Genomic DNA, 57,671 nt, shown 5'->3' on the forward strand with positions numbered 1-57,671 from the left:
ATATTTGCTAAAGATGCAACTAAGCCTTATATAAATGTTAGCTTTGAAAGCATAGTAGCAGAGAATCCAGAAGTTATATTAGTAACCGATTTTATGGCAGGCAGCCCAGTACAAGAGAAAATAGGTTTCTTAAAAGCTCATCCTGCTCTTAAAGATGTACCTGCTATAAAAAATAATAAAATATATGTTGTAGGATTAGCTGACCTTTCTCCAGGTGTTAGAAATCCTAAGTTTATCAAGGAAGTACATGGATATTTATTTGGAGAAAGTAATTAATGCAAGGAACTTTAAAAGATAGAAGAAGCCTTTCTAAAAAGAAAGGTTTTTTATTTTGGGTTATAGCTTTAACTATAATATTAGCAGGTACAATAGTTGCAGCAATAGCTATAGGTAGCACATATATTGAACCTGGAGAAGTATATAAAGTATTACTTAGTAAATTAACAAATGGAGCAGTGTATAGTGATGTAGGAAGCGTAATGACACAAAATATAATATGGGAAATAAGATTTCCAAGAGTATTACTTGGAGCTATATGTGGAGCAGGACTTGCTCTTTGTGGAGTGCTTATGCAATGTGTAACTAAAAATCCAATAGCTGAACCGTACATATTAGGTATATCATCAGGAGCATCTTGTGGTGCTGTTGCAGTTATAGTTTTAGGGGGCATGTCATCACTTGGGATAAATAGTGTTGGAGCAGGAGCTTTTGGAGGTTCTCTTATATCAGGAATATTAGTTTTTGCTATAGGTACTCAAATGGGAAGAACAACATCTACAACAAGACTTGTATTATCAGGTATGGCAATATCAACAATATTCTCGGCGCTAACTAACTTACTTATATATTCAGCAGATAATTCAAATCAAGCAAAGACTGCTCTGTTTTGGACTGTTGGTAGTTTAGGGGGCGCAAAGTGGGATGTTTTATTATTCCCGTTTATTATGTTAGTTGTAGTTATGATAGTATCATTAATAATGTCTAAATCACTAGATATATTACTTCTTGGTGATGATAGTGCAATAATACTTGGAATAAATATAAAACTTATAAAATCTATAATTTTAATATTAGCTACATTACTTACAGCATCATTAGTTGCTATAACTGGGGCTATAGGATTTATAGGACTTGTAGTGCCACATATAAGTAGAACAATAGTTGGAAGTGATCATAAAAAACTTATAGCCCTTTCATCATTAATAGGAGCTATATTCTTAATAGGATGCGATATTATAGCTAGAGGGCTTTTCCCACCAATAGAAATACCAATAGGAATAATAACCGCATTAGTTGGAGGACCATTTTTCTTATACTTAATTTCTAAGAAAAACTATTCATTTGGAGGAAAAGAGTAATGTTTAAAGTTCAAGTTAAAAATTTAAGGTTTAGCATAGATAAAAAAGAAATATTAAAAGATATATCTTTTGAGATTCCAAAAGGTTCATTCGTAGGGGTTATAGGCCCTAATGGTTGTGGAAAATCTACATTACTTAAAAACATATACAGGCTTTATAAACCATCAAGTGGAAGTATATTATTAGATAATAAAGAATTAGCTAAAATGAAAGATAAAGATTGTGCAAAAGAGATTGCGGTTTTAGCTCAAGAAAGTAATACTCACTTTGATTTTACTGTAGAGCAAATAGTAAAGATGGGAAGGTATCCATATAAATCAGTTTTTGAAGATTACTCTAAAGCTGATTTGAAAATGGTTAAGGAAATGCTCCAAAAAGTAGGTTTAGAAAGTTTCGGGGAGAGGAGTTTTTCAGAACTATCAGGGGGAGAAAAACAAAGAACATTAATTGCAAGGGCTTTAGTTCAAAATACTGAATTTTTAATATTAGATGAACCAACAAATCATTTAGATATAGGCTACCAAATACAACTTATGGATTTAGTTAAAGGTCTTAACATAACTACTTTATCAGCTATACATGATATGAATTTAGCAGCTATGTATTGTGATTATTTAATTGTAATGAAAGATGGGAAGATAATAAAATTTGGAACAGTAGAAGAAGTAATAAATTCTGAAATGTTAAAAGATATATTTGGTGTAAATGCACATGTGGGAGTTAACCCTATAAATAAAAAATTACAAGTATCATTTATGCACACACATGAACATATTAAGGGTCTAGGAACTGAGCATATACATGAAGATGGATTTACTGGAGTGCATACTCATTAAAAAGTTACTACGTATATTTGCTAAATTTTTATAATATTTTTTAGTAGAATATAGTATAAAAATAAAAGGTTTCGAGAATATGGCGGAGTTCTTATGTTATAATATGCAAGTAAGGAGATGTATATTATGGAAATATTAGTATTAGGAGGAACGAGATTTTTTGGAAAAGTATTAGTAAATAACCTTATAGATATGGGGCATAATGTAACTATAGCAACAAGAGGATTGACTAAGGATAACTATGAAGACAAGGTTAATAGGATAATTTTAGATAGAGAAAACAAAGAGAGCATAGAACAAGCGTTAAATGACAAAAAGTTTGACGTTATATATGATAACTTATGCTATTCACCAAATTCAGCAAAAATACTATGTGATATTATTAAAGATAAAACTAAAAAATATATAGTAGTATCAAGTTCAGCGGTATATGATTTTAAAAGATATATAAAAGAAGAAGATTTTAATCCAGATAGTTATAAGATAAAATATGGTGAAAGACAAGATTTTTCTTATGCTGAGGGTAAAAGATTATCAGAGGCAGTAATATTTCAGAAGTATAGCATACCTACAATAGCAGTAAGATTTCCAGTCGTTTTGGCAGAGGATGATCACACAAAAAGATTGTATTCATATGTAGAAAGTATAACAAAAAAAGAAAGTCTTAATATTGATAATATGAAATGTAATTTAAGCTTTATTAGTGCAAATGAAGCAGGTGAATTTTTAGCTTTTTTAAGTGCTACAGAATATCAAGGACAAATAAATGCTGCAAGTGAAGGAAGTATTATAATTAACGAAATTATATCATATATTGAACAAGCTACAAATAAAAAGGCTGTTATAAAAGAAAGTGGCAAAAATGGGGCTTATAATGGAATGTTAGACTGTACGTTAGACACATCTAACGCAAATAATATAGGCTTTAAATTTAAAGAAGTTAGAGATTATATATTTAACTTAATCGATACGTATAAGCAATCAATAAAAATATAATAGGAATCAAAGATATATTAGAGGGATTTATTATAAAGTATATATAAACATAGATATTTACAAAAAGATATAAGCATTTGAACTATGGGTACAAAGAGTGAGGAAGAAAAAATAAACTTATTAGAAAATAAAGAGGGGAATTATGGAATATAATAAAGACGTATTTTACCATGATATAATTGAAAGCATGGTTACCGCATTAGAAGCAAGAGATACTTATACGGCAGGTCATTCGTTAAGAGTTAGTGATATGACAAATAAGTTGTGTGAGTTATTAAATTTAGATAATGAGAATAAACAAATTATACATATAGCCTCTCATTTGCATGATATCGGAAAAATAGGAGTAAAGGACTCAGTTTTGAATAAGGAGGGGCCATTAAATGACATAGAATGGGAACTATTAAAAAAGCATAGTGAGATAGGATATAATATATTAATAAAGTCAGAGTTTTTAAAAGATATAGCTAATATTGTTCTTTGCCATCATGAGAGATGGGATGGCAATGGGTACCCTAATAAATTAAAAAATGAGGAGATTCCTTATGGTGCAAGGATTATAGCGCTCTGCGATTCTATAGATGCAATGAAGTCTAATAGACCTTATAGAAAGGGTTTAAGTGATGGTATATGTAAAGAAGAAATAAGGAAAAACATTAGGGTAATGTATGACCCTAAAATAGCTAAGTGTGTTTTAAATAATTGGGATGATATTATTATAGGGTATAATGGGTATGAAGAACTAGTGATTGCCACTAGTAAATAAATAGATATAGGAGGATATTAATATGTCAGTAAAAATGCTACATACATGTATAAGAGTAAAAAACTTAGAAGCATCGTTAAAATTCTATAAGGAAGCTCTAGGATTAGTAGAGACTAGAAGAAAAGAATTTCCGGAATTTAAATTTGATCTTGTTTATCTATCAAATGAAATAGGTGGATATGAAATAGAGCTTACACATAATTATGATGTAGAAAAGTCTTATGAATTAGGAAATGGATTTAGTCACACAGCCATAGGTGTAGAAAATTTAGAAAAAATGAGAGAAAATCATATTGAATTAGGATATGAAGTTACAGAATTAAAAGGTCTACCAGGAAATAAACCAAATTACTATTTTGTAACTGATCCAGATGGGTACAAAGTAGAAATTATAAGAATATAGTTTATTTATGGAAATTTGGTGTATTATTACATAAATAAAATAGTTAAATATGAATAAAACTCATAAATTAATAATTGATAACAATACCACTACTTGATAAAGGTTATCAAGTAGTGGTATTATTAATTAAAGAATATAGTGCCGTGGACATGAGATATTTAAAGGAGTGATAATAGTGAACACAAATAGATTATTAAAAGAGAAAAAACGAGAATCACAATTTAAAGGAAAAGAGTTTCTAAAGTATATTGGACCAGGAATTTTAGTTACTGTAGGGTTTATAGATCCAGGTAATTGGGCATCAAACATCGCAGCTGGTTCTACATTTGGGTATAAATTACTTTGGATTGTTACATTATCAACAATAATGCTTATAATATTACAGCATAATGCAGCACATTTAGGAATAGCTACAGGGCTATGTATTTCAGAAGCTATAAGTAAACATATAAAACCTACACTTGGAAAAATAATAACATCTACAGCAATATTAGCATCTATAAGTACTGCGATGGCAGAAATTCTAGGTGCAGCTATAGCACTGCAAATGTTATTTCATATTCCTTTGAAAATTGGAGCATTAATTTCAGCCGCAGTTATAGTAGTTATGTTATTTTCAAATTCCTATAAAAAGATAGAAAAGGTAATTATAGGACTTGTATCTATAGTAGGGATAGCGTTTATATTTGAGGTGGCACTGGTAAATATTGATTGGGGTCAGGCGGCAAGAGGGTTTGTAATGCCATCTATTCCTCAAGGTTCATTAGTTATAATAATGAGTGTTTTAGGAGCGGTGGTTATGCCACATAATCTATTTTTACATTCAGAAGTAATTCAAAGCAGAGAGTGGAATTTAGAAGATAAATCTATAATAAAAAAACAGTTAAAATATGAATATTTAGATACAATATTCTCTATGGTAATAGGGTTTGTTATAAATAGTGCAATGGTTTTAGTTGCAATAGCTTTCTATGAAAACAATATTGTAGTAACAGAGCTTCAGCAAGCACAAGAAATGTTAAGACCTCTACTAGGAAATGGAGCAGCAGTGGTATTTGGAATAGCGTTACTATTTGCAGGTATTGCATCAAGTATTACAGCAGGTATGGCAGGTGGGTCAATTTTCGCCGGAGCATTTGGAGAATCATATAATATAAAAAATAAAAATACAAAAAGAGGAGTTATAATTACTATAGTAAGTGCATTAGTTATAATATTTTTTATTACTGATCCCTTTAAAGGGCTAATCTATTCCCAGATGTTACTTAGTATACAATTGCCTATAACTATATTTACTCAAATTTATTTGACATCATCTGATAAAGTTATGGGAGAATATAAAAATACAAAAGTAGAAAAAGTTATGCTGTGGGTAATTGCAACAATAGTGACTGCTTTAAATATTATGTTATTTATAAGCGTATTATAATTAGTATTTTTAATATAATAATACAAAAAGCCATGAGTCTATTTTATAGATTTATGGCTTTTTTTTGAAAAATAATAATGTTGACAATAGGTAAATATTGACTTAATATATTAGTAGTACTAAATGTACTACTAATATGAATTTAAATAAAGTAACTATATATTAAGTACAAATTATTTAAAAACATATTTAGAGAATTGATTTGAAATGAGAGGTGTGGTATGAACAAACAATATTCTAATGAAAAATCTTATTACAAGACTATGTTAGCAATAGCAATACCAGTTTCTGTTCAAAGTTTATTTCAAGCTTCTTTAAGTGTTATTGATCAATTTATGGTAGGTCAATTGGGGCAAGAAGCAATTGCAACGGTTGGGCTTGGATCGAGATTTTCATTTATATTTCTAGTAACTTTATCAGCTGTGGGTACTACAACATCTATTATGGTATCTCAATATTGGGGTAAAAAAGATACTAAAAATATAGTAAACGTATTTGGCGGAAATTTAATATTTGGAATAATTATAACTATAATATTTTCTTTGATTTCGCTAATGTTTTCGAAACAAGTATTAGGTATCTATACAAATGATATAAGAATAGTTGAACTAGGAAGTAAGTATCTTGTAATTAATGCTATTGGATATATACCAATGCTTTTAATTACAATTTATGCATCAGTTCTAAGAAGTACGGAACATGTTAAATCTCCAATGTATGCAGGAGCATTTGCAGTAGTCTTAAATACATTATTAAATTATATGTTTATATTCGGTAATTTTGGATTTCCTAAAATGGGTGTTTTAGGAGCAGCGTATGCTACAACTATTACTAGATTTTTAGAAGCTGGATTACTTATAGCATTTACCTATGCTAATAAGTATCCTGGTGCATATAAAATAAAGGAAATTTGTGATATTTCATCTGTATTTATAAAAAAGATTCTTATAATATCTACTCCTTTGTTAATAAATGAATTTATGTGGGCGTTAGGGGAGACTATGTATTCAATTGTATATGGAAGAATGGGGACCTCAGAAGTTGCCTCAATGACATTAACTTATCCTATTCAAAGCTTAAGTATAGGTTTATTTGCAGGGGTGAGCAGTGCAGCAGGAATTATGATAGGAAATAAATTAGGACTAGGAGAAAATGAGCTTGCTTTTAAATATTCAAAGAAATTCATCAAAATGGGAATTATAGGTTCAGCTGTTTTTGGAATTTTATTAGTAGCTTGTTCAAATTTATATATTTCAATATTTAATATATCTAGTGATTTAAAGGACTGTACATTTAAGTTATTAGTTATGTTTAGTATAGTTTTATGGATTAAAGTATCAAATATGATTATAGGAGGTGGAATATTAAGAAGTGGAGGTAAAACTAAATATACGCTTTATTTAGATATTATTGGAACATGGGGAATTGGGGTTCCACTGGGATTTGTTTCTGCCTTTGTTTTAAAACTACCAATTCATTGGGTTTATTTAATAATTTCAGGAGAAGAATTTGTAAGATTTATTATTGGTCTTAAAATCATGCATTCAAGAAAATGGATGGATAATTTAACAGAAGTTAAACCAGTATTAGTTATAGAAAAAGTACTTTGAAAAATTATAGACTACATTGTTTATAGGTAGTCTATGTTTAAAATAAGTAAAATAAATCAGTGTACAAGTATTTACACTAGATATTATTAGGAGTGATTGTTTATGAGTATTAATGCAAAAGTAATAGAAATGGTTAATGATTTTTCAAAATTAGAAGAAGTGGAGGGCATCTTATTAGCTGGATCACACGCAACAAAAACTAATGATAAAAATTCAGATTATGATATATACATTTATACAGCTAAGGAAATACCAGTAGAAAATAGAAAAATAATTACGGATAAATATTGTAGCTACATGGAACTAAATAATACCTTTTGGGAGACTGAAGATGATGGGTTTTTAAAAGAAGATAATATTCCAGTGGAAATTATATATAGAGAATTAGCTTGGATTGATGGTTTATTAAATAGAACCTTAGTAAAATGTGAAGCTGATGCAGGATATACCACTTGCTTTTGGGCTAACTTCGTAAATTCAATTATACTTTATGATAAAAATGGTGAGCTAAATAAATTACAAGATAAGTATAAGATTAGATATCCTCATGAATTAAAGAAAAATATAGTGAAAAAGAATTATCCTTTACTAAAGCTTCAAATGCCTTCATACTATTATCAAATAGAGAAAGCTTTAAAAAGAGATGATTTTATAAGTGTAAATCATAGAATAGCAGCCCTTTTTGCAAGTTATTTTGATATTATATTTGCTATAAATGAAGTGGCACATCCTGGTGAGAAAAAAAATATTAAAATTATAAAAGATAATAATTTTAAAGCACCTACAGATATGGAGATAAACGTTAATAACATTTTAAAGTATTCAGCATCAAATGATGTAGCCATATTATTAGAAATAGATTCATTAATTGGGAACTTAGATATACTACTAAAAAATGAAGAGTTATATCTATTTAATAATGCTAAGACTTTACCTATGTTAGATTAATACTAAATATAGAGGAGATAAAAAATATGGATGAAATAGTAAGTTTACTAGAAAAGCTAAATTTCTCAAAAACAGAGGCAGCAGTTTATATTAATTTATTGAAAAATTCAAGTTCAAATGGATATCAAATTGCTAAAAATCTAAATATGTCTCGTTCTTCAGTTTATTCAGCTTTAGATAATTTATATAAAAAAGGAATTGTGTTTTCACTACCAGGAAATTCTCAAATATATAAGGCTGAAGACCCTTCCACACTAACAAATAAAATGAAAAATGAATTTGTTGAAACCGCAGATTTATTGGAAATAAAGCTAAAAGAATTAAAAAATTCTGATTCAGAGGAAAGGTATTTAAATATAGCAGGGTATGATAATGTTATTTCAAAAGCAAAGGAATTGTTATTAACAGCGGAAAAAGAAGTTTATATAAATACTGATTTTGATTTGCAAATATTTTCAAGAGAATTTAATGAACTTAAAAAAAGAGAAGTTAGAATAATTATATTTTCATTTTCAAAAGTTAATAGTGAAAACCTACCAGTAGAAATATATACCCATGGTGATGCAAGTTGTTTCGGAAAACAAACAAGAATAATGTTAGTTGTAGATTGTAAAAAAACATTAGTTGCAGATAAAGGACAGCATAGAGAAGAGTTTTTAGGAGCTTTTACAGATAATATCCTTTTAGCTTCAGTTGTTTCTGAACATATTCATAATGATATATATCTTTTAAAATTACGAAACAAATACGAAGAAAATTTAATTAATGATGATATTAAGTTAAATACTATGTTGGAAAATAGGTAGAAAGGGATGGGGATATTTTTTGAAAACCTTGGTGAAGAGATTTAGGATTATGTGGGGTGAACCGTACCATAAGTAAATGAGGTTTTTAGCCTTAGGCATTGATATAACTTGACTAAGGTTACTTTTTCAGCTTAAAATACCGTATCATAAGTAAAATTATATTTACAAAATATGTTATAATAAATTTTAAGTGAACGATAAATAGAAATTTATGGAGGTATTAAGTATGTGCGAAATGGTATCCAATTAATAGAATTAAATAATTGGAGGTAAAATTATGAATTACAATATTAGAAAAATTAAAGATGACGAATATGCTCTTTTGAATGATTTCCTTTATGAAGCAATCTTTATTATTGAAGGAGTGCAAGCACCACCCAAATCAGTAATTAATCTACCAGAACTTCAAGTATATGTTTTAGATTTCGGAAAAAAAGAAGACGATATTTGTTTTGTGGCAGAAGATGATGAAAAAGTAATTGGAGCTGTATGGGTACGAGTAATGAATGATTATGGACATATAGAAGATGGAATTCCATCTTTTGCGATTTCTTTGTATAAGGAATATAGAGGATATGGAATAGGTACAGCTTTGATGAAAAAGATGCTTTATGAACTTCAGCAAAGAGGTTATGAAAAAACTTCATTAGCAGTACAAAAAGCAAATTATGCAGTTAAAATGTATAAGAATGTGGGCTTTGAAATTGTGGATGAAAATGAAGAAGAGTATATTATGGTTTGTCATTTAAAAAACTAAATTAGAATTTGTAAGAGAGGAAAATTAAAATATGTGTACTGATTTTGTTAACTTAACAACAGAAAATCTTGCTAATGAACATTTATGCTGTATTATACGCAGTAAAAAACCCCATCAAGGTATTGACGAAAAACGACAATGGCTTTCTGATAGACTAAATGAAGGTCATGTTTTTAGAAAGTTAAATGAAAAGGCAACAGTTTTTATTGAATATGCTCCTCTTGAAACAGCTTGGGTTCCTATAACTGGTGATAACTATTACTATATATATTGCTTATGGGTTTCCGGTAGTTATAAAGGAAAAGGGTATGGAAAATCACTAATGGAGTATTGTTTGGCAGATGCAAGAGAAAAGGGTAAATCAGGAATTTGCATGCTCGGAGCAAAGAAACAAAAACATTGGCTTTCTGATCAATCATTTGTGAAGAAGTTTGGTTTTGAGGTTGTTGATACTACCGATAATGGATATGAACTGCTTGCACTTTCTTTTGATGGAACAACACCAAAGTTCACACAAAATGCTAAAAAACAAGAAATTGAATGTAAAGATTTAATAATTTATTATGATATGCAATGCCCTTATATCTATCAAAAGATTGAGAAGATAAAACAGTATTGTGAAATGAATGATGTTCCTGTATCTTTAATTCAAGTGGATATACTACAAAAAGCAAAGGAATTGCCTTGTGTTTTTAATAACTATGGTGTGTTTTATAAAGGAAAATTTGAGACTGTGAATTTATTAGATATGGGAAGTTTAGAGAGAATACTCAAGAAATGAGAATGCAATTTTGGGTTTTACTAAATTTTGATAAGGTATGGCAGTAAGGTAATCCACGTTTCCAATATTAAATCCATATTAATTTTATGGTAATATGGTAAAATTACTCTATAAGCTGGTGAAATTCAGATTATTATTTATTGATTAAAAGTATACGAGGGAGGATCATATATGAGAGAGGTATCAATACATGCTGTTGTTCAAGGCTCCATGCAAAGACTGCGTAAAAATATAGGACAAAGTCTTGTTCGGAGCCAAATTTAGATTGATTTAGGCTGAAATATTTTAGTGCAGACTTTGCTTCATAGATTTACAGATTAAATGTAGATGGGGGCAATAGTTATGAAATATGAAAAAGCACAAAATATATTGCCACAACATATTATTGAATTAATTCAACAATATGTTGATGGTGGTTATCTATATATACCTAGGAAAAGCGAGAGTAAAAAATCCTGGGGGGAGAATAGTGGTATAAAAATTAGTTTAAAGAAAAGAAATAATGAAATTTTTAATAAATATAGCAATGGAGTATCAGTTAGGGGACTTTCAAAGCAGTTTTATCTTACTGAAGATAGTATTAGAAGAATAATAAGAGGAGAAAAACGATTAATATAATTGAAAAGGGTATTTTTATATTATGTATTTTTGTGATATAAAAACGCCCTTTTTGATTTGTTTAAAAACAGACAAGTTTATTACAGAATTATTCATGAACTAGATAAAGCAGGAGAAATGATGCTATAATCTTATCGTAGGGTTGGGGTCGTGAACTCTATAATAAAAGGAGTTGAGGAAAATGAAGCAAGAACCTAATCATAAAAAAATTTATCCTAGAACAAATGATTTCAATACAGTTTATTTAAAAAATGTAATAAATAACTCAAATATAATCGTTGATGATTTTACAATGTACAACGACTTTAATAATGATCCAAAGGATTTTGAGAAGAAAAATGTTTTGTATCATTATCCTTATGTTAATAACGATAATCTTATTATAGGAAAATATTGCTCTATTGCCTGTGGAGCAAAGTTTATTTTTAATAGTGCAAATCATGCACTAAAATCATTGTCCACATATCCATTTTCTATTTTTCGAGAAGAGTGGGATGACACAATGAATGTTTGTGAAGCCTGGGATAATAAGGGTGATATTGTAATTGGAAATGATGTTTGGATTGGATTTGAAGCTGTCATTATGTCGGGAGTGCATATTGGTGATGGGGCAATTATTGGAACAAGAGCTTTAGTAACAAAAGATGTACCACCATATGCTATAGTTGGTGGAATTCCAGCCCAAATTATTAGGAAGCGATTTGAAGATTCAGTTATAGAGGATTTACTTAAAATTCAGTGGTGGAATTGGAGTACTGAAAAAATATCCGAAAAGCTAACTGCTATTAAAAGTGGAGATATAGTAGCATTAAAAGAATAAACTATTTATATTTCAAGGAGAAAAAATTAAAATGATAAAACAAAATTTAAAAATAGAAAATATCGCCGCAATTTTGTGGGGGGACAAATCAGATAAATTATTCGTAGTAGTGCATGGTGATATGTCAAATAAGGCAGACGACTTTATTGTTGTATTTGCAGAAGAAGCAACAGAAAGAGGTTATCAAGTGATTAGTTTTGATTTGCCTGAACATGGTGAACGGAAGTTTCAAAATTATCCATGTAAGGTTCAAAAGTGTGTTAAAGATCTCGGTACTATTATGCGTTATGCAAATTCAGTATAAAATAATATAAGTGTTTTTGCTAGCAGTATGGGAGCATATTTTAGTCTACTTACATATAGTGATGAGCCACTACAAAAGTGTTTGTTTCTTTCTCCAGTAGTAAATATGGAATGTATCATAAATAATATGATGACATGCTTTAATGTAAGCGAGGAGAGATTAAAACTAGAAAAGGAAATTTCAATACCTAATGGACATATACTTTATTGGGATTATTACTGTTATGTAAAAGAACACCCTATTGTCGTTTGGGAGAAACCAACTTCAATTCTCTACGGTTCAGAAGATAATTTATGTGAGGTTGATGAGATATCTGCATTTGTAAAATGTTTCAATTGTGATTTGCAAATAATGGAGCATGGGGAACATTATTTTCATACCGAAGAACAACTGAAATTTTTTAGACAATGGCTGAAGAATCATATATATGCTAGGTGATATAGAATTAATATATAAGAATTAGAATGAAGTTATAAAAGTATTAAACGGAAAAACCTCACTTTAAGTAGCTATGGAGAACCGTACCATAAATAAATGAGAAAACTAGCCTAAGTGATTGATATTACTTGGGTATAGCTAAAATTATAGGGTGAGAGTTGACAATGTCACTAATTAGTGATAAATTTAATGCATGAAAGATATAAAAAATATAAAAGATATAATTAATGAAAATAAATTGACATTATCTACACTAATTACATTTACGAGAGCCGAACATACTATCCATAAAAAAGAATTAGAAAATATAAAGTTAAGTGGGCTGACCAGTGCTCAGTTTGGAGTCTTAGAAGCATTATATAATAAAGGTGATTTAAGAATATATGAGATTATAGAAAAAATATTAACCACATCTGGAAATATAACTGTTGTTATAAAAAATTTAGAAAAGGATGGATTAGTAAAAAAGAATTTAGACCCTGAAGATAAAAGATCTACTATAATATCAATAACAGATAAGGGTAAAAAAATTATTGAAGATATTTTACCAAATCATATTAATAATATTAGTGAGATTTTTAATGTTCTAACTGACGAAGACAAAATTACTTTGAAAAATATCTTGAAAAAATTTAAGAATATATAAAAAGAAAAAAAATTTACATATATATAACTAATTAGTGATATATAATGATTTTAAATAAATAGCACTAAAATTAAAAATAGAAAGGAAGAATATTAATGAAAAATTTTAGAACAATAGAAAACATATTCAAAGGACCAGAATCACATATGGTTGGAGATGGATTTAAAGTATCGCAATATTTACCAGTAGGCATAAAGGATATTGAGCGTTTATCTCCATTTTTATTATTAGACTATCATGCGCCACACCATTATGAACCATCATCAACTAGACTAGGTGTTGGGGCCCATCCTCATCGTGGTTTTGAAACTGTAACAATTGCTTATGATGGAAAAGTTGAACATCATGATAATAAAGGAAATCATGGAATTATAGGACCTGGTGATGTCCAATGGATGACTGCTGCATCAGGAATTATGCATAAGGAATATCATGAAACGGAATTTAGTAAAAATGGTGGAATTCTACACATGATTCAACTTTGGGTTAATCTTCCTAAGGATAAGAAAATGATAGAACCCAGATACCAAGCTTTATTAAAAGAAGATATGGGAACTTTTAAGCTTGATGATAATCAAGGAGAAGTTAGCATTATTGCTGGAGAGTTTCAGGGAATAAACGGTCCAGCTAGTACTTTTACTAATATAAACATCTATAACATAAATTTAAAGAATTATGGGAAAGTTATACTAAGAGAATCAGGTAATTTTAATACAGGAATACTTGTATTAAAAGGTGAAGTTAAAATAAATGAAGATAAGATATGCAAAGAAACTGACTTTATTCTATTTGATAACATTGAGGGTAACATTTCAGTTCAATCAATTACTGAAGAAGCTTTATTTATTGTACTAAGTGGAGAACCAATAAATGAGCCTATTGCTTCATATGGACCATTTGTTATGAATACAGTAGAAGAAATAGATGAAGCATACGAAGATTTTAGAAATAATAAATTTGGAACAGAAAACTTCTAAAGGTACTATTAATAAATAATAAAAATTAAAGGATAGTAAGAGTGATAAGCAAAATATTATATATTAAGGCAAACATTAAAAATGAAGGAGAATCAAGAACTATATTGGGGTTCTTTGGTATTAATGATATAGAGACTATAGCAATAGAAAATGTAGATGTTATAGGTGCAGATGTTCATGGCAAGATAGAAGATGGAATAAAAAAAGCTAATTTGATTGCACAGAAATTTTAAATGTATATTGAAAGAAAAACAAGTAGATTCGCAGAACCACCAGTAGTTTTACCTAGTCCACTAGACTATGTAATAAAACCAAATAAACCATCAATGAAAAAGAATCCCGACACTATGGAAAACCTACAAGAATTAGTTAAATTAATTTCTTAAGAAGACATTATGTCGAATGATTCTAACTTCTTCAGATATGACGGCGAAAATCAACTTGCGGTAACATCTAAGAACTATGACGTTTGTCAGACAATAATGATGCAAGGAGATATGACTAAAAATCCAATAGGCGATAAAGTTATAAAAAGTATATTAAATGATATTGTTGGAGGAATAGATGCTACAGAAATGTATTCCGCTTTACTAAAGTATAATGCAGAGGGCAATACAGACAGTATAACTGCAAAATATCTAAATTATCGCCTAACTACAAGCAGAGGTCATCAATACCAAATAAGAAATGATGGAGACCAATCGTATTTAGACATTAAATAAACAAACAAAAAAAAGCCGTGATAGGCTTATTTTTTTTGTTGAACTAGATAATCCGTAAATTTAAATTTCCACCGTAGGCTAGTCTACGGTGTGCATAGGTACAATTGGGCAATGCGGTCTTTATTGTCAATTCAAAGCAGTTATAATTGCCCCTAAACCATTGTTCTACCAAAATATCATTGATGTTTTTTAAAAATACTAAATATTATATATAAATATTATATATAAATATTATATATAAATAATATTTTCCAATTTGCAAGTATATACTGTTCCAGCGAATAAGTGGGCAGTATTTACTGCAAGAGGTAGTTTGAACGGTAAAGAGCATCAAATTAATGCACTGTGGACAAGAATAACAACGGAATGGTTCCCTACTTGCGGCTACAAAAGAGTTGCTGATTATGATCTTGAGGTTTACGGCACTGGCCACACAAATTCTGATGATTATACTCGTGAAATATGGATTCCTATAAATAAAAAATAAAAAATAAAAAATTGTTGATTTTAGACTTGAAAATTACTACAAGAAATGAATAGCTCTTAAATATCGTAATATTCAGAATTTTACGGTTTTTTAATCTGAAATATTCATTAATGATAAATTTGCAATAAATAATGGGAAATGCATTACCTCAAGGAGTATAAGCCTAAATTCTATATTATCGACACGTAATAATATAGAAAAAAAGTCTATGTTATACCAGTTACGGTGAACGTTACCATAAGTATGCGGGTTATAGTATTAGGCGTTGATATAACTTGTCTAAGGCTATTTTTATAAGTGAAAATACCGTATCATAATTTAAATAAATTACAGAAATAGTAGCTATCCAATTGAAACTGGAGCTGCTATTTTTTTAGACTTTTTTATATGTAACACTATTAATGTTAATAGTGTTATTAAGAATTATCATGCCTGAAATAGAAACAGTAAAACGTCGTTACTATTTTGTAAGTTTACAATGAATTAATCCAGACAAATTAAAGCACAAAAAGACAGAACTAAGATTCTATCTTCTGATATACTTTAGTGAAGGTAAGAAGTTAGGAGATAATTAAGGTTATTATAGGGAGGGCATATTAGATGGGAGATTATTATAAAATTAGGGGAAAAGATATATATACTGAAATTCTTGGAGAGGATTCATCACCAGTATTATTATTTATTCATGGGGGGCCCGGTGGAATTGGTGTTGCAGATTTTATTCAATATCAGGGGGATAGATTATCAAAGAAATTTCAAATTATAGCTCCAGAGCAAAGGGGAGTATGGAGATCGGAGGCTATTTTAGATGAAGAACATATTTCGATAGAAGATATTATTGAAGACTTTGAAGAATTAAGAAAAAAATTACATATAAATAAATGGTCACTACTTAGTCACTCATTTGGTGGGTATATTGCTGTTCTTTATGCTAATTTATACCCTGATTCTATTGAATATATGATATATGAATGTCCGTCTTTTGATTTTTCACTTTCAGAGCGTTCTATGCTAAAGGCAGCAGCAAATGAATTGGGTAAATTAGGAAATGATATTTTGGCAGGAGAATATTTTAAAGAATTGAAAGATATTACAGATTACAAAGAAATTAATAAACTTCTTATGAAGGCATTAAATGAGATTGGAGAGAACTGTAATAACTTTATGTGGTTTGGAAATGATAAGCAAATAATCGAAAAAATAGCGATGAATACTAAAGATGGTGGAAACTTATGGCGTAAATCTACCAATACAAGAATGAAATTACTAAAGGATTGGCGAGTATATAATGATGTATTTACTGAATTATCAAATGTAAATAAGTCTTCTTTATTAATTAAAAGTAAATATGATCCAATAACTTGTGAAGTGCAAACACAAGAATTTATGAATCGAGTTCAAGACAAACAAGTGGTTACATTTGATTTTGCTGGTCATTATGCTAGAATTGAAGAACCTAATAAGTATTGTGAAGTTATAACAAATTATATATATAAGAAAATGAAATAAGTGTGATATTATAATGAGTTTGAAAGGAGAGGAGAAAGTTGGAAACAATCACATTGCTTAACAATACACTTGAATATATTGAAAGAAATTTGGATGCAGTACTTAATATAGATGACATATCAAAAGTTGCATGTTCATCACGATATCACTTTCAGCGTGTCTTTTATGCATTAACAGGATTTACAGTAACTCAATATATAAGAAATCGCAGACTTACTCTTGCCGCGGAAGAGTTGGTCGCAACAGATAAAAGAGTAATTGATATAGCATTGAAATATGGTTATGAAAATCCAGAAGCATTTACTAAAGCTTTTAAAAGACTGCATGGAATATCACCATCAGCTTTAAAAAAACTTGATGGAAAAATTAAAGCTTTTACCAAAATCTCTTTTCAAATATCAATAAAGGGAGAATGTGAAATTATTTATAGAATAGTTGAAAAGGGAGATTTTAAAGTATTTGGTGCAGGATTTGTAACAACGACGGTTAATGATGCTGCGTATGAGGAGATACCAAAATTTATTAATAAGATTTCTAAAAATGGAATACATGATAGGATAAATGGACTTCTAGGAAATTCCAAAGGCACTTTGTTAAATGGATTTCATTATGGGTTTGAAGAAGATGGAACAAGAAAATATATAATGGGAGCTGAACAGTTCGAAGAAGATGTACCAGCTGAATTTACTATACTAGAGGTACCAAAACTTACATGGGCAGTATTTGAAGGTAATGGAGCTGTGCCCAATAATTTGATTATACAAGATATTTGGAGACGTATATATTCAGAATGGTTTCCTTCTTCTGGATTTGAACAAGCGGAGGGTCCATGTATTGAAAAAAACTTTTGGAATGACGAAAAACAGAGTGGATATAGATGCGAAGTATGGATTCCTATAAGGAGAAAATAGATTAATTAATATAATATATTTATAGCATATTCATAGTATACAACTTAGAAAAAGTCTACGTTATACCCGGTATGGTGAACCGGACCATAAGTAAATAAATAATTAGAAATAAAGATTGATATTTTTATAAATAGTGAATAAATTTGAATATAAATAATTAGATAAACTAGTAGCTGTTATATATGGCTACTAGTTTTTTATTAGCAATAAAATCAATAATAAACAAACTTAATAACAAAAAGTTTGTTTATATATAGACAAAATACCAAAACAGGCATAGAATAAATATAGAGATAAATATAAAAGGGGTGTTGAGTAATATGAATGAAAATAATAAAGAATTATTTTGGGATGCAACAATTGAAGAGGTAAAGCGAGGATTTATTGAAGAGGGGGAAAGTTATAAATGTATTATTTGTGAGGAGGAATTTACAAAGGGAAGAATATATGAAATAGATTCTATGCTTTATGATGCAAAAAAGGCAACGGAATTGCATATAGAGAAAAGTCATGGTTCATCATTAGAGTATTTACTAGGTATGAATAGTACTTTTACTGGAATATCTGAGGTTCAAAGGGAGCTACTAGTATTGATAGCATCGGGGCTAACTGATAAAGAAATTGCCTTGAAAATAGGAGTTGCACATTCAACAATAAGAAATCATCGTTTTAAATTAAGAGAAAAAGAGAAACAAGCAAGATTGTTCTTAGCGATGATGGAGATCATATCTAGCGGAACAAAGAAAAAGATAAAGATATTAGAAAAGGATGCTTTATGTGATGCGCATAAAACCGCAACTATACTAGATGATAGATATAATATTACTGATAAGGAAAAAGAAAGTATCATTAAAAATTATATGGATGAAAATGGGGCAGTGAAGACATATCCAGCTAAGGAGAAAAAGAAGATAATAGTGTTAGCTGAAATAGTTAAGAATTTCTCGAAGGGAAGGAAATACTCAGAAAAAGAAATAAATAGCATGTTAAAAAGAATATATGAAGACTACGCTACTATTAGAAGAGCTCTAATAGAGTATGGATTTATTGAACGCACTAATGATTGTAGTAGTTATTGGGTAAAAGAATAATTTATCTTAGAATATTGGATGGAAGTTAAATGAAAAAAGAACTTAGGCATATCCAAATAAATTATGTTAATAGAAATATAATGTAATTGAGATTCATATACATCTGACAAATTTTAAATACTATAGTAAAATAAATGTAAAACAGAAAACTGAAAATAATTTATTTGAAAAGGAAGTATACAATGGGAAAAAACATAAAAAAAAGATATCCGAAATATCTTAAAGAATTTGAGTGTATAGGTGGAAAGTGCGAAGATAGCTGTTGTGTTGGATGGGATATAGATATTGATAAGACAACATTTAAAAAATATTATAAAGTTGAAGATAAAGAAATGAAAAGAATGTTCCAAAAAAATGTTCACAACAATGAAAATTATTCAAATGTTGATGTAGATTATGGAAAAGTAAAATTAAAAAGTGGAAAAAGGTGTCCTTTTTTAGATGAAGAAAATTATTGCGTTATTTATTCTAAGCTTGGGGAAGAATATCTTTCAAATGTTTGTACATCTTTCCCTAGAATAGTTAATAAAGTAGATGGATATTATGAAATGTCTCTTGATGTATCTTGTCCTGAAGCTGCAAGAATTCTTTTATTAAAAGAAGAAGGAATTGAATTTCAAGAAGGTGAAGATACTATAGATAAACATATAGTATCTAGTGATATTGATACTAAATCTAAAAAGTTTAATAATTCACCTGTAAAATATTTTAAAGAAATTAGAGATTTAAGTATTAAAATAATAAAAAATAGAAAACTTGATTTAAGTAAAAGACTGTATATATTAGGTGAATTTTTAAATACATTAGAACAAGAACTTAAACAAAATTATAAAAATGTACCTAGATTTATTAAAGAATATGATATAAATTCAATTAAGAATAATTATAAAAAAAATCAATCAAGTTATATTGTTCAGATGGATTTTTTCAAAAAGATGTTGGATTTATTAAATGTATTTAAATCAGTGGATAGTCTTGCTTTTAAAGAAGATACTAAGGAAATTATAGCTGGATTCAAGTTTGCGAAAGGCGAGAGTAAAGTTACAGATCCTGAATTATACATAAAAGCATTTGAAGATTATACTAAGAATTATATAAATAATAATAGCTATATTTTTGAAAATTATTTGGTGAATTTCATGTATAACAATATGTTTCCATTTTCTGAAACTGAATCAATATTTGATGGATATATTATGCTTTTAATAAGATATTCATTTATTAGATTTTATTTGGTTGGGAAATATTTAAATAATAAACAAGAGTCTAAAGAAGATATAGTTAGATTTATCCAATCTTTCTCAAAGATAATAGGACATCACAAGACTTATTTAGTTGATTTACTAAATTATATGAAAGAAAATAAACTTGATAATATAGAGTTTGCTAAAACACTTTTACCTAAATTGAAATAAAGAATCGTAAAATCAAGAATACTGATCTATTATTTATTTGAAAGTACCTTATGTAATTCAAATAAAAGAGCTACAATAAATGATTAATAAAATCGTTTATTGTAGCCCTTTTTTCTTGTTTGGAAATTAATATTTTAAAAATGTATGGATATCCATAAGTGAAAAAGAGAGTATAATATATTTTATGTTGAAATATAAAAATTGAAATTATTTTTAAATTAATCAAAGGTGGTTATTTTTATGAAGATATTAGTAATTGATGATGAAAAAAGTATTGTTAACTTAATAAGAATGAATCTAAAGCTTGAAGGCTATGAAGTAATTATAAGTATGACAGGTATGGACGCCGTGGAAAAGTTTAAGAAAGAAAAACCAGAATTAGTTATACTAGATGTTATGCTACCTGATATAAGTGGACATGAAGTCATACAAAGATTTCAGGAAATAGATAGTGAGGTCCCTGTTATAATGCTTACTGCAAATAGTCAAATAAATGATAGACTTTTAGGGCTTAAATTAGGTGCAGATGATTACATAACAAAGCCTTTTAATAGCACAGAGCTTATTTTAAGAATAAAGGCTATAACAAAAAGAATAAAGAAAAAAGATACTGAAATAAAAGCTAAAAATAATGAAATAAATATAAAAGCTATAAGAGTAGTAAAGGATGAAAGAAAGGTATTTATAGATGGAAAAGAAGTAAACACTACATATAAAGAGTTTAATACCTTACTATTAATGATGGAAAATCATAATAAGGTATTTACAAGAGAAGAACTTTTAGCGCGAATTTGGGGATATGAGTATGAAGGAAATACTAGAGCAGTTGATATTTTAATTCAAAGGCTTAGAAAAAAGTTAGGTCCCTATTCAGATAGCTTGAAGACATTGTATGGGGTAGGTTATAGACTAGAATTTTAAATGGGTTAAGGATGTGCTTTAGTGAACAGGATAAATTTAAAGATAAGAACTAAGATTATGCTGATGAATATGGGGATATTAATTCCTGTTATAATTTTTATATATATAATAACAATAAATAATCTATACAGTAATGTTATAAAAAGTGCTATAGATTTTTTAACTAAGGAAAGTTATAGTACTCAACTCTATATATCAAACTATATAGAAAAAGATAAGAAAATAGAGGCTGAAGCTAACTTTGCTAAGAAGGCTCCACTTATTAATACATATTTATCTAATAAATTGAGATTTAGAATACAAATGTATGATAAAACTGGAGAAAGTTTAGCTGATTCAGTTATGAATAGCGTTAGCCTCTATGATGAGGATATAACTAATGCTATAAAGGGCAATAAAGCTTACGTAGTAAAGAAGGTAGACGGGCATATATATGTGCTGTTTTCAAGCCCTGTACTTTTAGAAGATACTACATTAGGATGTGTACGATATGTTTATCCAGTTGATGGTGGGCAAGAACTTATAAATAATATGTTTATGATTATGGGAATTATAGGATTTATATCAATTATAATATCTTGGATTTTGAGTAAGCTTTTTTCAGGAAATATAGCAGAACCTATAAAAAAGTTGAAGGCTCTTTCGGAGAAGGTTGCAGCAGGAGAATATGAGAATAAAATAGAGATTAAAAGTGGAGATGAAATAGAGGATTTAGCGGAGACTTTTAATATAATGTCTGAAAATATAAAGACATATACAGAAACTCTAAAGGAAGAGAAGCAAAAGCAAAAGGACTTTTTGGACAATGTAACTCATGAATTTAAGACACCATTAACAGCTATAATAGGATATTCAGAATTAATACCAAGGCTAGAAGACAGGGATGATATAGAGGAGAGCTTGGATTATATAAAAAAAGAGGGAGAAAGGCTTTTAAAGTTAGTAGAGGAGCTTCTTGATTTATCAAAGCTAGGTAAAACTGAATTTAATGTAGAGATGGCCAATAATAATTTAAAGGAAGTTGTAGAGGAAACCTTAAGCATAATACAGCCAAGATTAGATAAGTATGATATAGAGGTAATAAAAGCGTTAGTTGATGTAAATTTATTTATAGATAGAGACAAAACTAAACAGGTTATTTTAAATGTCTTAGATAATGCTATAAAGTATAGCGAATGTACCAGTATTATTATAAAAATAGACATTAAGGATGACAATATAATATTAAATATTATAGATGATGGGATAGGTATAGAAAAGCAACATTTAGATAATCTTTTTCAACCTATTTATAGGATTAATAAAATAAATTGTAGAAATAAGAATGGAAATGGGTTAGGCCTTCCTATATGTAAGGAAATAATGAAGAAGCAAGAAGGAAGTATAGAGATTTATAGTGAAGAAAAAAAATGGACATCAGTAAAAATAATTTTTAAAGAATTAGTATAAGGCACTTTTAAAAATAATAGACCAATTTGATAGTCTGTTATTTTTTTCAAGTGCCTAAATCTATGAAAACGATAAATGTTACAATTGTGAAACATTTATGAAATATTTATTATAAATTGAACCTTTATTATAATAGGAGGAACAAGTAATGAAAAGGATTAATTCGAAATTTAAAATTGCAGGCATATATATGGTTATATTGCTTCTTTGTATTGTAATAACAAATCTGAATTATAGTGATTTATATAATAAAGTTACAATAATACAGGACAAAGAAGAAGTATTGAAGAAAATAAATATGTCTATACCTGTAAAAATTGAAATGTCTAATGAAAGATGGGGTGATTATGTTTTTGAGGATGAGAATTCTATAAAAAATATATGGGATTCAATAAATGAGATCACAAATGATTCTATTGGTGAAGAGAACCATATCAATAAAAATAATGAGGTTCAGATTAAGGGAACGGTATACTATTTAAACGGCATGAAGGATAACTTCGAAATAAGCAATATATTAATTTTAAATAATTATACATACTATGATAGTTACAAATTACCTATGATAAATAGCTTAAGAAATAATTTGTTAGGTTATCTGTACTCCCCTTATAATATAGGAAAATTTATGAATTCTCGTAACATAGTGACTATTGTAAACTCGGATAATCAAATTAAAAAAATAGGGAACGATGATAAGGAAAGTATAAAAAACATAATAGATAAGTCGGTAAAGCTTGAGAATGATGAAGAGATTATAGCTTTGACAACAGATAAGAAAGAAGCGCTAGCACATATAAAAATTTATATTGATGAAGAGGATGATAATCTTTTAAAGGTTAAAAGTTATAATATGGTAAATATTGATGTCTATGATAATGACTTTTTCGTTGTTCAATATATGGGTGATGAAAATGGGAGACATATATATATGAGAGGAAACCTAAAGGATATATGTGAAAATTTAGGCAACAATGATTCTAATTAACTTTTAGCTAAGGAGGACTATATATGAAATTTATAAAATTTATTTGTGCTATTTTTATGATAGTTATATCTTTAAATATGACAGCTTGTAGTAATAATCCTGAGAAAGTAACTTACAAAGATGGTTATCCTAACCTAAGAGGAAAGCACCTAGTAGTGTATGTTGCATCGCGAGACGAAGTCGGAAGAGTAATTTTAGAACTTTTTAAAGAGAAGACTGGATGTACTTATGAATATATGAGAATGCCTACACAGGAAGCTGTAGCTAGAGTTAAAGCGGAAAAAGAATATCCTAAGGCAGATATATTTATGGGGGGAACCTGTGACGCTCATGACTTAATAAAAGAGGAAAAGCTTTCAGAAAAATACACTTCCAAAAACTATGATAGTATCCAAAGTGAATATAAAGATAAACAAGGATATTGGACTGGTTTTGAAGTAGAACCCTTATCTATTGCAGTTAATAAGGATAGGTGGAACCAAGAGTTTAAGTGTAAAGGATTAGAAATTCCTAAAACCTATGAGGATTTATTAAATCCTTTGTATAAAGGTGAAATAGTAATTCCAGATCCAAACACATCTGGAACAGCTTATACAATGATAGCTTCTCTTGTGCAGAGTATGGGTGAAGAAAAAGCTGAAAAACTATTAAGGGGAATAAAAGCTAATGTGGGCAGAATTACAATAAATGGATATACTCCGGCGCAAAAGGTTGCCACAGGAGAATATCTAATAGCCATAAATTTTCTTGGAGATCAACTGTTAGTTAAGAACTCTGGTTTTAATATAGAAACTAGCGTACCCAAAAATGGTGGCTGGAATATAGATGCAATTTCAAAGATCAAAGATGGACCTAATGGTGATGTAGGAAAGTTTTTTATAGATTTTTGTACTTCTAAAGAAGTAGGGGATACTTTAACAAATATATCTAAGGGAATGTCTACTAGAGAGGATATTAAAGAGACGGAAGGTATAAACTTTTCTGATTTAGACATATATAGGGATTACGACTTTTCAAAAGCAAGTAATGACAGAGATAAGTTGATGAAGATGTGGAATAACTTAAATTAGTTTAAGTATACAATCAAATTTATTGAAATTTTTAACAACTGGAGGAAGAAAAATGAACAAAATAGTTAATTTTTTTAGTATTAACAAAAAGGGTGTATCTGTATCAATTGAAGAGCAAAGGAAGCTGTGGTTTAAGGAGTTTTTAAAAGCATTCTTTGTTCTAATTGCTGTATATGCTAGCATGTACTTAATTAGAAACAATCTTAAAGCAGGACAACCTTTATTAAAGCAGGAGCTTGGATTTACTACATCAGAACTTGGATATATAGGTTTTGGGTTTTCTATAACATATGCTATAGGAAAAACTCTTTTAGGTTATTTTATTGATGGTAAAAATGCAAAACGTATAATGTCAATATTATTAGTTATGTCAGCCACAATGGTATTTGGAATTGGAATTCTTTTATTATCGGGTAGGAAACCTACTGGAGCTATACTAATATTATGGGGATTAAGTGGATTTTTCCAAGCACCAGGTGGACCAAGTTCTTATTCTACAATTACTAGATGGACACCATCTAAAAAAAGAGGAAGATACTTAGGTATCTGGAATATGTCACATAATATTGGTGGAGGATTAGCAGGTATGCTAGCATTATGGGGGGCTAATACATTCTTCCATGGTAAAGTAGCAGGTATGTTTATAGTTCCAGCTATAGTAGCAGCAATGGTTGGTATAGCTGTTTTATTCATTGGTAAAGACGAGCCTGAAGAATTAGGCTGGAATTCAGCAGAAGAAATATTTGATGAGGTTATAGTTGAAACTAATCCAGAATTAGAAACAATGACTAAATTTGAAATATTTAGAAAATATGTTTTAAGAAATCCTTGGATTTGGGTTTTATGTGTATCTAACGTTTTTGTTTATATAGTGCGTATAGGTATAGATAACTGGGCGCCCTTATATGTTACAGAACAATTACACTTTGCAATGGGTGATGCAGTAAATACAATATTCTACTTTGAAATGGGAGCACTTGTAGGTAGCTTTACATGGGGATTTATATCTGACTTATTAAATGGAAGAAGAGCAATAGTTGCAGTATTCTGCTTAATATTAACTTCTTTTGCTGTATTAGGATATAGATATGCAACAAGTGTTACAATGGTAAATGTTTCATTATTTATTCTTGGAGTATTAATATTTGGACCTCAATTATTAATAGGTATATCACTTGTAGGATTTGCCCCTAAGAGGTCAATTGCAGTTGCTAATGGATTAAGTGGTACATTTGGATACTTATTTGGAGATTCTACAGCCAAGGTTATATTAGCTAAAATAGCAGATCCTAAATCATCAGGTGTAAATATAGCTGGTATAAATCTTCATGGATGGAACGACGTATTTATAGTATTCTATGTTGCGCTGTTTATGGGAGTTATCCTTCTTTCCTTTGTTGCTTATGCTGAAGAGATGAAGATAAGAGCTGCGAAAAAGAAGGAAGGTAAATGTGAATGTGAAGTTTTAGCTGCATAATATAAGAGGTGTCTAAAATAGAAATTAAATTTCTATTTTAGACACCTCATTTTTTGTTATACTTTAAAATATTACTTCTTTACTAGTGAAGAAAAGTTTTGTAGAATGTTTATAAGGCATCATAAAATAAATCAAGTTATAAAAAGATGTTTGGTGAATATTGTAGTTATTAATTATAAACAATAATACATAGTCTATAATTAATAATATAGAAAATATAAGGAATTAACGTGCAGATTACGGTATATAATAGGGAGATGTAAAAATGGCAGTTACAATAAAAGATGTTGCAAGAGAAGCAGGAGTTGCTACATCTACAGTATCTAGGGTTTTATCAAATAGTAATAAGATAAGTGAAGAGAAAAAGCAACAGGTAAATGAGGTTATTAAAAGGCTAAACTACACTCCAAATATTATAGCTAGAGGTTTAGCTAATAATAAAACAAGAATTTTAGCGGTTGTATTAGCAGATGTAGCTGAAAATTTATTTGAGAATCCATTTTTTATTCAGGCTATGAAGGGAATAAGTATTTGCGCTCAGAAAGAAAATTATTATATAATGTATGCATTTAAAGAAGAAGGCTCAAATGATAATGATTGGATAAAGAAATTTACGGAGAGTAATCTTGTAGATGGATTATGTTTGCTGAAGGTAACAGATGATGATGAGTGTATAAGTTACTTAAAGGATATAAATGCAAATTTTGTTGTAATAGGTAGGCCAAAAGAGCCTAATACTATGTTGTGGGTAGATAATGATAATTATAAAGCCATGGAAGATCTTGTTGAAGGGCTAATAGAAAAAGGTCATAAAAATATCGGATTTATAGGTGCTAAAGAAGATTTGAATTTTTCAAAGGATAGATTGAGTGGGTATAAACAAGGGTTGAATACTGCAAATATCCCAATAATAGAGGATCTTGTTGTTGAACAAAGTGATTTTACTGAAGAACTTGGATATACGGCAACTATAAAAATATTGGATAAAATGATACCAACAGCTTTAGTGGCTACTGATGATTTAATGGCATTTGGGATACAAAGAGCTTTAGGGGAAAAGGGTCTTAATAACATAGCAGTTGCTAGTTTTAATAATAGCCCATTAGCAAAGTATCAAACTCCTCCATTAGCATCCGTGGATATTAATGCAGAAAAATTAGGATATTATGCTACAAAGCTTTTAATAGATAAATTAGAAAATAGAGAATTAGATAAGAAATATTATATTATTGAAACTGAATTAATAGAGAGGGAATCTATTAGGCATAGTAAAATCAATAAATAACTAATCAAAGAGTAGTGGAAGTTTTTGTGCTATACAAGGAAGCTAATAATCTAGTATTAGCTAATTTTAGAGGTAAAGTATAGTGCAAAAAAATTAATGATTAGACCCGTAAGATATAGGATTGAGAAGTTTTTTCAAAATTAGGCAAACGGTTGCACAAAAAAGAGAGCATGATAAAGATATATAAAGGTAATTAAAAAAAAAGTTGGAAATTTGCCCGAAAATCAAGTAAAGGTTTTTTGTAAAAGTTTACGAAAGATGATATATTGAATATATTAGATAAAGACATTAATAAACGAAGGTCAATAGGAATGAAAAATAAGTACTAATATATGCATAAAAAACTGTATATATATTTTTTTATAATTTAAGCAAACGATTGCACAAGGGAGGGAATTTTATGGAAAGGAACTGGTGGAAGGAAGCTGTGGCATATCAAATATATCCACGAAGCTTTAACGATTCAAATAATGATGGAATAGGTGATTTAAAAGGAATTGTATCAAAACTTGATTATTTAAAAAACTTAGGTATAGATGTTATTTGGATATGTCCAATGTATAAATCTCCAAATGATGATAATGGTTATGATATAAGTGATTATCAAGACATAATGGCTGATTTTGGAACTATGAATGAATTTGATGAACTATTAAAAGAAGTGCATAAGAGAGAAATGAAGTTAATAATTGATTTAGTAATAAATCATACTAGTGATGAGCATGAATGGTTTATAGAATCTAAGTCATCTAAAAATAATCCGAAAAGAGATTGGTACATTTGGGATAAAGATAAATGCGGCAGAGAACCTAACAATTGGGAAAGCATTTTCAAGGGATCAGCATGGGAGTTAGATGAGGTAACAGAAGAATATTTCTTACATCTATTTACTAAAAGACAACCTGATTTAAATTGGGAAAATGAAGAGGTTAGAGCCGAATTATATAAAATGATTAATTGGTGGCTAGATAAAGGAATAGATGGGTTTAGAGTAGATGCTATAAGTCATATAAAAAAGGAAGATGGTCTTGTAGATATGCCAAATCCACAGGGGTTAGAGTATGTATCTTCTTTTGAAAAACATATGAATGTTAATGGAATACATGAATACTTAGAAGAATTAAATGAAAATACATTTTCTAAATATGAAGTAATGACAGTTGGAGAGGCTAATGGAGTAAGTGCTGATGAGGCTCATTTATGGGTAGGAAATGAAAATGGTAAATTTAATATGTTATTTCAATTTGAGCACTTACAGCTTTGGGATGATGAAAATAATGAAGAGTTTAATGTTAAGAAATATAAGGGGATTTTAACTAAGTGGCAAAAGGCATTAGAAGGAAATGGATGGAATGCTTTATTTATTGAAAATCATGATATACCAAGAGCAGTATCTAGGTGGGGAAATGATAAAGAGTTTTGGAGAGAAAGTGCAACAGCTTTTGCATTAATGTACTTTATGCAACAAGGAACTCCATTTATATATCAAGGTCAAGAAATTGGAATGACAAATGTAAAATTTGATTCTATTGATGATTATGATGATATACAGGGAATAAATATATATGAAGAAAAGTTGGGACAAGGATTAGATATAAAGGAAGCAATGAACTGTATAGGAGCTATTTCAAGAGATAATGCTCGTACTCCAATGCAATGGAATAGTAGCAAAAATGCTGGGTTTACCACAAATGAACCTTGGATTAAGATAAATGAAAATTATAAGGAAATAAATGTAGAATCTCAAGATAAAGATGAAAAATCTATATTAAGTTTTTATAAGAAAATGATTAAAACAAGAAAAAATAATTTAGCACTTGTCTATGGAGTCTATGATTTAATATTAGAAGATGATGAAAATATTTATGCATATACAAGAACTTTAAATGGGGAAAAATATGTGATAATAGTTAATTTATCTGCTAAGGAGACTAAGTACTTTAATAAGGATATAAAATTAAATTATGATAAGTTATTAATTAATAATTATGATATAGATGTTCATGAAGAAATAACAGAATTTACAATGAAGCCATATGAATCAAGATTATATAAAATATAAAAAATAATAGAAATGGGGTATAATAATATGAGTAATACAAAGAAAAAAGCAAGTTTGTTTTCATTCGATTTTTGGCAAAGATTTGGGAAGTCGTTATTAGTAGTAGTAGCAGTTATGCCAGCAGCAGGAATAATGATCTCAGTTGGTAAACTAATAGGTATGTCATTTGATATAGCTGTTTTGGATACCATAGGTAGAGTTATGGAAGATATAGGTTGGGCAGTTATTGGGAATTTACACATATTATTTGCAGTTGCAATAGGTGGTTCATGGGCTAAAGAAAAAGCCGGTGGTGCATTTGCAGGGTTACTATCATTTATATTAATTAATCGTGTAACCGGAGCATTATTTGCTGTAAATTCAGTAATGTTAGCAGATAAAACAGCAACAGTAAATTCATTTTTGGGAAAATCATTAGTGGTTAAAGATTATTTTACAAGTATATTAGGAGCACCAGCTTTAAATATGGGAGTATTTATAGGTATAATTTCAGGGTTCTTAGGAGCGGTATTATATAATAAATATTACAATTACGATAAATTACCAAATGCTTTAGCATTCTTTAATGGAAAAAGATTTGTTCCTTTTGTAGTAATTGCAGCATCTACAGTAGTTGCAATAATATTGGCACTTATATGGCCAATGATACAAGGATTATTAAATGGTTTTGGATTTTGGCTTGCAGAGTCAAAAGATACAGCACCAATATTAGCACCATTTTTATATGGAGCATTAGAACGTTTATTATTACCATTTGGATTACATCATATGTTAACAGTACCAATAAATTATACAGAGCTAGGCGGAGTTTATCAAATAGTAACAGGATCAGCAGCAGGAACTGTAGTATCAGGTCAAGATCCATTATGGTTAGCATGGATTACAGATTTAATAAACTTAAAGGATTCAGGAAATATTACTGAATATAATAATCTTTTAGGGTCAGTAGTACCAGCAAGATTTAAACTTGGACAAGTGATATTATCAACAGCATCATTAATGGGTGTTACACTTGCAATGTATAAAAATGTTGATGAAGATAAGAAAAAGAAGTATAAGACAATATTCGTATCAGCAGCACTTGCAGTATTTTTAACAGGTGTTACAGAACCAATTGAATTTATGTTTATGTTTATTTCACCAATATTATATGTTGTATATGCAATAATAACAGGTATAGGATTTGCATTAGCAGATGTGTTCCAATTAAGAGTACATTCTTTTGGATTTATAGAATTTATAACACGTGTACCAATGATGGTAAACGCAGGGCTAGTAAAAGATTTAATTAATTTCTTCATTAGTTGCGGGGCATTCTTTGGAATAAACTACTTTACTTTTAATTTCTTAATACGTAAGTTCAATATTGGAACTCCAGGACGTAAAGGAAATTATATTGATTCAGAAAATGAAGAAGTTGTAGGAAATACAAAAAATAAAGCAACAGCAAATGATGAAGAAGCAATTAAGATTATTTCTTTATTAGGAGAAAAAGATAATATAGAAGAGATAGATGCATGTATGACACGTTTACGTGTTACTGTAAAAGATCCTAATAAAGTTGCAAATCAAGCAGAATGGAAGAAAAATGGTGCTATAGGGCTTATAAGAAAGGATAATGGGATTCAAGCAATATATGGACCTAAGGCAGATATATTAAAATCTACTATTCAAGATATTTTAGGAGTGTAGAGAATGAAGCTATTAACATTAAACTGCCATTCATGGCAAGAAGAAAACCAAATAGAGAAGATCAAGTATTTAGCTAAAGTTATAAAAGAAAAGCAGTATGATGTTGTGGCTCTTCAGGAAATAAGTCAAAGAATAGATTCAAAAGTAGTTAAAGACAATATAAAAGAAGATAATTTTGTATATATTTTAGTTAAAGAGTTAGAATTTTTAGGAGAATATAATTATAGTTATATATGGGATTTTTCCCATATAGGCTATGATATATATGAAGAAGGATTAGCAATTTTAACTAATAAAAATATAAAAAATAGTAGTTCATTTTATATATCAAAAAGCAACGATAAAAACTTTTATAAAAGCAGAAATATTATTAAAGCTACTATTGAAGTCGAAGATGAAAATTATGATATATATAGCTGCCACCTAGGTTGGTGGGGTGATGATAAAGAACCTTTTGAATACCAAGCAAATGAGCTAGTTAAAAATATATCTAAATCTAATACTAACTTTATAATGGGAGATTTTAATAATAATGCATTTGTTATAGGAGAAGGATATAATTATTTATTAGACAAAGGTTTAGTAGATACCTATAACATTGCAAAAGATAAGGATAATGGGATAACTGTTGGTGGGGAAATTGATGGATGGAAGAATAACAGTGACTCAAAAAGATTAGATTTAATATTATCAACTGAAGATATTAATGTAGTTAGTAGTAAAGTTATATTTAATTCTAAAAATTATAATGTTATTTCAGATCATTTTGGGGTAGAAATAATAACTCAATAACAAAAACTTCAACCTTTATTAGGTTGGAGTTTTATTTTTTAATTTAAAACAAGTGTTGACAAATTAAGGATATAAGAATAAGATGAACACATAGTATCGATGTGATATTAACTAAAAGAGAATGAGTTGAGGTGTAAAAACTTTGGATAAACATTTTGTTAACAAAGAAGTAGAGTTTTTGAAAACCTATGATGAAAGCAATTATAAAAGGCCAAGTGTCACAAATGATATTATAATTTTAACAACTGAGGATAAAAGTGAGGATAGTAATAGGAAAGTAGCGAAGAAGGGAATGCAGGTTATTTTAGTTAAAAGAGAACAATATCCTTATAAAAATAATTGGGCACTACCAGGTGGTTTTGTAAATATGGATGAAAGCTTAGAAGATGGTGCATATGCAAAGCTTAAAGAAAAAACAGGAATAGACAATGTGTACACTGAACAATTGTATACATTTGGAGATGTTAATAGAGATAAAAGAACTAGAGTTATTAGTGTAGGAAATATTGCATTAATAGAAAAGGAATGTATAAAGGGTTCAGAAATAGATAAAGAAAGAGAAGACATGTGGTTTTGGATAGATAAAACGCTTATGAGTTCTAAAATTTATGAAGATTATGTGGGAAAAATATATAATCTATCACTTAAATCTGTAGATGGAAAAGTAGAAATTAATTATGAGGTATCCGAGAAGGTAGAAAAAAATATTCTGCAGAGAAAGGAAATAACTTATAAACTATTAGAAAATTCAACAGAAGAATTAGCATTTGACCATTACAAAATTTTAGATAATGGAATAGATAGATTAAGAAATAAAGTTGAGTATACACCAATTGCTTTTAATCTTCTGCCAAGGTTATTTACAGTTAAGGAATTACAAAATGTTTATGAAGCAATAATGGGTAGAGAAATATTTAATTTTAGAAGAAAAATGGGAGAAATGATTATAGAAACAGATGAAAAAATAGAGGGGAAACCTTTTAGACCAGCTAAGGTATTTAAGTTTAATGAAAATTGGGAGCATAATTTTTAAAAAAATAAGGGAGGCAAAATTATGATTTATTTAAATAAAGAGAAGGTAGGGGGTAGCAAGAGAACTGATTGAAGATGGAGTAATAAAAATAGAAGAATAATTTTGGAGGGATATTAGTGAAAGTTTTTTTGAAGAAAATACATATGCCTGTGGTAGGGTTAATGCTTGCATTTGCTGCTTTAGGCAATTTAGTTCAATCATATGGAGATGTTTATAGAAACATAATGGGAGCAATTTCTGCAATATTATTCATAGTTGCAACAGTTAAATTTGTATATGATTTTCAGGGCTTAAAGAATGAATTGGACAACCCTATTGGAGCCTCGGTATTTCAAACATATTCTATGGGCATAATGCTTCTGGCAACATATGTTAAGCCGTATAACGGTAGTGTTGCATATGCAGTATGGATAGTAGGAATCCTTATTCACATAGCTTTAATGATTAGATTTTCAATGAAATTTATAAGGAAATTTAATATTAAACAAGTATTACCAAGCTGGTTTATTGTTTATGTAGGTATAGCAGTTGCAGCTGTAACCGGGAAAGCATTTAATCAGACAGTAGGGCAATATGCATTTTGGTTTGCAGTTGTTTCCTATTTAATTCTGATATTTGTAGTTGGGAAACGGGTATTTGTAGTAAAGGAAATCCCTGAGCCTGCATTACCAACCCTTGTAATTTTTTCAGCACCAGGATCTTTATGCCTGGCTGGATACCTAAATGCTTTTGACCAAAAGAATTTATTTATATTCTGGTTGTTATTAGTTTTATCACAATGTTTTTATATATTTGCATTAATCAAACTTGTGGGATTGCTAAAATTAAAATTCTACCCAAGCTATTCAGGATTTACCTTTCCGCTGGTAATTTCAGCCTTAGCTTTAAAACTAAGTAATGGATTTCTAATAAATCAGGGTGTTAAAATTGCTATATTACCGGTACTTATAAAAGTAGAAGAGATAATAGCGGTTATAATAGTTTTCTATGTATTAATAAGATATTTAGGAAATCTGGCAAAGAACAAAGCTAATTAGGATGTAAGTATATAATAGTCTTAGAAGATTACTTTATGGTATCATTCTTTTGACATGGTGAACTTACACTATCCATAGTAAATGGCATAAATTTGTGTGCATGTATGACGTAATGCACATATTTTAGGTGTAGTAAAATATACAAAAGATATTAAAAGAAAGTTAAAGAATTTTATAAAAGAGGTTAGAGATGAAAAAAAAAATTTTACTTATAGAAGATGACATTAAGTTAATAAAATATATGGAAGAATATTTAAGCGCTTATGATTATTCAATTCAAAAAATAAAAGATTTTAATCATGTTGAGGAGGAAATATATAAGTCAGAAAGTGATTTAATACTTTTGGACATAAATCTTCCAAAGTTTGATGGATTCTATTTTTTAAAGGTAATTAGAAAAAAGCTAAATACTCCTATTATTATAGTTTCTTCAAGAAGTGAAGAGGGAGAACAAATTAGAGGGATAGATCTAGGCGCAGATGATTATATAACAAAACCTTTTAGCATGGGCATACTTTTAGCAAAGATAAATGCAGTGTTAAGAAGAACAAATAGTTTCAATGAAAATATTATTGAGGTTAAGAATATAAAGCTTTTTTGTGAGAGTATGGAAATAAGAGTAGATAATGAAAGTATTCCTTTATCTAAGAATGAATACAAGCTCCTTAAAATATTCTTTACTAATTATGAAAAAGTAGTTAAAAGGGAAGAAATGTTAGAAGCATTATGGGATGAGGATGAATTTGTAGATGATAATACTTTAACAGTTAACATAACAAGGTTAAAGAAAAGGATTAAGGATAAGGGAATAAAATTAACTATAGAAACGAAGAGGGGGGTTGGCTATGTCCTTAGGTAAATTACTAAGATCTACTTTAAAAAAGGAGAAAGTTTCAATTTGCCTTTATTTATGTAATTCTTTTTCTATAATACTCTTTTATTACTTTCTATATGATAAGGATTTTATGTTTTATCCTATTTTAATGTGTTCATTTTGTTTAGGGGTATATTTAATTTATAAATTTTTTATATACAAATTATTTTATAAATCCCTTGAAGAAGTAAAAACAAGTCCTGATTATAAAGTTGGAGATAGTATTTTTGAAGAAGTATTTGATGAAATTAGGGAAGTTCATAAAGATTATATTTCAAAAATATATACTTTAGAAAACAATAATGAAGAGAAGGAAAAATTACTTATAGAGTGGATTCATAATATGAAAACTTCTGTTGCAGTAATAAATTTGGCAATAGAAAAATTACCTGATGAAGAGGTGGTTAAGGATATAAGGGATGAGAATAGTTTATTACAAAAGAATTTAGAAGGGGCATTAAATATATTTAGACTTGGAGCGTTTTCTAAAGACTATCTTCCAGAAGGTATAAATTTAAAGGAGCTAGTCAAGAAGAGTATTAATTCACAAAAAAGAAATTTCATCTATGCTAATGTATTTCCAGAGGTTAATATTCCAGAAGAATATTATATTTTATCAGATAGAAAATGGAGTGAATATGTTATTGTGCAAATCTTAAGTAATGCTATAAAGTATTCATTATCAGCAGGGAAGGTATGCTTTTATGCGGAACAGAGTGAGGATAAGATTACACTTTATATACAGGATTCAGGAGTCGGAATAAAAACTGAGGAGATTCCTAGAGTTTTTGATCCATTTTTTACAGGCAGTAATGGAAGAAAAGAAGAAAGATCTTCTGGCATAGGTCTTTATATGTGTAAATGTATTTGTGATAATCTTAATGATAAAATACACATAACTTCTGAGATTAACAAAGGTACAAAGGTTAGTATTACATACTTAGACATCATAAAATAAATAATAGAAAAGTAACCTTTCATTGGCGTAAGGTTAAGTAAGCAAAATCAATTTAAGAATATGCAAATAGAGAATATACTTTAGGTAAGGCATAGCAAAATAAATAACAAGCAAGAATACTGACTTGTTATTTATTTTGCTATGACTAAATTCGGAAAAGAAATGAGGTATATTTATATGGAAGTTTTAGAATGTAAAAAAGTAACTAAAGTTTATGATTCATTTAAAGGTGCGCAAGCTATAAAAGCGCTTAATGACATATCTTTTAAGGTGGAGGATGGAGAATTTTTGGGAGTTATGGGGCCTAGTGGAAGTGGTAAAACAACTTTATTAAATATTTTAGCTGGAATTGATAAAGCTACAGCAGGTGAAATTTTTATAGGTGAAAAAAATATTCTTAATATGAAGAAAGATGATATGGCTATTTTTAGAAGAAACAATATTGGCTTTATATTTCAAGAGTTTAATCTTTTAGATAGCTTAACTGTTAAAGAAAACATAGGATTTCCATTAACATTAGACAGGGTAAAACCTAAGGTTATTGAGGATAAGGTTAATGAATTAATAGAGTATTTTGGGTTAAAAGAAGTTGAAAATAGTTATCCTTATAATATTTCAGGTGGTCAAAAACAAAGAGTGGCAGAAGCTAGAGCATTAATTAAAGAACCTAAAATAATATTAGGAGATGAGCCTACAGGAAATTTAGATTCAAAATCATCAATGAATATAATGGAAAGTTTTAAAAAGATAAATGAAGAAAAGAAATCTACTATTGTTATGGTAACTCATGATCCTCTTGCAGCATCCTTTTGTAAGAGAATTATATTTATAAAAGATGGAACTATTAAGCTTGAAATAAACTCTAATGGAAATAGAAAAGAGTTCTTTGACAAGGTTATAGAAGCACAATTAGTTATAGGAGGACAAGAATAGTGGGATTTTCTTCAATAATTATAAAAAATATTAAGTATAACATTAAGAATTACACAGCTTATCTTCTTGGGAATAGTCTTATTCAATGTATCCTATTTATGTTTTTCACTTTAGTGTTTAGTCCAGAATTTATGAAGGCTGATGAAACTATGTTTGTAAAAGAAAATTTTATGTCTGTAGTTATATTAATGGTAGCTTTTTCATTAATGTTTATAATTTTTACAACAGTTTCCTTTACAAAGTATAGAGGGAGAGAATTTGGGGTATATTTCACAATAGGATTAACTTCAAAAGAAATAACAAAGATACTTTGTTATGAAAATATTATAATAGCGTTGATATCCTTTCTAGTTGCATCTCTTGGGGGAAGTGTATTTTCAAAACTATTTCATATGTCTATAGGGAAAATATTGAAAATTGATAATATAATTATTCCTTTGAGTTTTAAAGCATATGGAACGATATTTTTAATTTCAAGTGTAATATTTTTATTCACTACAATATATCAAATGGTTTTCTTGAAAAGATATTCAATAGTTAATATATTAAAGTCGAAATCAAAAAAAGATCTAGGAAGTACAAGCACTATTTTAGGGATAATAGGAATAATAATTTTTATAATTTCTATTATTGCTTTTAAAATAGCTGTTAATGAGCAAATAGCGGATACAAAAAACTTATTTGCTGCATCTATATTAGGGATAATGGTTTCGGTTTATTTATTGATAGGGTTCTCTATGACTGTAGTAGTAAAGGGTTTAAGAAGATTTAAAAGAATTTATAATAATAATATTTTATTTATCAATTCTCTTTCACATAGATTTATGGCTTATAGAACAGTCTTATATGTAGTTACATTAATGGTTTCAGGAGCAATGGTATTTATATCTATTGCTTATGGAATGTATAAGGGAACAGAGAGACAAATGGATATAAAGTATCCATATGATATGAGTTTTATAGTTGATAAAAGTGACGTGGAAAATAAAGATATTAAAGAGATTGCTACAAAAAACTTAGGTGAAGTTGAAAGTTATAATGAGTTAGAAGGATTAAATATTCCGGATATAAGAGTTTATGAAGGTGAATGTTTATGGCGTAATTTTCAAATGTTAGTTATAAATGAAGATAGCTATAGAAGTCTAGGAAATAATGATCTAAATCTAAAAAAAGGAGAAGTTCTCTATTCTACTGTTGAAAAGAGTGGGAGCTTTTTAGACTCAGGCTTTATGCTAGATTTATCTAAAAAATCAATGCAGAACAATAAATTATCTTTAGATGAATATAAAGAGAATCGTATTATAGATGAGTATGTATATATAAGAAAAGAAAATAAAAGAAATGAAATATTTACTCTTCCTGTAAATTACTTCTTTAATAATAACTATATTAGAAATGCGGCTTTAGTTGTTAATAATGAAGATTATAAAATGATGAAGGAAAAGCTAGGGGATGAAGCAGTTACTTACGATGTAATGATCAATAATAAAAATAGTGAGGGATATGAAGGTTTAAAAAATAGGTTAGAGACTAATTTAGGAAAAAAGGTTAGTGATACATTAATCATTAAAGAAAATATGTTTGATTCTGCTATAAAAGAAAATGGTTTTATGCTATTTATATCTAGCTTTATGGGAATGATGTTTTTAATAGGAAGTGCAGCAGTTTTATATTTTAAGACAATATCATCTATTGAAGAGGATAGGGAAAGAAGTAAACAATTAATAAAAATAGGTTTAAGTAAGAATGAAATTAATAAGTTATCTATGCAAGAATTAGGTGCAGTATTTCTTGTACCTCCTGTTATAGCTTTAACCTGTACAGGATATTATTTATATAATATTCTTAATCTTATTAATGATGGCGAATATATGTGGAAAAATAGTTTGTTTGTTTTTGGAGTATATTCTGTTATCCAAATTATATTTTATTTTCTAACCAGTAATAAATATAAAAAACAAATTAATAGAATTTAGCATTAGTTAAGAAAAAAAGTAGAGAAAATAAGATATGTGTATTAATAGTAGTATAAAATGGAAAAACCACACTTAATAGTGATACGTAGAGTCGTACCATAAATAGGTGTGGTTTTTCTGATAAGTGTTGATATAACAGTAGGAGACGAGTTTTAGTTAGTTAACTAATCGTATTAAATAAGTATAAGTGAAACGGAAGCTTTACAAAGATTGTTGTAATGATTTAATGGTAGTATAGAAATAGGGTATCGTTGACAAATGACGAATAAAATGGTAAAATAAGTAAAACCTAACTAATAATAGTTAGGTAAATATAATATTACAAAACGAGTGGGTAGGTGATTCATTATGGGAAAAAAAGAAGAGATTCTTGAAGCTGCATATAAACACTTTTCAAAGAGAGGCTATAATGTGTCTATGGCAGATATTGCAAAAGAAGTTGGGATAAAAACACCTTCTTTATATAGCCATTTTATAAGCAAAGATGAAATTATATATTTAATAGTTGAAAAGGAAGTTGTTAAGTACAATGAGTTTTTGAATAATGTTTATAATGAAAGCAAGCATACAGCAATTGATGAAAAGTTTAAAAATATCTTTTTTGATATTATTAAATATTTCAAAGATAATGATAAATTGAGATTTTGGAGAAATATTTTACTTATTGATAATGATGACTTAAGAAAAAAATGCAGTGAATTAGTATTTAATTTAGAAATGTTTCATATAAAGAAAATGGAAGAAGCATTTGAACAAAGCATGCTGAAAAATTATCCAAGTGAGGATGAGATAGAGAGTAATGCATTGCTATTTTTAGCGATGATTCAAGGTGCTTTAGAAGGTGAATTGTTATGCTATGGGTCAACAAGCAAAGCTGAGGAATTCATTGCAAAAACATGGAAGGCATACTGTAATGGTGTGCTTAATAATATGAAATGTGAATAGCCATTCAAGATTATCTTTAATATAAGAAAATCTGAATTTGGATTATTAAATTTTATCAAAAAATTTTACAAGGGGGATAATAATATGTTTTTGTTTAACTCTATACCATGGTACGCTGCTTTAATGGGGCTAGTGATACTATGTGGATTAATGCTTGTCAATGAGATTACTCGTCGGAGTAAATGGCTTGCAATAGGTGTATATTTAGTTGCACCTATTGTACTGACTTTTACTGTATGGGTAAGAACAGCAGGGCCTGGCACTCCAGTAGGTTACTGGTTTCCGTGGGTAAAGACATATTCTGCACTTGCTGGTGTTCTTGGTTTTATGGCTCTTAGGTATATAAAGGGACTTGATGGCAAAAAAATGCTACTGTTATTTCCACCACTTATTCTTTCAATAAACATTTTAGAGGCTGTATTCCGTGATTTTCAGTGTTATGGTTATAACGGCATTGTAGATGGAGTATTAATTAATGGCGGACCTTGGAATATTATAAATGGTATTGCAGGGATATTGAATATCATAACTATCGCTGGATGGGTTGGAATTTTTATTGGAAAAGATAAAAATAAAGACATGCTATGGCCTGATCAGTTGTGGTTTTGGATAATAGCTTATGATCTATGGAATTTTGCTTATGTTTATAACTGTATTCCTGATCACTCATTCTATTCAGGTGCAGTGTTATTATTATCTTGTACTATTCCAGCATTTTTCTTCAAAAGAGGCGCTTGGCTACAACATCGTGCACAGACTTTAGCACTTTGGGGAATGTTCTCTTTGACATTCCCATACTTTGCTGATACTTCAAAGTTTGCGGTGCAAGCATCTCACAATGAAGTAGCGTTATGGGTTGTAAGTTGTTTAGCTCTTGCAGGAAATATCGCAGTATTTATTTATCACTTTAGTAGAATTAAGAAAAATAAACTTAATCCTCTTAAAGATGAGATTTATACAGATCTAAAAGGATACAAAGAAATAGTAACTGAAAACAAATAGGTTTGTATAGCTACTTTATAATTTAAGGATATAATTATAAGTAAAGATTATAATGAATATCATCATAGATTAATATCTTTAAATGAAAGATGACTTTAGGGACTAACTCAAAATATAATTTTATTTTGAATTAGTTCCTTATTTTTATATAAGTTTTATTACACGCAAAGCGTTATAAGGTTTTTCATGCTCAAATTAATGTATCGTTAAAGAGGGAGGATGTTGTAGGGGGTGTTTTTTTTAGAGTTAAAAGTAAATGTTGACAAATTAAGGATGCATTAATAGTATGAATACATATTATTAATTTGATGTTTTAATTTTACCATCTAAGAATAAAATTTAAATATATGAAATTTAGGAGGAATAAAGTATGAAAAGATTATTAGTAGTTATTGATTATCAAAAAGATTTTGTTGAGGGAGCATTAGGTTTTGAAAAAGCTACAAATTTAGAAAATGGAATATATGATAAGGTAAATAAATATTTGCAAAATGGAGATAAGGTATTGTTTACCTATGATACACATTCGGAAGATTATTTAAAAACAAGAGAGGGAAAAAACTTACCAGTTCCTCATTGTATAGAGGGGTCAGAGGGACATAATCTATATGGAAAATTGGAAGAGTTCGTGGGTGGGAAAAATACAGTCCACTATAAAAAATATGGTTTTGGATTGTCTCCAGAGGATATGATTAATCTTGCTAGTGTAATAGGTAATGACATTGAAGAAATTGAAATAGTAGGAGTTGTTACTAATATATGCGTAGTTAGCAATATGGTAATGTTCCAATCACAATATAGAAATGCAGAGATTATTGTTGATGGAAGTCTTTGTGCTAGTTTTGATGATGTATTACATGAGAAAACTTTAGATGTAATTGAAGGGTTACAAGGAAGAGTAATAAATAGAGGGAACTAAGAATAATAAGTCTACTACTTAGATTTGATTTAAGTTTAGAAGTGGATACCATTGGAGGTTTTCTTAGTAATAGCATATACAGGTTTGAAATTACGTCATGGTAAAAAAAATAATAATTATGTAAATGATATGGTATAATGTGTTTAAAGTAACATTATGTAGTCTGTTTATGTGCAAAACTTATATAATGGAATTAAAAATATATTATAAGGAGCTTTTTAAATGTCAGATTCGTTAATAAATTGGTTCACTAATAATTTAAGCTTTATGCCAAAGGAGCTAGTTGTTTTAATAATATCAATGGTTCCTATTCTAGAGCTTAGAGGAGGAATAATTGCATCTTCATTATTAGGAATAAACATGTTTAGTGCAATTTGGTTATGTATGTTAGGAAATATAATACCAATACCATTTATACTTTGGTTTATAACACCTATCTTTACTTGGATGAAGAAAACTAAGTTACTAAGTGGTATAGTAGAAAAATTAGAGAAGAAATCTATGTCTAAAAGTGAGAAAATACAAAAGTATGAGTTTTGGGGATTAGCATTATTTGTAGGTATTCCTCTGCCTGGTACAGGGGCATGGACAGGGGCTTTAATAGCATCAATATTAGGTATAAAAGTAAAAAAAGCATCAGGTTCAATATTCACAGGGATAATAATTGCTACAATAATAATGACTATTATTTCTTATGGAATACCATATGCTGTAGGTGTTTTTAATTAGTAAATATAGAGATTTAGAAATTATAGAGTAATAATATATTAATCGCAATATCTAATTTAGGTATTGCGATTATTTTTTTGAAAGAATAATCATGATAATAATAAATTTTGATATTACAGATATTATTACTATTCAAAGAAATAAGTATCATAAATGTTTTTATCCAACTGTAAAATTATTAAATCATTTTTGAACTATTATAATTAAAAATGGATATATTTGGTTGATAAGAGGTGGATATTTGGGTATTAAGACGGATATATTAGTTCTTTATATAGTATATAAAGATATGATATACTATTGACAAAGTATACATGAGGAGGATAAAAATAACATATGAACAAAAAGCAAATATCTATAATTTCTAATGACACAAAAAGTTTTTTTAAGATAGCTAATGAATTTAATAATAAAGATTATAAATTAATGATATGTGAAAATATAAACAATGTTATTAACACAGACTTAGATTTACTGTTGATAGATACTAATATAGGATATGAGGAATCTATATATGCTATAAAGAAAATAAGAAATAATTTTTTAGAAGGACAAGTAGGTATAATATTATGCATAGATAAAACCAACATTGAAAATCTAAAAGAATATATAGAAGTAGGCGCAGATGATTACTTATTAAATCCATTTACAACAGAAGAACTCTATATAAGAGTTATTAATCAAATCAGATTAATGAATGCTGAAAAAAAATCTAAGATGAAAGACATACAATTTAATGCATTATTAAACAATACTCCATATATGGCTTGGTTTAAAGATAAGGATAGTAATTATATTAAAGTGAATAATGACTTTATTGAGCATAGTGGAAAAACAATGGAGCAGATAAAAGGCAGAGGTGACCACTATGTATGGGATGGAAATGTAGGAGATAGATGTAGAGAATATGATTTAGAAGTTATGAGTAAAAGAAAACAAGTAGTTTTTGATGAAGTTATTATAGGAAAAAAAGGATACAGACAATTTAATATACATAAAGCACCTGTGATAGATGGTGTTGATGAAGTTATAGGGACTATTGGGGTTGCTAGAGATATTACTGAATTAAAAAATAAAGATGCAAAATTACAAATGCTTATGGATAATTTACCTTTTCCAGTATGGCTAAGTGATACAAATGGAGTATATCTTAATGGAAATAAACAGTTTACACAATATTTTGATATAAATATTGATGAACTAATAGGCCAAACCCCTAAAAGGATTTTTTTAGAAAGTTATGTAAAAGAAATTTATAAAAAAAATGAAGAAGTAATTAAAAGAAGAGAACCTATGAAGTTTGAGGAATCTGTAAAAACTCATAAGGGTATAAGAGAGGTAGAAATTTATAAGACGCCTGTATTTGATATAGGCAATGAAGTTATAGGCATTACAAGTGCGCTTGTAGATGTTACAGAGATTAGAGAAGCAGAAAAAGAAATAAAAAAGCAAGCTCTTACAGATGCACTTACTCAAATATCAAATAGAAGAGCCTTATATAATTATATGGAGAAAGAAACTAATTATAGTAAGATAGGCATGATGTTTGTAGATATTGATAATTTTAAAGATATTAATGATTGTTATGGACATCATTTTGGAGATGAAGTTATTATATCTGTATCAAATAGGCTTAGAGAAATTTGTAAGGATACTTTTTTATGTCGTTTAGGTGGAGATGAATTTTTAGTTGTTTTCAAAAACATAGAAAATGTAAATATCATATGTGATAAAGCAAAAGAAATATTAGAAAAAGCATATCTACAAAAAAATAATAAAAATTATGACTTTTCTCTTAGTATAGGAATTGCAATGGGAGATTGCATAGTTGATGTTGATAGGTTACTTATGAAAGTAGATATAGCAATGTATAAAGCTAAAGAATTAGGTAAAAACAAATTTATGATATATACCAAAGAGTTGGAAGACGAAAGAAATTTAAAATTAAGTATAGAAAAAGACTTAGGAAATGCTATAGAAAAAAATGAAGTAAAATTATTTTACCAACCACAATATACAGTAGATAAGAAACTAAAAGGTTTTGAAGCTTTATTTAGATGGCAAAATGATAAATATAAAAATGTTCCAGTTATTAAAATAATAGAGATAATGGAAAATAGTAATTTAATAATAGATATGGGATATTATATAATGCGTGAAGCATGTAAATTTGCTGAAAAAATAAATAAAAATGCAAAAGGGAAAATTATAGTTTCTGTTAATATATCACCAGTTCAAATAATGGACAAGGATTTTATGCCAACGATAAAATCAATATTTAAGGAAACGGGTGTATGTATAGATTGTATTGGAGTAGAAATAACAGAAACAGTATTACTCAAAAATATAGAGGAAAATATAAAGAAAATTAAAGAGCTAAAAGATATGGGAATAGTAATTAGTTTAGATGATTTTGGAACAGGTTATTCATCATTTAATTATATTGTAAGACTTCCTTTATCTATAATCAAAATAGATAGAAGTTTTATTAATGGTATGGATTTACAAGATGAATATACAAAGATTTTAAGACTAATTATTGAATCAGCACATTCGTTAAATTTACCAATAGTGGCTGAAGGTGTTGAAACTGAAGAACAATTAGAAAAATTAAAGCAAATGAATGTGGATTATATTCAAGGATATTTATTTTCTAAGCCATTAGAAGAAGAGGATGCATTGAAGTTGTTGTAGGGTTAGTAATGGAGACCATTGAATCTTTGATGAAGATTAATATAGCTATGTATAATAACGTTGACAATTAGATTGAATCTGACATATACTGTATAAGATAGATTTCAAAAAAAGCGAGGTATTTTTGTGAGTGTTTAGTATCTAAAATAGTTAAATTAATATTAATTCCAAAAAATAGGGGTGTATACCTTTTATTTGTTGTAGAATTAATTTGTACTATTAAAGATACAAGTCCACGAATTTACTTTAAAGAGGTAATATAATTACCTTTATTAATTGTTGAATTTCAAGCTGTGGAGGTATCCATGGCTTTTTTATTATATAAAAAATAGAAATCTATCGAGATTTCGTAGACTTGTAGTGTAATAAAAAATGCAAGGAAGGATTATTAATATGAATAAAGTAACATTAGAAAAATTACATTACTATGAGTTAAAAGAAATAGTAAAAGGATATTGCGTTAGCGGATTAGGAAAAAAATTAATTGATAAATTAGAACCTAGTAGTAATATGAAAATTGTAAATCAAAGACTAAATGAAACATCAGAAGGAAGAAGATTGTTAGATGCATCTTATAATATACCACTAGATGGCATATTTAATATATTACCGCTTATTGAGAAGATTGAAAAAGGAGAATCTTTAGACGCATCAGATTTGACTATGATGTCAAATTTTTTAAGAGGATGTAGAAAAGTAAAGTTATTCATAAAGGATAAAGAGGGATATGCACCTACTTTAAGTTCTTATGGAGAAAATATTTGTGATTTGAGCTACATTGAAGATGAAATAAACCTATCAATTAGAGGTAGTATTGTTGATTCAAATGCTAGTAAGGATCTTAAAAGAATAAGAAGACATATTGATATATGTGAAAGTAAGATAACGGAGAAGTTAGATAAGTTCCTTAAAAATGATGGAAATAAAGAGTATATTCAAGAATTCTTCATTAGTCAGCGTGGTGGAAAATATACAATTCCAATTAAGGTAGCGCATAAAAATAAAGTTCAAGGGACTATTATTGAAACATCTTCAAAGGGAACAACAGTATTTATAGAGCCAAATGTTATTTCAAAGTATACAAGTGACTTAGCAGTATTAAAAGCAGAAGAAAGTATGGAAGAATACAAAATATTAGCTACTTTAACAAATATGCTTTTTGAGAGAATAAAAGATTTGAAGGTGAATGTTGATGTTATATCTGAATATGATATGATCTTGGCAAAAGCTAAATATAGTAAATCAATAAACGGAATTAAACCTAAACTAAATGACTATGGATATATAAAAATTATTAAAGGAAAATATCCTCTTATTAAAAATAGTATACCGTTAGATTTTGAAATTGGTGAAAATTATAGAGGTTTAATAATAACGGGACCAAATGCAGGTGGAAAAACTGTAGTATTAAAGACAATTGGATTGTTAACATTGGAAGTACAATCTGGATTTCATATAGAAGCTGAACAAGGGACAGAGCTTTCTGTATTTAAAAAGTTATTTGTTGATATTGGTGATAATCAAAGTGTTGAAAATGCGTTAAGTACATTTTCAGCTCATATAAAAAATATAGCTGAAATAATTAAAGAAAGTACAAAGTCAACACTACTATTGTTTGATGAAATTGGCAGTGGAACAGAACCAAATGAAGGTTCTGCTTTGGCTATTGCAATATTAGAAGAATTATACCATAAGGGTTGTATAACTATATCAACTACTCATTATGGAGAAATAAAAAACTTTTCAAAAGAACATCCTGATTTTCAAAATGCAGCTATGGAGTTTGAAAAAGAAACTCTAGAACCATTATATAAACTTAGTATAGGAAAAGTAGGTAATAGTAATGCTTTATATATTTCTAAAAAGATGGGATTATATGATTCAATTATTGATAAAGCAAGAGAATATATTAATACTAAAAATTATAATTATAATTTAATAAAAGATAGTAAGGTTTTAAAAAATAAAGAGTTACAAGTAAAGGAAGGTTTTTATGAATACTCTGTAGGAGATAAAATTATTCTTTTAGAAAATAATGAATCAGCTATTGTATATAAAGAAAGAGATAGATTAAATAATGTGACTATACTATATAATAAGGAGTTTGTTGAAGTTAATTATAAAAGAATAGAACTAGAATTAAAGGCAAGTGAACTTTATCCAGAAGGTTATGATTTAAATCAGTTATTTATAAGTTATAAGGAAAGAAAGCTAGAAAAAGATATTGAGAGGGGCTCTAAAAAAGCATTAAAAAAAATAAAAAAAGAAATGTTATAAATAGGTTTGCTATTATCAACAAATTTCATTTGAATAGCAAAGTATGGAGACAATGGGGATAAAAATAAATATTTAATGAGCCAGAGACTATTTATATAGTTTGTGGCTCGTTTTTATTTAATAAAAATCTAAGAGATTGAGCTGTGTGGAAATATATAGTAAAATACAAATAAGAAAATTTATTAATATATTAAATATAATTACAGGGGGATTGTAATGATAAGAAATATTAATAGTGATGATATTTATAAAGTAATAGAACTTTTAAAGACAGAAATTGGTGACTTCAATGAAAAAGAATTAATAGAAAAATTGAAATGTGATACAAGTAGTATATTAGTTTATGAATGTGATAATATGAACTTAGAAGTGCATTAGGTTTTAAACCTACTAGAGCTTGTTATAGTGCTGATGAACTAATTAAGAATAAGGACAATATATTCTTATTATTAGATGGAAAAGATTTAATTGGAGCTGTAAGTCTTATTAATAATGAAATTGATGATTTAATAGTTAATGAAAAGTATCAAGGAAATGGGTATGGAAAGAAACTTCTTAATTTTGCTATTAACTATTATCAAAATAATGATGTTGAAAATATAAGCTTAGGAGTAGTTCAGTGGAATGATAAAGCTATAAAAATTTATATGAGTGTGGGATTTAAGGCTGTTGTTAGTTGTGAAGTTTATTGTAGTATACGTGAAAAATAGAATAATTATTTAAAAAAATAAAAACAGAAGCATTTTATGGTATTGATTAAAAAATAAAAACATTAAGGGGGAAGAAATTATGGCTTCAACATTAGAATTTGTAGAATATGTATGTGAGCAAAGCAATGGTGCAGGGATAATTACATATAAAAAGATGTTTGGTGAATATGGTATTTATTGCAATGGTAAAATTATAGGTCTTATATGTAATAATCAATTTTTTGTAAAGAAAACAAAAACAGGTGAAACTTTATTAAATGAAGTAGAAGAAGCTTCACCTTATAAAAGTGCAAAACCTCATTTTGTTGTTGATTTTTTAGAAGATAAAGATTTATTAGGCAAGTTTATTGGAAAAACCTATGAGGAGTTACCAATGCAAAAAACGAAAAAGAAAAAAGTGCAAAAGAGTGATATTGAAAATATTATTTAGTAGAACATATAATAATAAATAAGGCATCTCCAAATAAATAACAAGAATATTGACTTGTTATTTATTTGGAGATGCCTTAAGGTGTGTTAAATTCATTTTTAAGTTCTTTAATATCCATATTTTAAAAACCTTTCAAAAGTATTAATTTATATTAGGATATTAACTATTACAAAACTTAAGGTTTCTTAAGAAATTTTTATAAGTGTTGTAAAGTCTATCTTCTATAATGAAATTATGATATTGGAAGGGGATTAGAGAATATGAAAAGTGGATTTAAAAAGATTTTAGGCGTTGTTATGATAATTTGTGTGTTTTGGTATATGATAGATTACATAGATGTAAAATTAGAAGGTATAAACAGTAAAGAAAGTAACGTTGATGTAAATGATAAAGATAAGTTAGTACAGGGAAAAAATATTGATGTAAGTACAGAACTAGTATTAGTAAATAGAAAATATGGCTTAAACAAAGATTATAGACCAGAAGCTTTAAATATACCAAATATACCATTTGCAGATGGAACGGATAATGAAGAAAAGCACGTAGCAGGAGTTATTGTAAAACCCTTAGAAACATTGGTAAATACAGCTAAAGAAGAAGGGATAATATTACTTGGAAACTCAGCTTATAGATCATATAAATCACAAAAAAATACTTATAGTAATAGGGTTAAATCAGAAGGAAGAGAACTTGCAGATGCATATGTAGCTAAACCTGGGTTTAGTGAACATCAAACAGGATTATGTATGGATATTACTAATGAAGATAGATATTTTATGAAAGGAACAAAGGAAGCAGATTGGCTTGGAGAAAATGCTTATAGATTTGGGTTTATTATAAGATATCCTGAGGGAAAGAAAAGTATAACAGATATAGAATATGAACCATGGCATATTAGATATGTTGGCGGAAAAGCTGCTAAGTATATTTATGATAATGGAATTACATTAGAGGAGTATTTAGGAAAATAATTATATAAGGGAGATCCAAATGAACAATAATATTCTTGTAGTAGATGATGAAAAAGAAATAAGAGATTTGCTAGAAATAAATCTTAGAAATGAAGGGTATAGTGTTTTTAAGGCAAGTTGTGGAGAAGAGGCACTAGAAATATTAGATAGGGAAGAAATTAATTTAATAGTTTTAGATATAATGATGCCAGGTATGGATGGGTTAGAAGCTTGCACAAGAATACGAGAAAAGTATAACATACCAATTCTTATGCTAAGTGCAAAAACTGAGGATATGGATAAGATACAAGGAATTATGACTGGGGCGGACGATTATGTATGTAAGCCTTTTAATAATTTAGAACTTACAGTTAGAATAAGAGCATTATTTAGAAGAACATATTTTTTAAATACTAGAATGCAAGTTTCAGATGACATAATAAGGATTGAGTCAATGGTTATAGATAAGAGAAAGCACAAGGTAACAGTAGATGGTAATGAAGTAGCCTTAACAGCAAGAGAATTTGAAATTTTATATACATTAGCTACAAATAGAGGGAGAGTTTTTAGTGCAGAAGAAATTTTTAAAAAGGTGTGGAAAGAGAAATATTATCAATCTAATAATACAGTTATGGTACATATGAGTAGAATTAGGGAGAAGATAGAACAACATATGGAAGGGAATAAGGTAATTCACACTGTGTGGGGAGTTGGTTATAAAATTGAAAAATAAAAGATTATATAAATATTGGTTAGCATCATTAGCAGATATAGCAAGAGCTGTATTATTAACATATATAACATTAGTTATAAGTAAGGAAATGTTAGTTTATTTATATAGATATACTACTATTCAACTTGTTAATTATATTTGGCAATTCTGGAGGCTTATTAAGTATGGAATATTTGGAGACTCTATTTACGTAATTATTGGAGTATTGTTATTTTCAGTGTTTTATTTACTTATAACATATAGAAAAACTAAGAGTTTAGTAGCTATTATAGATGAAACTGAAATAATGGCTAATGGTGACTTAGATAGATTAATAGAAGTTAAGTCAAAAGGTGATATTAAAAATTTAGCTAAAAATATAAATAATATATCAAAGCAACTTAAAGATATAACAGTAGAAGAAAGAAGGGCACAACAAACTAAAAGTGACTTAATAACTAACGTTTCTCATGATTTAAGAACTCCATTAACTTCAATAATGGGATATTTAGAAATTATTGATACTGATCAATATAAAGATGAAGTTTCACTTAGATATTATGCGAATATCGCATATGAAAAATCGAAAAATTTAAATTTACTTATAAATGATTTATTTGAGCTTACTAAAATGCAAAATAACACTATTAAATTAGATAAAGTCGATATTAATTTAGTAGAATTATTAGGTCAAGTAGTTGCCTATTTTGAATATCAATTTAATAGTGCAAAGATGCAATCAAGAGTTAAATTTTCGGATGATAAGCTAATAGTAAATGCAGATACAGGGAAATTAGTTAGAGCATTTGAAAATTTACTATCTAATGCAATTAAGTATGGACAGGATGGTTATTATGTTGATGTAGTAACAAAAATTGAAGAGAATATGGCAGTAGTTCAAATTATAAATTATGGTCAATCAATATCATCAATAGATTTACCGTATATATTTGATAGATTATATAGAGTGGAAAAATCAAGAAATAGCAATATAGGTGGATCGGGCTTGGGGCTAGCTATAACGAAAAATATTATAGATCTACATCAAGGAATGATATCAGCTTATAGTGATAATGATAAAACTATATTTGAAGTTAGATTACCCATTAAATAAATATGTTATAGATATATTGCAGAATATAATGGGGTTGGCATATTGTATAATCATATAGATAACCGTATCGTAAATAAGTCAATGATTAAAAGTATCATTGGCTTGTGTTATAATGAAAACAGAACAGAATTACGGGATATACGGCTTATGAAAAGAGAGGAGATTATATAATGGCAGTAAGAATTTTAACAGATAGTACTAGTTATATAGAAAAGAATATTGAGAGTCAATTAGATATAAAAGTAATTTCTTTAAATGTAATATTTGGAAATGAGAGTTTTAAAGAAAGAGATATAGATAATAAAGTTTTTTATAAAATGATGGAGGAAAAGGGTATTCCAACTTCTTCTCAACCTTCGGTACAGGAACTATACGATGAAATGGAGAAGGTGGTGCAAAATGGAGATTCTATTCTTTGTATATTTATATCATCACATATGAGTGGTACATATTCTACAGCACATATGGTAAAAGAACTAATTTTAGAATCATATAAAAATGCTAAAATAGAAATAGTAGATTCCACTTCAAATTGTATGCAACTTGGTTTTTCAGTAATTGTAGCGGCAAGAGCGGCATTAGAAGGTAAAAATTTAAATCAAGTTAAAGAAATAGCCGAAGATAATATAAAAAGAAGTAGATTTCTATTTGTTCCAGATACGCTTAAATATCTTAAAAAAGGTGGAAGAATAGGTAGTGCAAGTGCTCTGATTGGTAATCTTTTGAAGATTATTCCTATCTTAACAGTAGAAGATGGAGTAACAACAATTTTAACAAAGGTTAGAACAAAGAAAAAAGCAGTAGCTACCATGACTGATAAAATGTTTAATGATATTGAACAATATGGAGTAGGAGAAATTACTGTACATCATATTAATGCCTATGATGAGGCTCTAGAACTTATAAAGACATTAGAAGAAAAACTGAAAATTAAAATTGGAATATGTTCAATAGGACCAGTAATTGGAACTCATGTTGGGCCTGGTACAATTGCTGTTGCCTATTATACAGAAAAAAATATGAGATAATCAAAATTAAAAAAATAAACATAATGAAGGAAAACCGTGTGGTATAAAATAATACATGGGGTTTGTTAAATTTGAAATAACTATGATCACTTTATTATAGAGTAATCATAGTTATTTCAGTTATTAGAAGATGAGAAAAGTGAACTTAGTGGTTTAATAAGTTATTTTATTTATAATTGGAATAATACATATAATAACAAAATATAAAATTAAAGAAATAAATTGGAAAAGTTACTTTTGGGGAATATAATAAAAACATTAGACATGCCTTAGATTTAGTTATAAGTTATAAAAAATAAAGATATATATAAGTTGAAAATATTTAATTAATTTCAGAGATATTTAATAGGTAGGGAGGGTAAATATGGATAGAACTTTGGTTTTGAAGATTTTAGGAAAAAAAGATTCTGTAGATTTGGGAGATCAGGTCTATAATTTAAGAGAAATAACAGAAGAGTTAAGAGAACTTATCATTTTGAATTTACCTATAAAAGAGGAAATTATTGAGATTACAATTAAGCGTCTTAGTGATATATATAATATAATTATGCCTATTAAGGAGAATTTTAAGGATGATAATGGTATTGTAGGTTACACTAATAGTAAGGTATATTTAAGTCAGTTCATAAATGATTTATGTGTAAATATTCAAGGGTTAATAAGGTCGTGTAAGCCTTTTGATAATAAAGGTTTTATTTATCATACAAATATTATTATAGATTTAGTATTAGTTTATTAAAATATTTACTTGAATTAGAAGGTAATTTATTAAAAAGATAGTTAAATTATTAATGGAATAGTATAATTATATAATAAAATTATGAAAGGAGAACAAATTATGAAAAGTTATGTATGTGATGTATGTGGATATATATATGATCCATCAATAGGAGATGAAGAAAATGGGGTTCCATCAGGAACTAGTTGGGATAATGTGCCTGAAGATTGGTTATGTCCACTTTGCGGAGTCGGAAAGGATTTATTTTCAGAAGTAGAGTAAAAATTTTTAAACTTTACTTAAATAAATGCATTTGAAATTAATGAATTTAAAAGATGATTTCTGTATTTACAGGAGTCATCTTTTTTGCATTTATTTTAGGTGGCAAACTTACGTTTAACTTAGATAACTCAATAGTCTTAAGGAGAAATGGGTTTTAAATAGTTAAGTGAATGGCATATGGAAAAATGAACCGTATCAGAAATAATTGATGCAGTTCTTTTATTATTGAATTATTTAGGCTGTAGTGGTAACATATACAATAAGCTTTTGAAAGTTTTTTATAAAGGTCTAGGGGGAATGTACGATGAAGAAGTATAAATGTATAATATTTGATTTAGATGGAACAATGTTAGATACAGAAAAAATGAATATGATACCTTTACAAAGATTAGTTAAAGAGGAATTAGGACAAGATGTAACATATGAAAGTCTTTTAAAATATAGAGCATATGCAGGTAAGAAAACATTAGAATTAATAGGGTTTAAGGATATAGAAAAATCTTATACAAAATGGGTGAAGTATGTAGGTGAATTTGAAGAAGGTGCAACGCTGTATGAAGGTTTTAATAAGGTTATGGAAGATATAGATGCAGAGGGAATTATATGTGGAATAGCTAGCTCAAAAATGAAAAATCAATATGAAATAGATTTTTTCCCAACAGGATTACAAAAATATATGAAAAGTGTGGTTTTAGCAGAGGATACAGAAAATCACAAGCCTCATCCAGAGCCCTTACTAAAGGCGGTTAAGTTACTAGGTATAAAACCAGAAGATTCAATGTATGTGGGAGATACAGTTGTAGATTATAAGTCGTCAAAAGCCGCTGGTATGGATTTTGCATTAGCATTATGGGGATCATCAGATTTATCGGGTATAGAAGCAGACTATAATTTAAATGATCCCATGGACCTTTTAAAGGTATTAGGGTTATAAACGAATAATATAGAAGGAGAACAAAATGAGTTGAAAAAGTTAAGGTAAGATATATTCTTTGAAGGTGAGTAATATTTAAGGTTGACAATAAAAATAATAAAATATATAATCAAGTCAATAATGGTTGTATAAAATTAAATTTTGTAAAATTAAATTTAGCGAGGTAATTATGGATAGATATGAAAATATTAAATTGGATAATCAGCTATGTTTTTCATTATATGCTGCATCAAGAGAGATAATAAAATTGTATAAACCACTACTTGATAAATATAATCTTACATATACGCAATATGTAGCAATGCTAGTATTGTGGGAAGAAGAAAAAATAACTTTTAAACAAATTGGGCAAAAGCTTCATTTGGATTCAGGAACACTTACCCCAGTATTAAAAAAGTTAGAAGGTATGGAATTAATAAAAAGATATAGAGATGTGAAAGATGATAGATCTGTAATTGTTGAATTAACACAAAAAGCAAGATTGTTAAAAGATGAAATAGTGGAAGTTCCGCATCAAATATACTGTAAAGTTGGTGCAACTGAAGGTGAAATAAAAAAAATAAAAATAGCTGTAGATGAACTGTTAAATAGAATGAAATAGAATAGAATGTGTATTAAATAAAGTTTTATAAAGATAAATTTTATTTAATATTTTTAAATAAAACAGTTGAACAAAATTAAATTTTGCAAAATTAAAAAAATAGAAAGGAAGTAAATAATATGAATTTTTATGATTTTTCAGCAAAGACAATGGATGGAAAAGTAACAAAGATGGAGGAATATAAGGGTAAAGTTATACTAGTAGTAAACACAGCAAGTAAATGTGGATTAACACCACAGTTTAAAGATCTTGAAGAAGTTTATAAAGAATATAAAGATAGAGGGTTTGAAATTTTAGGATTTCCTTGTAATCAATTTGCAAATCAAGATTCAGGAAGTAATGAAGAAATACAAAATTTTTGTCTGTTAAATTATGGAGTCTCTTTTACTATGTTTGAAAAAATAGATGTGAATGGGGAAAATACACATGATTTATATAAATATTTAAAAGGTGAAGCAAAAGCATTTTTAAGTAAGAAAATAAAATGGAATTTTACTAAATTTCTAATAGATTCAGAGGGAAATGTAATTAAGAGATATGCACCAACAATATCACCATTAAAAATAAAAACTGATATTGAAAAATTACTTTAAAATCTAGGAGTTTAAAGATAACGATAAACCGTATCACAAATAAGTGATACGGTTTTTTTAGATTTTGTAAATTTAATGTGAATTAAAAAGAAAATATTATGTTTATTATTTTAATCGTTCATCATCTTCAGCTGCGTATTCTAAAATATCACCAGGCTGACAATCTAAAATTTCACATAATAATTCCAATGTGGAAAAACGAATTGCTTTTGCTTTGTTATTTTTAAGAATAGAAAGATTAGCCATAGTTATACCCATTTTTTCTGATAGTTGGGTAGAGTTAATCTTCCTTCTGGCCATCATTACATCTATATTTACTATAATTCTCATATTAGTATTCCTTTCTAGATAGTTTTATCATTTTCGTCTTTAATTTTTATAACTATTTCAAATAATTGACATAGTACTAGAAATAAAAATCCTATAATTAGTGAAATAAAAGTAACTATAATAATAGGACCTCCAATAATAGCATACTTGAAAAAATCTACTGAATGTTTTAAGTATGTTATACATCCAGTAAAAATAATAATTTCACTAAAAGAACAAATAGAAATAACCTTTAAGGATTTAATACTATCCATAGAAAAAGGATGGTTTTTCTTGATTAAGATACAAAGTTTTTTTAGTTGAAATAAAGCTATAACATAGGGAATAGAAAATAAATAAATACAAACTACAACATTTATTACCAAGTTACTCTCTAACAGCGAAAACTGACTTTTAAAAAACGCTGTAGTAATAAGTGGAGTTGCTAAAAGTAGGATAAATGTAATACATATTCCTAAATTTACAATGGCATTTAAAGATTTTTGACTAAAATTATTTTTCATTTTCTCAACCTCAATTCATTTATTTTTCATCAATACAATAATAATACAAGAAAGTTTATCGTTTGTAAATAAATAAAAAAACTTAAACAATATAAAATTATTATTTAGGATTAAGAAAGTATAGTGATGTTAGTGCTTTGGAAGGAATAACTATTAGGAAATGGCGAAAATTATAATTAAAACAAATATATTGTAAAATTGGAGCGCCTAAAGAGGAATTTAAGCTTTTAAAAATCGTGTTAAATAAGCTGTTAAGAAATGAAGTTAAATATAAAATACGAAATTGGATAAAATAAAGTAAGTTATTATAAAGAAAAAGATTGAACTATATATAAATTGATGGTATATTTTAAAAAATATACTTTTAATTTAGTCCGAGAGACTAAGAAGGGGGACGTAATATGAAAAACATAAAAAATACAAAAAAAGAAATTCAAATGGTGGATGTAAATGATAAGGTGGCTCTTAGTAGGGCGATTCCTTTAAGTATTCAGCATTTATTTGCTATGTTTGGAGCATCGGTATTAGTTCCAATTCTATTTAAAATAGATCCAACTACCGTTCTGTTTTTTAATGGAATAGGTACATTGTTGTATGCCTTTATTACAAAAAGGAAAATACCAGCATATTTAGGATCAAGCTTTGCATTTCTTGCACCAGTATTCTTGCTTACAAGTCAAGGTTATAGCTTTCAAACTATACAAGGTGGCTTTGTAGCATCGGGAGCTGTGTTTGCAACAGTTGCAATTATAGTTGGATACACCGGTATGGGTTGGATAAATAAATTATTTCCACCGGCAGCAATGGGTACAATAGTATGTATAATAGGTTTAGAACTTGCAGGAACAGCCGCAGATATGGCAGGGTTTCCGGTAGGGGGTAGTAATTCACCTACATTAAATACAACTTGGGTAATTGTTTCTATGGTAACTCTAGTTAGCGTAATATTAAGTAATATATTACTTAAAGGATTTTTAAAAGTAATACCAATACTTATAGGTATTATTGTTGGATACATAACAGCA

60 protein-coding genes and 1 pseudogene (2 of these 61 only partly in view) are annotated in these 57,671 nt (G+C 28.2%); 59 read left to right on the plus strand and 2 right to left on the minus strand.

What is annotated here, in order from left to right; translation table 11 throughout:
* The 58 genes and pseudogenes from J1C67_RS08180 to J1C67_RS08465 form a co-directional block, all read left to right on the plus strand.
* On the plus strand, positions 1 to 276 hold the 3' portion of the coding sequence (locus J1C67_RS08180; protein WP_243176696.1) for an ABC transporter substrate-binding protein. The gene continues 750 nt to the left of window position 1, outside the view; only the last 276 of its 1,026 coding nucleotides appear in the window; its start codon lies off the left edge, out of view; it ends in the stop codon at positions 274 to 276.
* Positions 276 to 1,358, plus strand: coding sequence for a FecCD family ABC transporter permease (locus J1C67_RS08185; protein WP_167865925.1), 1,083 nt, complete (start codon positions 276 to 278; stop codon positions 1,356 to 1,358). The genes J1C67_RS08180 and J1C67_RS08185 overlap by 1 nt, the downstream gene beginning before the upstream one ends.
* Positions 1,358 to 2,194: an ABC transporter ATP-binding protein gene (locus J1C67_RS08190; protein WP_167865924.1), complete on the plus strand. Its 837-nt coding sequence runs from the start codon at positions 1,358 to 1,360 to the stop codon at positions 2,192 to 2,194. The genes J1C67_RS08185 and J1C67_RS08190 overlap by 1 nt, the downstream gene beginning before the upstream one ends.
* Before the next feature lie 126 nt (positions 2,195 to 2,320).
* Entirely contained in the window at positions 2,321 to 3,190 is an 870-nt protein-coding gene (locus tag J1C67_RS08195) for an NAD-dependent epimerase/dehydratase family protein (RefSeq protein ID WP_207253577.1), read from the plus strand.
* 142 nt (positions 3,191 to 3,332) lie between these two features.
* A complete protein-coding gene (locus J1C67_RS08200; protein WP_167865922.1) occupies positions 3,333 to 3,956 on the plus strand; it encodes an HD-GYP domain-containing protein in 624 nt (207 codons plus the stop codon).
* A 22-nt stretch (positions 3,957 to 3,978) separates the two neighbouring features.
* The gene (gene gloA, locus J1C67_RS08205) at positions 3,979 to 4,359 is read left to right on the plus strand and encodes a lactoylglutathione lyase (protein ID WP_089967022.1); all 381 of its coding nucleotides are present in this window, start codon (positions 3,979 to 3,981) and stop codon (positions 4,357 to 4,359) included.
* Positions 4,360 to 4,534: 175 nt separating this feature from the next.
* The gene (locus J1C67_RS08210) at positions 4,535 to 5,788 is read left to right on the plus strand and encodes an Nramp family divalent metal transporter (protein ID WP_207253578.1); all 1,254 of its coding nucleotides are present in this window, start codon (positions 4,535 to 4,537) and stop codon (positions 5,786 to 5,788) included.
* A 221-nt stretch (positions 5,789 to 6,009) separates the two neighbouring features.
* Complete coding sequence (locus tag J1C67_RS08215) at positions 6,010 to 7,398, plus strand: MATE family efflux transporter (protein ID WP_167865921.1); 1,389 nt, start codon at positions 6,010 to 6,012, stop codon at positions 7,396 to 7,398.
* A 102-nt stretch (positions 7,399 to 7,500) separates the two neighbouring features.
* Positions 7,501 to 8,346, plus strand: a complete 846-nt coding sequence (locus J1C67_RS08220) for a DUF4037 domain-containing protein (protein WP_167865920.1) — start codon at positions 7,501 to 7,503, stop codon at positions 8,344 to 8,346.
* Between the two features lie 26 nt (positions 8,347 to 8,372).
* A complete protein-coding gene (locus J1C67_RS08225) occupies positions 8,373 to 9,152 on the plus strand; it encodes a TrmB family transcriptional regulator (RefSeq protein WP_167865919.1) in 780 nt (259 codons plus the stop codon).
* A 277-nt stretch (positions 9,153 to 9,429) separates the two neighbouring features.
* Entirely contained in the window at positions 9,430 to 9,909 is a 480-nt protein-coding gene (locus J1C67_RS08230; RefSeq protein ID WP_167865918.1) for a GNAT family N-acetyltransferase, read from the plus strand.
* Between the two features lie 31 nt (positions 9,910 to 9,940).
* Positions 9,941 to 10,690: a GNAT family N-acetyltransferase gene (locus J1C67_RS08235; RefSeq protein WP_167865917.1), complete on the plus strand. Its 750-nt coding sequence runs from the start codon at positions 9,941 to 9,943 to the stop codon at positions 10,688 to 10,690.
* Between the two features lie 342 nt (positions 10,691 to 11,032).
* A complete protein-coding gene (locus tag J1C67_RS08240; protein WP_167865916.1) occupies positions 11,033 to 11,308 on the plus strand; it encodes a CD3324 family protein in 276 nt (91 codons plus the stop codon).
* 181 nt (positions 11,309 to 11,489) lie between these two features.
* Entirely contained in the window at positions 11,490 to 12,128 is a 639-nt protein-coding gene (locus J1C67_RS08245; protein WP_167865915.1) for a CatB-related O-acetyltransferase, read from the plus strand.
* 31 nt (positions 12,129 to 12,159) lie between these two features.
* A pseudogene (locus J1C67_RS08250) lies at positions 12,160 to 12,870 on the plus strand (alpha/beta hydrolase).
* A 193-nt stretch (positions 12,871 to 13,063) separates the two neighbouring features.
* Positions 13,064 to 13,516: a MarR family winged helix-turn-helix transcriptional regulator gene (locus tag J1C67_RS08255; protein ID WP_207713860.1), complete on the plus strand. Its 453-nt coding sequence runs from the start codon at positions 13,064 to 13,066 to the stop codon at positions 13,514 to 13,516.
* Positions 13,517 to 13,611: 95 nt separating this feature from the next.
* The gene (locus J1C67_RS08260; RefSeq protein ID WP_167865914.1) at positions 13,612 to 14,493 is read left to right on the plus strand and encodes a pirin family protein; all 882 of its coding nucleotides are present in this window, start codon (positions 13,612 to 13,614) and stop codon (positions 14,491 to 14,493) included.
* A 41-nt stretch (positions 14,494 to 14,534) separates the two neighbouring features.
* On the plus strand, positions 14,535 to 14,726 hold the full coding sequence (locus J1C67_RS08265; protein ID WP_167865913.1) for an NADPH-dependent FMN reductase family protein: 192 nt from the start codon (positions 14,535 to 14,537) through the stop codon (positions 14,724 to 14,726).
* The gene (locus tag J1C67_RS08270) at positions 14,727 to 14,879 is read left to right on the plus strand and encodes a hypothetical protein (RefSeq protein WP_167865912.1); all 153 of its coding nucleotides are present in this window, start codon (positions 14,727 to 14,729) and stop codon (positions 14,877 to 14,879) included.
* A gap of 9 nt (positions 14,880 to 14,888) precedes the next feature.
* On the plus strand, positions 14,889 to 15,215 hold the full coding sequence (locus J1C67_RS08275) for a hypothetical protein (RefSeq protein ID WP_167865911.1): 327 nt from the start codon (positions 14,889 to 14,891) through the stop codon (positions 15,213 to 15,215).
* A gap of 256 nt (positions 15,216 to 15,471) precedes the next feature.
* Entirely contained in the window at positions 15,472 to 15,702 is a 231-nt protein-coding gene (locus J1C67_RS08280; RefSeq protein ID WP_167865910.1) for a GyrI-like domain-containing protein, read from the plus strand.
* Positions 15,703 to 16,302: 600 nt separating this feature from the next.
* Positions 16,303 to 17,211 carry an alpha/beta fold hydrolase gene (locus tag J1C67_RS08285; protein WP_167865909.1) on the plus strand — a complete coding sequence of 303 codons (909 nt, stop codon included), beginning with the start codon at positions 16,303 to 16,305 and terminating at the stop codon, positions 17,209 to 17,211.
* A gap of 38 nt (positions 17,212 to 17,249) precedes the next feature.
* On the plus strand, positions 17,250 to 18,122 hold the full coding sequence (locus tag J1C67_RS08290) for an AraC family transcriptional regulator (protein WP_207253579.1): 873 nt from the start codon (positions 17,250 to 17,252) through the stop codon (positions 18,120 to 18,122).
* A gap of 320 nt (positions 18,123 to 18,442) precedes the next feature.
* Positions 18,443 to 19,213 (plus strand): DUF2087 domain-containing protein, encoded by a 771-nt coding sequence (locus tag J1C67_RS08295; RefSeq protein WP_167865908.1) that lies wholly within the window; start codon positions 18,443 to 18,445, stop codon positions 19,211 to 19,213.
* 182 nt (positions 19,214 to 19,395) lie between these two features.
* Entirely contained in the window at positions 19,396 to 20,628 is a 1,233-nt protein-coding gene (gene fliB / locus J1C67_RS08300) for a flagellin lysine-N-methylase (protein WP_167865907.1), read from the plus strand.
* Positions 20,629 to 20,868: 240 nt separating this feature from the next.
* A complete protein-coding gene (locus J1C67_RS08305; RefSeq protein WP_089967002.1) occupies positions 20,869 to 21,549 on the plus strand; it encodes a response regulator transcription factor in 681 nt (226 codons plus the stop codon).
* Between the two features lie 21 nt (positions 21,550 to 21,570).
* A complete protein-coding gene (locus J1C67_RS08310; protein ID WP_479927567.1) occupies positions 21,571 to 22,998 on the plus strand; it encodes a sensor histidine kinase in 1,428 nt (475 codons plus the stop codon).
* Positions 22,999 to 23,146: 148 nt separating this feature from the next.
* Positions 23,147 to 23,986, plus strand: a complete 840-nt coding sequence (locus J1C67_RS08315) for a DUF3919 family protein (protein WP_167865906.1) — start codon at positions 23,147 to 23,149, stop codon at positions 23,984 to 23,986.
* 23 nt (positions 23,987 to 24,009) lie between these two features.
* Positions 24,010 to 25,056 (plus strand): ABC transporter substrate-binding protein, encoded by a 1,047-nt coding sequence (locus tag J1C67_RS08320; protein WP_167865905.1) that lies wholly within the window; start codon positions 24,010 to 24,012, stop codon positions 25,054 to 25,056.
* A gap of 52 nt (positions 25,057 to 25,108) precedes the next feature.
* The gene (uhpT, locus tag J1C67_RS08325) at positions 25,109 to 26,533 is read left to right on the plus strand and encodes a hexose-6-phosphate:phosphate antiporter (RefSeq protein WP_167865904.1); all 1,425 of its coding nucleotides are present in this window, start codon (positions 25,109 to 25,111) and stop codon (positions 26,531 to 26,533) included.
* Between the two features lie 265 nt (positions 26,534 to 26,798).
* Positions 26,799 to 27,818 (plus strand): LacI family DNA-binding transcriptional regulator, encoded by a 1,020-nt coding sequence (locus J1C67_RS08330; protein ID WP_167865903.1) that lies wholly within the window; start codon positions 26,799 to 26,801, stop codon positions 27,816 to 27,818.
* A 400-nt stretch (positions 27,819 to 28,218) separates the two neighbouring features.
* Complete coding sequence (locus J1C67_RS08335) at positions 28,219 to 29,880, plus strand: glycoside hydrolase family 13 protein (RefSeq protein WP_167865902.1); 1,662 nt, start codon at positions 28,219 to 28,221, stop codon at positions 29,878 to 29,880.
* Between the two features lie 27 nt (positions 29,881 to 29,907).
* A complete protein-coding gene (locus tag J1C67_RS08340) occupies positions 29,908 to 31,572 on the plus strand; it encodes a PTS transporter subunit IIBC (protein WP_167865901.1) in 1,665 nt (554 codons plus the stop codon).
* A 3-nt stretch (positions 31,573 to 31,575) separates the two neighbouring features.
* Positions 31,576 to 32,364: an endonuclease/exonuclease/phosphatase family protein gene (locus tag J1C67_RS08345; protein WP_167865900.1), complete on the plus strand. Its 789-nt coding sequence runs from the start codon at positions 31,576 to 31,578 to the stop codon at positions 32,362 to 32,364.
* Between the two features lie 142 nt (positions 32,365 to 32,506).
* Positions 32,507 to 33,397 (plus strand): NUDIX hydrolase, encoded by an 891-nt coding sequence (locus J1C67_RS08350; RefSeq protein WP_167865899.1) that lies wholly within the window; start codon positions 32,507 to 32,509, stop codon positions 33,395 to 33,397.
* Between the two features lie 143 nt (positions 33,398 to 33,540).
* Positions 33,541 to 34,434, plus strand: a complete 894-nt coding sequence (locus J1C67_RS08355; protein WP_207713868.1) for a TDT family transporter — start codon at positions 33,541 to 33,543, stop codon at positions 34,432 to 34,434.
* Positions 34,435 to 34,624: 190 nt separating this feature from the next.
* Positions 34,625 to 35,293, plus strand: coding sequence for a response regulator transcription factor (locus J1C67_RS08360; protein ID WP_167865897.1), 669 nt, complete (start codon positions 34,625 to 34,627; stop codon positions 35,291 to 35,293).
* Positions 35,280 to 36,266, plus strand: a complete 987-nt coding sequence (locus tag J1C67_RS08365) for a sensor histidine kinase (protein WP_167865896.1) — start codon at positions 35,280 to 35,282, stop codon at positions 36,264 to 36,266. The genes J1C67_RS08360 and J1C67_RS08365 overlap by 14 nt, the downstream gene beginning before the upstream one ends.
* Positions 36,267 to 36,443: 177 nt before the next feature.
* Positions 36,444 to 37,199: an ABC transporter ATP-binding protein gene (locus J1C67_RS08370; protein WP_167865895.1), complete on the plus strand. Its 756-nt coding sequence runs from the start codon at positions 36,444 to 36,446 to the stop codon at positions 37,197 to 37,199.
* The gene (locus J1C67_RS08375) at positions 37,199 to 39,175 is read left to right on the plus strand and encodes an FtsX-like permease family protein (protein ID WP_167865894.1); all 1,977 of its coding nucleotides are present in this window, start codon (positions 37,199 to 37,201) and stop codon (positions 39,173 to 39,175) included. The genes J1C67_RS08370 and J1C67_RS08375 overlap by 1 nt, the downstream gene beginning before the upstream one ends.
* Positions 39,176 to 39,523: 348 nt before the next feature.
* Entirely contained in the window at positions 39,524 to 40,120 is a 597-nt protein-coding gene (locus J1C67_RS08380) for a TetR/AcrR family transcriptional regulator (protein ID WP_167865893.1), read from the plus strand.
* Positions 40,121 to 40,204: 84 nt separating this feature from the next.
* Positions 40,205 to 41,122 (plus strand): DUF5692 family protein, encoded by a 918-nt coding sequence (locus J1C67_RS08385; protein ID WP_167865892.1) that lies wholly within the window; start codon positions 40,205 to 40,207, stop codon positions 41,120 to 41,122.
* A gap of 370 nt (positions 41,123 to 41,492) precedes the next feature.
* Positions 41,493 to 42,041, plus strand: coding sequence for a cysteine hydrolase family protein (locus J1C67_RS08390; protein ID WP_167865891.1), 549 nt, complete (start codon positions 41,493 to 41,495; stop codon positions 42,039 to 42,041).
* 222 nt (positions 42,042 to 42,263) lie between these two features.
* A complete protein-coding gene (locus tag J1C67_RS08395; RefSeq protein WP_167865890.1) occupies positions 42,264 to 42,770 on the plus strand; it encodes a COG2426 family protein in 507 nt (168 codons plus the stop codon).
* A gap of 336 nt (positions 42,771 to 43,106) precedes the next feature.
* Positions 43,107 to 45,464: an EAL domain-containing protein gene (locus tag J1C67_RS08400; protein WP_167865889.1), complete on the plus strand. Its 2,358-nt coding sequence runs from the start codon at positions 43,107 to 43,109 to the stop codon at positions 45,462 to 45,464.
* 393 nt (positions 45,465 to 45,857) lie between these two features.
* Complete coding sequence (locus tag J1C67_RS08405) at positions 45,858 to 47,741, plus strand: endonuclease MutS2 (protein ID WP_167865888.1); 1,884 nt, start codon at positions 45,858 to 45,860, stop codon at positions 47,739 to 47,741.
* Between the two features lie 216 nt (positions 47,742 to 47,957).
* Positions 47,958 to 48,119 (plus strand): hypothetical protein, encoded by a 162-nt coding sequence (locus J1C67_RS08410; RefSeq protein WP_167865887.1) that lies wholly within the window; start codon positions 47,958 to 47,960, stop codon positions 48,117 to 48,119.
* A 41-nt stretch (positions 48,120 to 48,160) separates the two neighbouring features.
* Positions 48,161 to 48,451 carry a GNAT family N-acetyltransferase gene (locus tag J1C67_RS19855; RefSeq protein ID WP_167866089.1) on the plus strand — a complete coding sequence of 97 codons (291 nt, stop codon included), beginning with the start codon at positions 48,161 to 48,163 and terminating at the stop codon, positions 48,449 to 48,451.
* 79 nt (positions 48,452 to 48,530) lie between these two features.
* Positions 48,531 to 48,881: a TfoX/Sxy family protein gene (locus J1C67_RS08420; RefSeq protein ID WP_167865886.1), complete on the plus strand. Its 351-nt coding sequence runs from the start codon at positions 48,531 to 48,533 to the stop codon at positions 48,879 to 48,881.
* 260 nt (positions 48,882 to 49,141) lie between these two features.
* Positions 49,142 to 49,852 carry a M15 family metallopeptidase gene (locus tag J1C67_RS08425; protein ID WP_167865885.1) on the plus strand — a complete coding sequence of 237 codons (711 nt, stop codon included), beginning with the start codon at positions 49,142 to 49,144 and terminating at the stop codon, positions 49,850 to 49,852.
* Positions 49,853 to 49,871: 19 nt separating this feature from the next.
* On the plus strand, positions 49,872 to 50,564 hold the full coding sequence (locus tag J1C67_RS08430; protein ID WP_167865884.1) for a response regulator transcription factor: 693 nt from the start codon (positions 49,872 to 49,874) through the stop codon (positions 50,562 to 50,564).
* The gene (locus J1C67_RS08435) at positions 50,554 to 51,657 is read left to right on the plus strand and encodes a sensor histidine kinase (protein ID WP_167865883.1); all 1,104 of its coding nucleotides are present in this window, start codon (positions 50,554 to 50,556) and stop codon (positions 51,655 to 51,657) included. The genes J1C67_RS08430 and J1C67_RS08435 overlap by 11 nt, the downstream gene beginning before the upstream one ends.
* Before the next feature lie 170 nt (positions 51,658 to 51,827).
* Positions 51,828 to 52,685, plus strand: coding sequence for a DegV family protein (locus tag J1C67_RS08440; RefSeq protein WP_167865882.1), 858 nt, complete (start codon positions 51,828 to 51,830; stop codon positions 52,683 to 52,685).
* A 364-nt stretch (positions 52,686 to 53,049) separates the two neighbouring features.
* Positions 53,050 to 53,424 (plus strand): hypothetical protein, encoded by a 375-nt coding sequence (locus tag J1C67_RS08445; RefSeq protein ID WP_167865881.1) that lies wholly within the window; start codon positions 53,050 to 53,052, stop codon positions 53,422 to 53,424.
* 99 nt (positions 53,425 to 53,523) lie between these two features.
* Positions 53,524 to 53,685, plus strand: coding sequence for a rubredoxin (locus tag J1C67_RS08450; protein WP_089966940.1), 162 nt, complete (start codon positions 53,524 to 53,526; stop codon positions 53,683 to 53,685).
* Positions 53,686 to 53,989: 304 nt separating this feature from the next.
* Positions 53,990 to 54,619: an HAD family hydrolase gene (locus J1C67_RS08455; RefSeq protein WP_167865880.1), complete on the plus strand. Its 630-nt coding sequence runs from the start codon at positions 53,990 to 53,992 to the stop codon at positions 54,617 to 54,619.
* Between the two features lie 169 nt (positions 54,620 to 54,788).
* On the plus strand, positions 54,789 to 55,220 hold the full coding sequence (locus J1C67_RS08460) for a MarR family winged helix-turn-helix transcriptional regulator (RefSeq protein ID WP_167865879.1): 432 nt from the start codon (positions 54,789 to 54,791) through the stop codon (positions 55,218 to 55,220).
* Between the two features lie 119 nt (positions 55,221 to 55,339).
* Complete coding sequence (locus J1C67_RS08465; protein ID WP_167865878.1) at positions 55,340 to 55,813, plus strand: glutathione peroxidase; 474 nt, start codon at positions 55,340 to 55,342, stop codon at positions 55,811 to 55,813.
* Positions 55,814 to 55,918: 105 nt separating this feature from the next.
* Here J1C67_RS08465 and J1C67_RS08470 read toward each other — a convergent pair whose 3' ends face one another.
* Both J1C67_RS08470 and J1C67_RS08475 read right to left on the minus strand, forming a co-directional pair.
* Complete coding sequence (locus tag J1C67_RS08470) at positions 55,919 to 56,143, minus strand: helix-turn-helix domain-containing protein (RefSeq protein WP_089966931.1); 225 nt, start codon at positions 56,141 to 56,143, stop codon at positions 55,919 to 55,921.
* 14 nt (positions 56,144 to 56,157) lie between these two features.
* Positions 56,158 to 56,646: a DUF2975 domain-containing protein gene (locus J1C67_RS08475; protein WP_167865877.1), complete on the minus strand. Its 489-nt coding sequence runs from the start codon at positions 56,644 to 56,646 to the stop codon at positions 56,158 to 56,160.
* Between the two features lie 401 nt (positions 56,647 to 57,047).
* Here J1C67_RS08475 and uraA point away from each other — a divergent pair, with 401 nt between their 5' ends.
* On the plus strand, positions 57,048 to 57,671 hold the 5' end (the start) of the coding sequence (uraA, locus tag J1C67_RS08480; protein WP_167865876.1) for a uracil permease. Its footprint extends 672 nt past the window's final position; 624 of the gene's 1,296 nt are visible here — the first part of the coding sequence; it begins with the start codon at positions 57,048 to 57,050; its stop codon lies off the right edge, out of view.

The organism is Clostridium gasigenes, from assembly GCF_017348895.1.
GTDB classification, from domain to species: Bacteria; Bacillota; Clostridia; order Clostridiales; family Clostridiaceae; genus Clostridium; species Clostridium gasigenes.

What these genes read in the sequence shown, in the direction of transcription:
- J1C67_RS08305 (WP_089967002.1), top strand. Translation starts at nt 20,869, where the DNA reads ATGAAGATATTAGTAATTGATGATGAAAAAAGTATTGTTAACTTAATA.
- J1C67_RS08455 (WP_167865880.1), top strand. Translation starts at nt 53,990, where the DNA reads ATGAAGAAGTATAAATGTATAATATTTGATTTAGATGGAACAATGTTA.
- J1C67_RS08385 (WP_167865892.1), top strand. Translation starts at nt 40,205, where the DNA reads ATGTTTTTGTTTAACTCTATACCATGGTACGCTGCTTTAATGGGGCTA.
- J1C67_RS08370 (WP_167865895.1), top strand. Translation starts at nt 36,444, where the DNA reads ATGGAAGTTTTAGAATGTAAAAAAGTAACTAAAGTTTATGATTCATTT.
- J1C67_RS08315 (WP_167865906.1), top strand. Translation starts at nt 23,147, where the DNA reads ATGAAAAGGATTAATTCGAAATTTAAAATTGCAGGCATATATATGGTT.
- J1C67_RS08295 (WP_167865908.1), top strand. Translation starts at nt 18,443, where the DNA reads ATGAATGAAAATAATAAAGAATTATTTTGGGATGCAACAATTGAAGAG.
- J1C67_RS08470 (WP_089966931.1), bottom strand. Translation starts at nt 56,143, where the DNA reads ATGAGAATTATAGTAAATATAGATGTAATGATGGCCAGAAGGAAGATT.
- J1C67_RS08365 (WP_167865896.1), top strand. Translation starts at nt 35,280, where the DNA reads ATGTCCTTAGGTAAATTACTAAGATCTACTTTAAAAAAGGAGAAAGTT.
- J1C67_RS08400 (WP_167865889.1), top strand. Translation starts at nt 43,107, where the DNA reads ATGAACAAAAAGCAAATATCTATAATTTCTAATGACACAAAAAGTTTT.
- J1C67_RS08410 (WP_167865887.1), top strand. Translation starts at nt 47,958, where the DNA reads ATGATAAGAAATATTAATAGTGATGATATTTATAAAGTAATAGAACTT.
- J1C67_RS08245 (WP_167865915.1), top strand. Translation starts at nt 11,490, where the DNA reads ATGAAGCAAGAACCTAATCATAAAAAAATTTATCCTAGAACAAATGAT.
- fliB (WP_167865907.1), top strand. Translation starts at nt 19,396, where the DNA reads ATGGGAAAAAACATAAAAAAAAGATATCCGAAATATCTTAAAGAATTT.
- J1C67_RS08260 (WP_167865914.1), top strand. Translation starts at nt 13,612, where the DNA reads ATGAAAAATTTTAGAACAATAGAAAACATATTCAAAGGACCAGAATCA.
- J1C67_RS08275 (WP_167865911.1), top strand. Translation starts at nt 14,889, where the DNA reads ATGTCGAATGATTCTAACTTCTTCAGATATGACGGCGAAAATCAACTT.
- uhpT (WP_167865904.1), top strand. Translation starts at nt 25,109, where the DNA reads ATGAACAAAATAGTTAATTTTTTTAGTATTAACAAAAAGGGTGTATCT.
- J1C67_RS08420 (WP_167865886.1), top strand. Translation starts at nt 48,531, where the DNA reads ATGGCTTCAACATTAGAATTTGTAGAATATGTATGTGAGCAAAGCAAT.
- J1C67_RS08215 (WP_167865921.1), top strand. Translation starts at nt 6,010, where the DNA reads ATGAACAAACAATATTCTAATGAAAAATCTTATTACAAGACTATGTTA.
- J1C67_RS08190 (WP_167865924.1), top strand. Translation starts at nt 1,358, where the DNA reads ATGTTTAAAGTTCAAGTTAAAAATTTAAGGTTTAGCATAGATAAAAAA.
- J1C67_RS08335 (WP_167865902.1), top strand. Translation starts at nt 28,219, where the DNA reads ATGGAAAGGAACTGGTGGAAGGAAGCTGTGGCATATCAAATATATCCA.
- J1C67_RS08225 (WP_167865919.1), top strand. Translation starts at nt 8,373, where the DNA reads ATGGATGAAATAGTAAGTTTACTAGAAAAGCTAAATTTCTCAAAAACA.
- J1C67_RS08230 (WP_167865918.1), top strand. Translation starts at nt 9,430, where the DNA reads ATGAATTACAATATTAGAAAAATTAAAGATGACGAATATGCTCTTTTG.
- J1C67_RS08425 (WP_167865885.1), top strand. Translation starts at nt 49,142, where the DNA reads ATGAAAAGTGGATTTAAAAAGATTTTAGGCGTTGTTATGATAATTTGT.
- J1C67_RS08235 (WP_167865917.1), top strand. Translation starts at nt 9,941, where the DNA reads ATGTGTACTGATTTTGTTAACTTAACAACAGAAAATCTTGCTAATGAA.
- J1C67_RS08475 (WP_167865877.1), bottom strand. Translation starts at nt 56,646, where the DNA reads ATGAAAAATAATTTTAGTCAAAAATCTTTAAATGCCATTGTAAATTTA.
- J1C67_RS08445 (WP_167865881.1), top strand. Translation starts at nt 53,050, where the DNA reads ATGGATAGAACTTTGGTTTTGAAGATTTTAGGAAAAAAAGATTCTGTA.
- J1C67_RS08395 (WP_167865890.1), top strand. Translation starts at nt 42,264, where the DNA reads ATGTCAGATTCGTTAATAAATTGGTTCACTAATAATTTAAGCTTTATG.
- J1C67_RS08200 (WP_167865922.1), top strand. Translation starts at nt 3,333, where the DNA reads ATGGAATATAATAAAGACGTATTTTACCATGATATAATTGAAAGCATG.
- J1C67_RS08320 (WP_167865905.1), top strand. Translation starts at nt 24,010, where the DNA reads ATGAAATTTATAAAATTTATTTGTGCTATTTTTATGATAGTTATATCT.
- gloA (WP_089967022.1), top strand. Translation starts at nt 3,979, where the DNA reads ATGTCAGTAAAAATGCTACATACATGTATAAGAGTAAAAAACTTAGAA.
- J1C67_RS08285 (WP_167865909.1), top strand. Translation starts at nt 16,303, where the DNA reads ATGGGAGATTATTATAAAATTAGGGGAAAAGATATATATACTGAAATT.
- J1C67_RS08340 (WP_167865901.1), top strand. Translation starts at nt 29,908, where the DNA reads ATGAGTAATACAAAGAAAAAAGCAAGTTTGTTTTCATTCGATTTTTGG.
- J1C67_RS08430 (WP_167865884.1), top strand. Translation starts at nt 49,872, where the DNA reads ATGAACAATAATATTCTTGTAGTAGATGATGAAAAAGAAATAAGAGAT.
- J1C67_RS08195 (WP_207253577.1), top strand. Translation starts at nt 2,321, where the DNA reads ATGGAAATATTAGTATTAGGAGGAACGAGATTTTTTGGAAAAGTATTA.
- J1C67_RS08450 (WP_089966940.1), top strand. Translation starts at nt 53,524, where the DNA reads ATGAAAAGTTATGTATGTGATGTATGTGGATATATATATGATCCATCA.
- J1C67_RS08390 (WP_167865891.1), top strand. Translation starts at nt 41,493, where the DNA reads ATGAAAAGATTATTAGTAGTTATTGATTATCAAAAAGATTTTGTTGAG.
- J1C67_RS08220 (WP_167865920.1), top strand. Translation starts at nt 7,501, where the DNA reads ATGAGTATTAATGCAAAAGTAATAGAAATGGTTAATGATTTTTCAAAA.
- J1C67_RS08360 (WP_167865897.1), top strand. Translation starts at nt 34,625, where the DNA reads ATGAAAAAAAAAATTTTACTTATAGAAGATGACATTAAGTTAATAAAA.
- J1C67_RS08240 (WP_167865916.1), top strand. Translation starts at nt 11,033, where the DNA reads ATGAAATATGAAAAAGCACAAAATATATTGCCACAACATATTATTGAA.
- J1C67_RS08355 (WP_207713868.1), top strand. Translation starts at nt 33,541, where the DNA reads ATGCCTGTGGTAGGGTTAATGCTTGCATTTGCTGCTTTAGGCAATTTA.
- J1C67_RS08440 (WP_167865882.1), top strand. Translation starts at nt 51,828, where the DNA reads ATGGCAGTAAGAATTTTAACAGATAGTACTAGTTATATAGAAAAGAAT.
- J1C67_RS08460 (WP_167865879.1), top strand. Translation starts at nt 54,789, where the DNA reads ATGGATAGATATGAAAATATTAAATTGGATAATCAGCTATGTTTTTCA.
- J1C67_RS08405 (WP_167865888.1), top strand. Translation starts at nt 45,858, where the DNA reads ATGAATAAAGTAACATTAGAAAAATTACATTACTATGAGTTAAAAGAA.
- J1C67_RS08330 (WP_167865903.1), top strand. Translation starts at nt 26,799, where the DNA reads ATGGCAGTTACAATAAAAGATGTTGCAAGAGAAGCAGGAGTTGCTACA.
- J1C67_RS08345 (WP_167865900.1), top strand. Translation starts at nt 31,576, where the DNA reads ATGAAGCTATTAACATTAAACTGCCATTCATGGCAAGAAGAAAACCAA.
- J1C67_RS08270 (WP_167865912.1), top strand. Translation starts at nt 14,727, where the DNA reads ATGTATATTGAAAGAAAAACAAGTAGATTCGCAGAACCACCAGTAGTT.
- J1C67_RS08465 (WP_167865878.1), top strand. Translation starts at nt 55,340, where the DNA reads ATGAATTTTTATGATTTTTCAGCAAAGACAATGGATGGAAAAGTAACA.
- J1C67_RS08185 (WP_167865925.1), top strand. Translation starts at nt 276, where the DNA reads ATGCAAGGAACTTTAAAAGATAGAAGAAGCCTTTCTAAAAAGAAAGGT.
- J1C67_RS08255 (WP_207713860.1), top strand. Translation starts at nt 13,064, where the DNA reads ATGAAAGATATAAAAAATATAAAAGATATAATTAATGAAAATAAATTG.
- J1C67_RS08380 (WP_167865893.1), top strand. Translation starts at nt 39,524, where the DNA reads ATGGGAAAAAAAGAAGAGATTCTTGAAGCTGCATATAAACACTTTTCA.